Annotated in this window: 56 protein-coding genes, 1 tRNA gene and 2 pseudogenes (1 of these 59 only partly in view); 41 read left to right on the forward strand and 18 right to left on the reverse strand. The window is 47.7% G+C overall.

The window, feature by feature from the left end:
• Positions 1-456: 456 nt before the first annotated feature.
• From BGX16_RS08930 to BGX16_RS15145, 4 genes and pseudogenes are all read right to left on the reverse strand, one after another.
• Complete coding sequence (locus tag BGX16_RS08930; protein WP_100425728.1) at positions 457-753, reverse strand: type II toxin-antitoxin system YafQ family toxin; 297 nt, start codon at positions 751-753, stop codon at positions 457-459.
• A complete protein-coding gene (locus BGX16_RS08935) occupies positions 747-1,028 on the reverse strand; it encodes a type II toxin-antitoxin system RelB/DinJ family antitoxin (protein WP_100425729.1) in 282 nt (93 codons plus the stop codon). The genes BGX16_RS08930 and BGX16_RS08935 overlap by 7 nt, the downstream gene beginning before the upstream one ends.
• Positions 1,029-1,226: 198 nt before the next feature.
• Positions 1,227-1,874, reverse strand: coding sequence for a CatB-related O-acetyltransferase (locus tag BGX16_RS08940; RefSeq protein ID WP_420866609.1), 648 nt, complete (start codon positions 1,872-1,874; stop codon positions 1,227-1,229).
• 504 nt (positions 1,875-2,378) lie between these two features.
• Positions 2,379-2,945: pseudogene (locus BGX16_RS15145) on the reverse strand (excinuclease ABC subunit UvrA); the annotation flags it as partial.
• A gap of 142 nt (positions 2,946-3,087) precedes the next feature.
• On the opposite strand from BGX16_RS15145, the gene BGX16_RS14630 reads away from it, so the two are divergent.
• Together BGX16_RS14630 and BGX16_RS08955 are read left to right on the forward strand one after the other, a co-directional pair.
• Positions 3,088-3,423, forward strand: a complete 336-nt coding sequence (locus BGX16_RS14630; RefSeq protein ID WP_157797951.1) for a hypothetical protein — start codon at positions 3,088-3,090, stop codon at positions 3,421-3,423.
• Positions 3,424-3,438: 15 nt separating this feature from the next.
• Positions 3,439-4,086, forward strand: coding sequence for a hypothetical protein (locus tag BGX16_RS08955; RefSeq protein WP_157797952.1), 648 nt, complete (start codon positions 3,439-3,441; stop codon positions 4,084-4,086).
• Between the two features lie 142 nt (positions 4,087-4,228).
• Here the strand turns inward: BGX16_RS08955 and BGX16_RS08960 are convergent, their stop codons facing one another.
• Positions 4,229-5,443, reverse strand: a complete 1,215-nt coding sequence (locus tag BGX16_RS08960; protein ID WP_100424606.1) for an IS256 family transposase — start codon at positions 5,441-5,443, stop codon at positions 4,229-4,231.
• A gap of 315 nt (positions 5,444-5,758) precedes the next feature.
• Here BGX16_RS08960 and BGX16_RS08965 point away from each other — a divergent pair, with 315 nt between their 5' ends.
• Together BGX16_RS08965 and BGX16_RS08970 are read left to right on the forward strand one after the other, a co-directional pair.
• Complete coding sequence (locus tag BGX16_RS08965) at positions 5,759-6,034, forward strand: PHP domain-containing protein (protein WP_100425733.1); 276 nt, start codon at positions 5,759-5,761, stop codon at positions 6,032-6,034.
• A 104-nt stretch (positions 6,035-6,138) separates the two neighbouring features.
• Positions 6,139-6,372 carry a DUF7675 family protein gene (locus BGX16_RS08970; RefSeq protein ID WP_100425734.1) on the forward strand — a complete coding sequence of 78 codons (234 nt, stop codon included), beginning with the start codon at positions 6,139-6,141 and terminating at the stop codon, positions 6,370-6,372.
• On the opposite strand, the gene BGX16_RS14635 is transcribed toward BGX16_RS08970, so the two are convergent.
• Positions 6,373-6,618 (reverse strand): hypothetical protein, encoded by a 246-nt coding sequence (locus tag BGX16_RS14635; protein ID WP_157797953.1) that lies wholly within the window; start codon positions 6,616-6,618, stop codon positions 6,373-6,375. It lies immediately after the preceding gene.
• Between the two features lie 165 nt (positions 6,619-6,783).
• On the opposite strand from BGX16_RS14635, the gene BGX16_RS15005 reads away from it, so the two are divergent.
• The 5 genes from BGX16_RS15005 (at position 6,784) to BGX16_RS08990 (ending at position 8,916) form a co-directional block, all read left to right on the forward strand.
• Positions 6,784-7,170 carry a helix-turn-helix transcriptional regulator gene (locus tag BGX16_RS15005; RefSeq protein ID WP_241899510.1) on the forward strand — a complete coding sequence of 129 codons (387 nt, stop codon included), beginning with the start codon at positions 6,784-6,786 and terminating at the stop codon, positions 7,168-7,170.
• Between the two features lie 27 nt (positions 7,171-7,197).
• Complete coding sequence (locus tag BGX16_RS08980; RefSeq protein ID WP_157797954.1) at positions 7,198-7,467, forward strand: hypothetical protein; 270 nt, start codon at positions 7,198-7,200, stop codon at positions 7,465-7,467.
• 60 nt (positions 7,468-7,527) lie between these two features.
• A complete protein-coding gene (locus BGX16_RS08985; RefSeq protein WP_100425736.1) occupies positions 7,528-7,719 on the forward strand; it encodes a hypothetical protein in 192 nt (63 codons plus the stop codon).
• Positions 7,720-8,337: 618 nt separating this feature from the next.
• Positions 8,338-8,511 (forward strand): hypothetical protein, encoded by a 174-nt coding sequence (locus BGX16_RS14640; protein WP_157797955.1) that lies wholly within the window; start codon positions 8,338-8,340, stop codon positions 8,509-8,511.
• A gap of 171 nt (positions 8,512-8,682) precedes the next feature.
• Positions 8,683-8,916: a hypothetical protein gene (locus BGX16_RS08990; protein WP_100425737.1), complete on the forward strand. Its 234-nt coding sequence runs from the start codon at positions 8,683-8,685 to the stop codon at positions 8,914-8,916.
• 293 nt (positions 8,917-9,209) lie between these two features.
• Here the strand turns inward: BGX16_RS08990 and BGX16_RS08995 are convergent, their stop codons facing one another.
• Positions 9,210-9,455, reverse strand: a complete 246-nt coding sequence (locus BGX16_RS08995) for a TIGR03905 family TSCPD domain-containing protein (protein WP_095879780.1) — start codon at positions 9,453-9,455, stop codon at positions 9,210-9,212.
• A 314-nt stretch (positions 9,456-9,769) separates the two neighbouring features.
• Here BGX16_RS08995 and BGX16_RS09005 point away from each other — a divergent pair, with 314 nt between their 5' ends.
• The 17 genes and pseudogenes from BGX16_RS09005 to BGX16_RS09085 all read left to right on the forward strand — a co-directional run bounded on the left by BGX16_RS09005 (position 9,770) and on the right by BGX16_RS09085 (position 30,316).
• Entirely contained in the window at positions 9,770-12,895 is a 3,126-nt protein-coding gene (locus tag BGX16_RS09005) for a type I restriction endonuclease subunit R (protein ID WP_100425738.1), read from the forward strand.
• Positions 12,896-12,932: 37 nt separating this feature from the next.
• Positions 12,933-13,475, forward strand: a complete 543-nt coding sequence (locus BGX16_RS09010; RefSeq protein WP_100425739.1) for an ATP-binding protein — start codon at positions 12,933-12,935, stop codon at positions 13,473-13,475.
• On the forward strand, positions 13,468-15,342 hold the full coding sequence (locus BGX16_RS09015) for a class I SAM-dependent DNA methyltransferase (protein WP_100425740.1): 1,875 nt from the start codon (positions 13,468-13,470) through the stop codon (positions 15,340-15,342). Before BGX16_RS09010 ends, BGX16_RS09015 begins: the two co-directional genes overlap by 8 nt.
• A complete protein-coding gene (locus BGX16_RS09020; RefSeq protein ID WP_198514899.1) occupies positions 15,339-16,562 on the forward strand; it encodes a restriction endonuclease subunit S in 1,224 nt (407 codons plus the stop codon). Before BGX16_RS09015 ends, BGX16_RS09020 begins: the two co-directional genes overlap by 4 nt.
• A 21-nt stretch (positions 16,563-16,583) precedes the next feature.
• Positions 16,584-16,721 (forward strand): annotated as a pseudogene (locus BGX16_RS09025) (GmrSD restriction endonuclease domain-containing protein); the annotation flags it as partial.
• A 111-nt stretch (positions 16,722-16,832) separates the two neighbouring features.
• Positions 16,833-19,853: an AAA domain-containing protein gene (locus tag BGX16_RS09030; protein WP_100425742.1), complete on the forward strand. Its 3,021-nt coding sequence runs from the start codon at positions 16,833-16,835 to the stop codon at positions 19,851-19,853.
• Positions 19,854-19,992: 139 nt separating this feature from the next.
• The gene (locus BGX16_RS09035) at positions 19,993-20,481 is read left to right on the forward strand and encodes a terminase gpP N-terminus-related DNA-binding protein (protein WP_095879140.1); all 489 of its coding nucleotides are present in this window, start codon (positions 19,993-19,995) and stop codon (positions 20,479-20,481) included.
• 20 nt (positions 20,482-20,501) lie between these two features.
• Positions 20,502-21,506: an IS3 family transposase gene (locus tag BGX16_RS09040; RefSeq protein WP_277352383.1), complete on the forward strand. Its 1,005-nt coding sequence runs from the start codon at positions 20,502-20,504 to the stop codon at positions 21,504-21,506.
• A 48-nt stretch (positions 21,507-21,554) separates the two neighbouring features.
• Complete coding sequence (locus BGX16_RS09045; RefSeq protein WP_100425744.1) at positions 21,555-22,265, forward strand: PIN domain-containing protein; 711 nt, start codon at positions 21,555-21,557, stop codon at positions 22,263-22,265.
• 187 nt (positions 22,266-22,452) lie between these two features.
• Positions 22,453-23,619 carry a hypothetical protein gene (locus BGX16_RS09050; RefSeq protein WP_100425745.1) on the forward strand — a complete coding sequence of 389 codons (1,167 nt, stop codon included), beginning with the start codon at positions 22,453-22,455 and terminating at the stop codon, positions 23,617-23,619.
• A gap of 186 nt (positions 23,620-23,805) precedes the next feature.
• Positions 23,806-24,714 (forward strand): DNA damage-inducible protein D, encoded by a 909-nt coding sequence (gene dinD, locus BGX16_RS09055; RefSeq protein WP_100425746.1) that lies wholly within the window; start codon positions 23,806-23,808, stop codon positions 24,712-24,714.
• A gap of 89 nt (positions 24,715-24,803) precedes the next feature.
• Positions 24,804-26,171 (forward strand): ATP-binding protein, encoded by a 1,368-nt coding sequence (locus BGX16_RS09060; protein WP_100425747.1) that lies wholly within the window; start codon positions 24,804-24,806, stop codon positions 26,169-26,171.
• Between the two features lie 163 nt (positions 26,172-26,334).
• Entirely contained in the window at positions 26,335-27,627 is a 1,293-nt protein-coding gene (gene purD / locus BGX16_RS09065; protein ID WP_100425748.1) for a phosphoribosylamine--glycine ligase, read from the forward strand.
• Between the two features lie 14 nt (positions 27,628-27,641).
• The gene (gene purE / locus BGX16_RS09070) at positions 27,642-28,115 is read left to right on the forward strand and encodes a 5-(carboxyamino)imidazole ribonucleotide mutase (protein ID WP_100425749.1); all 474 of its coding nucleotides are present in this window, start codon (positions 27,642-27,644) and stop codon (positions 28,113-28,115) included.
• A gap of 3 nt (positions 28,116-28,118) precedes the next feature.
• Positions 28,119-28,880 (forward strand): DUF3108 domain-containing protein, encoded by a 762-nt coding sequence (locus tag BGX16_RS09075; RefSeq protein WP_100425750.1) that lies wholly within the window; start codon positions 28,119-28,121, stop codon positions 28,878-28,880.
• Between the two features lie 123 nt (positions 28,881-29,003).
• Complete coding sequence (locus tag BGX16_RS09080; protein ID WP_100425751.1) at positions 29,004-29,969, forward strand: hypothetical protein; 966 nt, start codon at positions 29,004-29,006, stop codon at positions 29,967-29,969.
• A gap of 273 nt (positions 29,970-30,242) precedes the next feature.
• Positions 30,243-30,316: transfer RNA gene (locus BGX16_RS09085), tRNA-Arg, on the forward strand.
• 63 nt (positions 30,317-30,379) lie between these two features.
• On the opposite strand, the gene rimO is transcribed toward BGX16_RS09085, so the two are convergent.
• The gene (gene rimO / locus BGX16_RS09090; RefSeq protein ID WP_100425752.1) at positions 30,380-31,693 is read right to left on the reverse strand and encodes a 30S ribosomal protein S12 methylthiotransferase RimO; all 1,314 of its coding nucleotides are present in this window, start codon (positions 31,691-31,693) and stop codon (positions 30,380-30,382) included.
• Between the two features lie 6 nt (positions 31,694-31,699).
• Positions 31,700-32,509, reverse strand: a complete 810-nt coding sequence (locus BGX16_RS09095) for an SPOR domain-containing protein (RefSeq protein WP_100425753.1) — start codon at positions 32,507-32,509, stop codon at positions 31,700-31,702.
• 205 nt (positions 32,510-32,714) lie between these two features.
• Here BGX16_RS09095 and rpsU point away from each other — a divergent pair, with 205 nt between their 5' ends.
• Both rpsU and BGX16_RS09105 read left to right on the forward strand, forming a co-directional pair.
• Positions 32,715-32,924 carry a 30S ribosomal protein S21 gene (rpsU, locus tag BGX16_RS09100; protein ID WP_100425754.1) on the forward strand — a complete coding sequence of 70 codons (210 nt, stop codon included), beginning with the start codon at positions 32,715-32,717 and terminating at the stop codon, positions 32,922-32,924.
• A gap of 107 nt (positions 32,925-33,031) precedes the next feature.
• On the forward strand, positions 33,032-33,502 hold the full coding sequence (locus tag BGX16_RS09105) for a GatB/YqeY domain-containing protein (RefSeq protein ID WP_100425755.1): 471 nt from the start codon (positions 33,032-33,034) through the stop codon (positions 33,500-33,502).
• Here the strand turns inward: BGX16_RS09105 and rpiA are convergent, their stop codons facing one another.
• Positions 33,503-34,189 carry a ribose-5-phosphate isomerase RpiA gene (gene rpiA, locus BGX16_RS09110; protein WP_100425756.1) on the reverse strand — a complete coding sequence of 229 codons (687 nt, stop codon included), beginning with the start codon at positions 34,187-34,189 and terminating at the stop codon, positions 33,503-33,505.
• Entirely contained in the window at positions 34,189-34,797 is a 609-nt protein-coding gene (locus BGX16_RS09115) for an FKBP-type peptidyl-prolyl cis-trans isomerase (RefSeq protein WP_157797956.1), read from the reverse strand. The genes rpiA and BGX16_RS09115 overlap by 1 nt, the downstream gene beginning before the upstream one ends.
• A gap of 34 nt (positions 34,798-34,831) precedes the next feature.
• On the opposite strand from BGX16_RS09115, the gene BGX16_RS09120 reads away from it, so the two are divergent.
• Genes BGX16_RS09120 through BGX16_RS09135 form a run of 4 tightly spaced genes read left to right on the forward strand, consistent with a single transcriptional unit; the run spans position 34,832 to position 38,492 of the window.
• The gene (locus tag BGX16_RS09120) at positions 34,832-35,560 is read left to right on the forward strand and encodes a metallophosphoesterase family protein (protein ID WP_100425758.1); all 729 of its coding nucleotides are present in this window, start codon (positions 34,832-34,834) and stop codon (positions 35,558-35,560) included.
• Entirely contained in the window at positions 35,557-36,018 is a 462-nt protein-coding gene (locus BGX16_RS09125; RefSeq protein ID WP_100425759.1) for a 23S rRNA (pseudouridine(1915)-N(3))-methyltransferase RlmH, read from the forward strand. Before BGX16_RS09120 ends, BGX16_RS09125 begins: the two co-directional genes overlap by 4 nt.
• A 39-nt stretch (positions 36,019-36,057) precedes the next feature.
• Positions 36,058-37,578, forward strand: a complete 1,521-nt coding sequence (locus BGX16_RS09130) for a carboxypeptidase M32 (RefSeq protein ID WP_100425760.1) — start codon at positions 36,058-36,060, stop codon at positions 37,576-37,578.
• Between the two features lie 59 nt (positions 37,579-37,637).
• Complete coding sequence (locus tag BGX16_RS09135; protein WP_241899511.1) at positions 37,638-38,492, forward strand: tRNA lysidine(34) synthetase; 855 nt, start codon at positions 37,638-37,640, stop codon at positions 38,490-38,492.
• An 88-nt stretch (positions 38,493-38,580) separates the two neighbouring features.
• Here BGX16_RS09135 and BGX16_RS09140 read toward each other — a convergent pair whose 3' ends face one another.
• Together BGX16_RS09140 and BGX16_RS09145 are read right to left on the reverse strand one after the other, a co-directional pair.
• The gene (locus BGX16_RS09140) at positions 38,581-39,276 is read right to left on the reverse strand and encodes an LrgB family protein (protein ID WP_100425761.1); all 696 of its coding nucleotides are present in this window, start codon (positions 39,274-39,276) and stop codon (positions 38,581-38,583) included.
• Positions 39,269-39,634, reverse strand: a complete 366-nt coding sequence (locus BGX16_RS09145) for a CidA/LrgA family protein (protein ID WP_100425762.1) — start codon at positions 39,632-39,634, stop codon at positions 39,269-39,271. Before BGX16_RS09145 ends, BGX16_RS09140 begins: the two co-directional genes overlap by 8 nt.
• A 65-nt stretch (positions 39,635-39,699) precedes the next feature.
• On the opposite strand from BGX16_RS09145, the gene BGX16_RS09150 reads away from it, so the two are divergent.
• Positions 39,700-42,261 (forward strand): TIGR03960 family B12-binding radical SAM protein, encoded by a 2,562-nt coding sequence (locus BGX16_RS09150; RefSeq protein ID WP_241899512.1) that lies wholly within the window; start codon positions 39,700-39,702, stop codon positions 42,259-42,261.
• A 3-nt stretch (positions 42,262-42,264) separates the two neighbouring features.
• On the opposite strand, the gene BGX16_RS09155 is transcribed toward BGX16_RS09150, so the two are convergent.
• On the reverse strand, positions 42,265-45,660 hold the full coding sequence (locus BGX16_RS09155) for a PD40 domain-containing protein (protein ID WP_157797957.1): 3,396 nt from the start codon (positions 45,658-45,660) through the stop codon (positions 42,265-42,267).
• Positions 45,661-45,712: 52 nt separating this feature from the next.
• Positions 45,713-47,650 (reverse strand): DNA mismatch repair endonuclease MutL, encoded by a 1,938-nt coding sequence (mutL, locus tag BGX16_RS09160; protein ID WP_100425764.1) that lies wholly within the window; start codon positions 47,648-47,650, stop codon positions 45,713-45,715.
• A 135-nt stretch (positions 47,651-47,785) separates the two neighbouring features.
• Here mutL and BGX16_RS09165 point away from each other — a divergent pair, with 135 nt between their 5' ends.
• The 4 genes from BGX16_RS09165 to BGX16_RS09180 all read left to right on the forward strand — a co-directional run bounded on the left by BGX16_RS09165 (position 47,786) and on the right by BGX16_RS09180 (position 52,263).
• The gene (locus BGX16_RS09165) at positions 47,786-49,066 is read left to right on the forward strand and encodes a hypothetical protein (RefSeq protein WP_157797958.1); all 1,281 of its coding nucleotides are present in this window, start codon (positions 47,786-47,788) and stop codon (positions 49,064-49,066) included.
• A 196-nt stretch (positions 49,067-49,262) separates the two neighbouring features.
• Positions 49,263-49,547 carry a hypothetical protein gene (locus BGX16_RS09170; protein WP_100425766.1) on the forward strand — a complete coding sequence of 95 codons (285 nt, stop codon included), beginning with the start codon at positions 49,263-49,265 and terminating at the stop codon, positions 49,545-49,547.
• 121 nt (positions 49,548-49,668) lie between these two features.
• Positions 49,669-50,496, forward strand: coding sequence for a TIGR02147 family protein (locus BGX16_RS09175; RefSeq protein ID WP_100425767.1), 828 nt, complete (start codon positions 49,669-49,671; stop codon positions 50,494-50,496).
• A gap of 306 nt (positions 50,497-50,802) precedes the next feature.
• On the forward strand, positions 50,803-52,263 hold the full coding sequence (locus BGX16_RS09180) for a hypothetical protein (RefSeq protein ID WP_157797959.1): 1,461 nt from the start codon (positions 50,803-50,805) through the stop codon (positions 52,261-52,263).
• 17 nt (positions 52,264-52,280) lie between these two features.
• On the opposite strand, the gene BGX16_RS09185 is transcribed toward BGX16_RS09180, so the two are convergent.
• A complete protein-coding gene (locus tag BGX16_RS09185; RefSeq protein WP_100425769.1) occupies positions 52,281-52,574 on the reverse strand; it encodes an FtsB family cell division protein in 294 nt (97 codons plus the stop codon).
• Positions 52,575-52,577: 3 nt separating this feature from the next.
• A complete protein-coding gene (locus tag BGX16_RS09190) occupies positions 52,578-53,477 on the reverse strand; it encodes a DNA-processing protein DprA (RefSeq protein ID WP_100425770.1) in 900 nt (299 codons plus the stop codon).
• Here BGX16_RS09190 and mazG point away from each other — a divergent pair.
• Entirely contained in the window at positions 53,476-54,297 is an 822-nt protein-coding gene (gene mazG, locus BGX16_RS09195) for a nucleoside triphosphate pyrophosphohydrolase (protein ID WP_100425771.1), read from the forward strand. The genes BGX16_RS09190 and mazG overlap by 2 nt on opposite strands.
• Here the strand turns inward: mazG and BGX16_RS09200 are convergent.
• Positions 54,275-54,490 (reverse strand): hypothetical protein, encoded by a 216-nt coding sequence (locus tag BGX16_RS09200; protein WP_100425772.1) that lies wholly within the window; start codon positions 54,488-54,490, stop codon positions 54,275-54,277. The two genes, mazG and BGX16_RS09200, sit on opposite strands and share 23 nt — an antisense overlap.
• A 165-nt stretch (positions 54,491-54,655) precedes the next feature.
• On the opposite strand from BGX16_RS09200, the gene BGX16_RS09205 reads away from it, so the two are divergent.
• The 3 genes in view from BGX16_RS09205 to infB are tightly spaced (at most 31 nt apart) and all read left to right on the forward strand, a layout consistent with a single transcriptional unit that may run on beyond the window.
• A complete protein-coding gene (locus BGX16_RS09205; protein WP_100426815.1) occupies positions 54,656-55,105 on the forward strand; it encodes a ribosome maturation factor RimP in 450 nt (149 codons plus the stop codon).
• A gap of 13 nt (positions 55,106-55,118) precedes the next feature.
• A complete protein-coding gene (nusA, locus tag BGX16_RS09210) occupies positions 55,119-56,402 on the forward strand; it encodes a transcription termination factor NusA (RefSeq protein ID WP_100425773.1) in 1,284 nt (427 codons plus the stop codon).
• Positions 56,403-56,433: 31 nt separating this feature from the next.
• Positions 56,434-57,671: the 5' portion of a translation initiation factor IF-2 gene (gene infB / locus BGX16_RS09215; RefSeq protein ID WP_100425774.1), read on the forward strand. It continues 1,837 nt past the right edge of the window; 1,238 of the gene's 3,075 nt are visible here — the first part of the coding sequence; its start codon is at positions 56,434-56,436; the stop codon falls past the right edge of the window.

Raw genomic sequence — 57,671 nt, forward strand, 5'->3', positions numbered from 1 at the left:
GGGAAGGCCGCGAATCACTAGTAAAGCCATATCTGTACCTACCTCGTTTTCAATATATATTGTTTTATTTTGGAAGTGCGATGTTTACGCTGCGTTGGAGTAACCGTGAAAATTCTTCTAGTGTGGGAACCTTAAGAACGCCTTTGCCGTAGGGATTCAATATTCTGATTTTAGCGACGCTCGTTCCTAATTTTTTTTGCAGTGATATACTGTTTGACCATTTCTTTGACCTCGAACGCGTTAAACGGATAGCCGAAACGTTCAGTTTTACCTCCGCTTATAAAGAGCCACTATAAGTCTAAAGCTGTGTCGAGTTCTGAAAAGTTCTGTGACCATGTTTTGCTGGCTCGCCCGCTCGATGCGATGTTACCGGAAGTGCCTGCACCAAAAGCGAAGAAGAAGTAAGTCCTGACGAACGCACCTATCAACGGGGTGAGCGCCGGTTGCACCGAGTTTTTATTTTTCAAACAAGTCCGAGTGCGTTCCTGTGCGGACAAGTTCTAATATCAACACGTTGTCTTGCTTTCGGTAAATCAAGAGCCAATCCGGCTTTATGTGAAGTTCCCGATGCTCGGACCAATTGCCTCCAAGAGCATGATCCCGATACTTGTCTTCAAGAGGTTCGTCATTTGCGAGCTTTGAAACAACGGCGTACAATTCCTTCATATCGTAATTCCGTTTCTTTGCTCGTTTGACATCTTTCTTGTATTGTGATGTCCATAGGATTTTGTATCTAGGTCCTTTCTCTACCAAGATTTCATCTCCCGAATGGCTTCGTTGACCGTATACGTCTTCATCTTCGAGGGGTTCTTCTGGTATTTCGCGTAAATTTCATCTGACTCTTCCATCGCCTTGATGGTTTTCCGATTCGGACGATTGATGGAAATTTCAAAAGGGATTCTCCCTTCGCGTAGAACTTGCTTGGTAAATACGTTGTACAGCCCCGAGATGGTTATTCCCACCTTTTCGCAAAAATCGGCGATGCCTTTTTTGTCGTCGTCGTCCAGTGTTATCGTCAAATTTGCCATTGTGCCCTCTTTGAAATGAGTGAAATCTATATGAAATATATATAAAAATCACATAAAATTCAGTGTTTTATAGTTGTGTTTTACAGGAGAACATGCTGCAGAAGGAGTCTCTGCCGAAACTGTCGTGCAGAAGATTCTCGATAGCGTCGAAGTGCCGTAAAATTTAAACGCGGATCGCGAGCGTCGCGGGATCACCTTTTACACAAGCCGGGCCTTAAGCTCGGCTTTCACTTTTTTGAGGTCGCTGCAAGTGAGGACGGGAATGAGATTGTTGATTTCTTCGATACTCTTGTCCCACCACTTGAACTTGAGCATGATGTCGATGAGTTCGTCGTCGAATCGCTTGCGGATGAGTTTGGCGGGGTTACCTGCCACGATGGTATAGGGCGTGACGTCGCTTGCTACGACAGAATTTGCCCCGATGATGGCGCCGTCTCCGATGTGGACGCCTGGGAGAATCGTCACATTCTGCCCGATCCATACGTCGTTACCGATGACGGCATCGCCTTTGAGCGGAAGGTCGCTCTGGGTCGGGGCGGGCTGCTCCCATGTGCCGAAGATGTAGAACGGGTAAGTGGTGGCTGCGTTCATCTGGTGGTTAGCCCCGTTCATCACGAATTCCACGCCGGCGGCAATCTGGCAGAACTTGCCGATGATGAGCTTGTCGCCGATAAAGTCGTAATGGTGGGTGACGTGCCGCTCAAAGTCCTTGTCGGCAAAGTAGGTGAAATCGCCCACAATGATGTTTTTGTTTTTGACATCGGGCTTGACGAAGGTCAAAGCCTCCACGTTGGCGATAGGCTGGATGACGTTTGGGTCGGGAGTCTTTGCTGGTATGGAAGGAATATAGATTAATTTTCGAATTTTATGTTAGCAGCGCCTTGATGTAGGCCTGCACCTGCTTGACGGAGAGAGGGGGTGCTGTCTTCCCTCGGCTTATAAAGAATCTCTATAAGATTCATCTTGGAAACACATATGTCGAAGTGCCTGGAGACGATGCTTAGTAACCATTTCAACCGTCTACTGATGCAACCAAATGGAATGATAAATACAGTTCTTCGTTGAACAAAAAAAGAAAATTTTCATACAAGTTAAAAATTTTTACTATATTTAAGGTAACGATTTAGGGTGATGGAAACATCCCTAGACACTACTTAAGAACTCTGACTAAAATAACTCTTCAGTTTCCACAAATTATTTTTAAATAATTGGAGAGTTCTTTATGCTAAAAGTCATAATTAACATCATTCAAATTATCTGCGACATACTCGTGATAATTCTTTAACCTAATTGGGGTACGGATTCAACCGTACCTCTTTTAGTTTTACCTCCGCTTATAAAGAGCCCCTATAAGATTCTAAAGTAATCGTAGATTTCCGTAAGCGTCGCCACGGTACTTCTCGGGCTCTTCGAAGCGCTTCCCTGATCGATTGCAATCGCAGGCGAAAGTCCGCGGATAAAGTCCACCGATCCGCGATCCGGACGTCCGAGGAAACGGCGCGCATACGTGCTGAGCGTTTCCACAAATCGGCGCTGTCCTTCCGCAAAAAGCGTGTGGAAAGCAAGGCTCGATTTTCCAGAACCGGAAACACCCGAAATCACCGTCAACTGATGACGCGGAATCGTCACGCTAAAGTTTTTCAAATTGTGCTTCCGCGCGCCGACGATCTGAATATCCAAGCAGTCCGCCACTTCTTTTTTACGAGCGATGGACTTCGCTTCTTCTGTTTTCGGTGAAAGGACTTTCGCAAGGAATTTCCCCGTCAAAGACTTCGGATTTTTCGCTACTTCTTCGGGGGAACCTGTTGCGATAATTTCACCGCCGTTCACGCCCGCATCCGGGCCAAGGTCAATAATCCAGTCCGCGCATTTGATCACGTCCATATTGTGTTCGATGATCACCATGCTGTTGCGTTTTACCTCCGCTTATAAAGAGCCCCTATAAGATAAAGGAGTTTTGAAAGTTTTTTTAAAAATTTTGAAAAGTACTTGACAATGTTTTTTTTGTTTACATTCCTTTATGCGAGGCATTCTCGTTCAAATAACAAAAGGAGTAACTATGGATTTTACTTGTAAGAAATGTGGAATCGGAAATTATACATCTCTTTCCAGTTTGGTGAATTGCTCTTGCCCTAAAGGCGGCAATCATGAACCTTATGAAGGTCGCGATTGCGGTAACAACTGGACTTGTAAGAAATGTGGAATCGGAAATTATACATCTCTTTCCAGTTTGGTGAATTGCTCTTGCCCTAAAGGTGGCTATCATGAACCTTATGAAGGTCGCGATTGCGGTAACAACTGGACTTGTAAGAAATGCGGAATCGGAAATTATACATCTCTTTCCAGTTTGGTGAATTGCTCTTGTCCTAAAGGTGGCGATCACGAACCGTTTTAACAGGGACTTGACATTATGTTTTCCATCGCTAATGTTTCCGAGTTGTTCAAGGATGCACAATATGTGAATTTTTATCCGTTCGTGGGTGAAAATTATTTTTCTGCGCCACATAAAATCCTTGTCTTGGGCGAGTCTCATTATGGCCCGAAAACGATAAATTCGAATCATGATTTTACGAATTGGATTGTCGGTGAAGATTACCTTTTGCCTAAAATAGATGGCAAGGGCTTTCCAGGTTATACACGGTGTTTTGATAACACTGCGCGTGTTCTTGCGGAATGTTGTAACAGTGACTCTTACAAGGTGTATCGCGAGATTGCTTTCTATAACTATTTCCAGGAAACAGTCGGCGAAGGCCACCATCGTTCTAAGGCTTTTCTGACTTCAGAATTGGTTGAAAAATCAAGAAAGGCTTTAGGCGAAGTTTTGGAAACTCTAAAGCCAGATTTGGTTGTTGGCTGGGGATATAGTAGACTGGAATGGGAATGGCTCCCTCACGACCGTAAACAAATTTGGCAGGTTCCAGGGAAATTGCACTTGTTTACGATTGATGAATATTTGCCAGTACCATTTTGGTGCATGAAACATCCGTCAAACTTTTTCCCCGTTGGCTTGCATCGGGAACTTTATGGGCTTATAAAAGAACATCTTTGGGGTAAATAGAAAGCCGAGATTCTTCTCGGCTTTTCTTATGAAAAAAATGAAGTTTTGGCTAAATATTTCAACAGATGAACGCTGTTTAGCTCATATACAAATTGGTAGTGTCAAGGGTTTTTCGCAAAAATAGTTTGTCCCAACATCAGATCTAGGCTACATTTCCGTCCTTTTCCTGTTCCCGTTTCAGCTCGTTCTCCTTTTCCATCTCGTAAAGATGCTTCATGTTCAGGTATCTCTTGGTACCCCATTCCTTCGTGGCGATATGCCTTAGCCTAGCGCACACAAGCATCAGGGCAGATTCCCCGTCCGGGAAGCAACCCACAACCCGAGTCCTTCTGCGTATCTCCCGGTTCAGGCGTTCCAGGATGTTGTTCGTCCTTATGCTGCGCCAGTGTTCGTGCGGGAAGTCGAGATAGGTCAGCGTCTCCATCACGCCCTTGCGGTAAAGGTCTGCGGCGGATTTTAGCCCCATATCGCGCAGTTTCTGTTCTACGTCGGCAACCTTTTTCAGTGTCGCCTCCTTGTCTTCCTGGGCGTACGTAGCCTTCAGCAGGGGCATGGCCGAAGCGAGCTTGTTGCGAGGGATCTTTGTCATCAGGTTCCTGAAAAAATGCACCATGCAGCGTTGCCATTTCGCATCCGGGAACACTTCCGAGGCCGATTCCAGGAAGCCCAGGTGTTTGTCCGATGTGAACAGCCGGACGCCATTCAGGCCACGTTCCCTGAGGCTTACGAGGAAGCTACGCCAGCATTCCTTGCTTTCGCTTGCGCCCTCGCATGCTCCGAGTATCTCCCGGTAGCCGTCTTCGGACACCCCTATCGCGACAAGTACCGAGACGCTGGTCATTTCGCCGCCCCAGCTGCGCTTCAGGTAGATGCCGTCAACGAACACGTAGGGGTATTCCCCGCCTATGGCCCTGTTTCGCCATTCCTCGATCTTGCCGTATACCTTCTGGTTCAGGTTGCTGACGGTCGAGGCGCTGACCCGAGAGCCCCACAGGAGCTCCGTGACGTCTTCCACGCGGCGCACGGATACTCCCGCCAGGTACATCTCGATGAGAGACTCCTCCACGGACGATTCCCTGCGTCTGTAGCGCTCGATGATGGCGGTCTCGAACGGGGCCAGGCGCAGCTTGGGTACGGACAGGTCGACCTCTCCGGCGGAAGTCAGAAGCTTGCGGTGGTAATGACCGCTGCGGTAGTTCCTGCGCTCGTCAGTCCGCTCATGCCTTTCCGCGTTGCACAGCTCCGCGGCTTCCTCGTCCAGCATCGTGTTGAGGGTTTCCTCGATGGTCTTTCTAATGACTCCTTTCAGGTCGTTCTTGAGGCCTTCTTCGTCGATTTTGATTATATTGTTGTCCATAGGATGGTCCTTTTTAGGTTGATTTGTGATTATTTCAAATCTAAAAATTGGAACATCCTATTTTTTTTACTCCCTTAGAGGAATTTGCGAAAGAAAATATACGTTACCTACAAATTCAAGGCGTGTTCCCAGATGAGATTGTTGTTGATTTGTTTTTCTACTAAACCAATAAATGTTATGATGGCGTTCAGATAATCTATTGTAGCTGGAACGCACTCATTTTGTGATTGGGTAAGTTCGGAAAGAAGTTTTTCATACTCATCTTCAACGTTTGAGTTTTACCTCCGCTTATAAAGAGCCCCTATAAGATTCAATGTGACCGCAGGCCGTGATGCACAGGCAAAAACTTACATCGAAACCCTCGATAAAATTTTTGACCACGATCATCTGTATCTTTCGATTTGCGATAACGGAATTTCCGCTCAAAAAACGCTCAACCTGTTTACCGTTGCACTCGCGAAGGAATTGAACCGCGAACTCGTCGCGGTCGGCGACGTGCACTACATTAAGCGGGAAGACGCCGACGCTCACAAGGCTCTCCGTTGCATTTCGCTCGTTGGTTTTACCTCCGCTTATAAAGAGCCCCTATAAGATTCAATCGCCTAAAACACGCTAAAAGACGCTTAAAAAGGACTAAAGAGGAATCCGACTTTTCTCAGTGGAAAAATGTATATTGGTGATATGTAGGTTTGATTATGGAACTTGTAGAAAACATAAAGGAAAAATTTTCATTTTACAAGGAAAATGACACGGACAAGATGTATCGCGTCGATTTTCCGGATATGGACGGTTGGCTAGCTGTTTCATTTGACAAAAAAAAAGTTCTATTTCTCTATAAGGATTATCCCCAGAATTTTTCGAAGGAAGAAAAGGCTATCTTTGAAAAAGAAGAACCTTTCTGGGCCTCATTTTTTAATAACGGTCGATAATCATTTTACATCACCATCGATACCTTTCATCTGATTTTCGGGACGAGTGTTAATAAATCCCATCATTTTTTGAAATTCATAGTTATTCGCTATAGTTTCTATATTCGCCAGATACGCTTGCTGTTCTAATTTAATACCATAAGTGCTCATTGTTTTTTGACAACCAAAACGTTCCTTTAAGAAACGATCTGAAATTGTAAATGTCTTAAAGCCATTATTCTCCGGTATACGTCTTTGCAACTCCAAATACTCTACGATACCGCTCCTTTTGTTTTACCTCCGCTTATAAAGAGCCCCTATAAGATACATTACGGAATACTCACGTGGACACATACGCACCACTGCCACCTGTCTAGGGACTGGGTCGCGTGTTGTACGAAACAGTCAAAGGAATCGAAGTGGAGGTCACCCATGCTGGTAGCCGTGGAAAAGCCCCGTACGCGAAACACTGAGGCCGTCTCGTTCAAGGTCGAAGGCGAACGAATCCCGGAATGGCTTCTGGGGATAGTCCGCGAAGTTTACCCGACAGCGAAGGTTGAGGACGGCGACGATAGAATCGAGATATCGAGCACAGACTGGTACAAGGACATGGAATCCAGGGACACTCCGGCAAGGACGCTAAAGATCATGCGGACCGCCGCTGGACTCACGCAGAAGGATTTGGCAAAGAAATTGGGGATTGCGTTCCAGAACTACAACCCGCTTGAACGCGGAACGCGCCCAATCACCATGCAGATGGCGATGAGGCTTGCGGATGCCCTTGGCACGTCCTACGAGATGTTCTACAAGGAAAAATAACCTATATTCGGATATGGAGGTTTGATTGTGGCTGAACAGAAAAAAGAATTCTTCTGGAAATACGAAAGTGTCCTTGACCACGACATAACTCCGGAACAGTTCAAGGCTATTACAGGATGTAGCTGGGAAAGGCGCTTCGAATACCTCCAAATCGTCGTCAATAGCCCCTATGCTGGAGCATCTGACATTTGCCTTTTGTATGGTGGCCGATATGGAAGGCCTAGAAACGAGAATGTATGCAATAAGTATTCGGCACTAGCAGCTAAAGCACCTATGGTGATGGATTACTGCTACTAAGTTTTACCTCGTATCGTAAAGAGCCCCTATAAGACATATATTCAGAAAAGGAGGACGATTATGCCTGCTGAATTTACACCAAGTCCGGAATTCCTGAAGTTACTCGCACTCGTTGACGAGTGGTCTACGCACGATAAGGAATACATCTGGGAAAGCTCCCTGAAGGATGGAGCACCTCAATATGTGCACGAAGCTTTAAAAGATCTTGTCAATATTCAAAAGGAACTAGACAAGGAAGGAAGCTGCATCTAGATTCCTAGTGGCTTGGCTCGCTCCGTCACAATCTTGTAGACCTGCTTCGACATGTTCTGCGCACGGCTCCTGTTCACGAAAGTTTTACCTCCGCTTATAAAGAGCCCCTATAAGATCTACTTTCTGAATAAACCTTATTTTATGCGGGTTCGCAAGCGATTTGACGTTGAAAAAATCAGAAAAATTGGATGAAATTCTGGGATTTGGGCCATTTTTTCGGAGCCCTGGTGCTGCCGAAATGGCTGTAGATTTCCAGGAACTCCCTGTCCGTGACGCTCAGCAGGCAGACTGTGGAGCGGGTCTCGATTAAATTGGCGATTCGGTGCCGTTGCAGCCCGCAGGAGCGTGTAGCCGTAATTCAAAAAGTCGTTGGGGTGTTTGTATTTCCCTGCTCGTGTCCGACATTCTGCTTGGGGCAAAGCACCGCTTGTGAACGAATCTTTTGTATGTATCCTTGAAATTGAATGCCCGCATAAAATGTACTATATTACGTAGAAAAATAATTACGTAAAAAAATAATTATGTATAAAATTACTTTATCTATAATATTCCTTTATCTATAATATTCCTTTATCTATAATATTCCTATTGGCGATAACGCAAACAGCCTTTGCCCAAATGACAGATACGCTTGTCAACGGAAAGGCTATACAGGCTGTCAAAACGGGCGAAACTCTAGGACTGAAAATGGATTGCGGCACCTTGCCAAGCGTAAATGCGGAGTGCACCATATTCGGACGCATTCCGGCCAACACCTCTGGCGACGAATACGAGGTTTCGTTTATCGCATAAGGAAACCACGTCGCAGAAATCAGAGAAATTACAATCGGTATAAATGTCACACTGTAAGCTTCCCCAAGCCATGATTTTGAATATCGAGTAGCCGCCTACACTTCAGAAAAAGATTCTATCGTCTTTAACGGCACGATTTCTGTCGAACAACAAAATTTTATAACAACATTAGTGACTATCGAAAATGAATCCCAGGATGTCGTCGCAGGTTACGCAATCAAGCCGATTGTGTTCCGTTATGCCCACATGCAAACAGCGGTTGTGGATGGAATTCTAGAGGGTCTCGAAGTCAGCCAGGATAAAGAAAAGGCTCTTGTCATTATTTCGGGAAGCATTCCTCAAAATGTTGGAGATAGGGTATTGGCCATTCGCGTAACCGCCAAGGGGAATAGCAATGATGCGTAAGCTTCTGCGACGATCAACATCTCGGCAAATCCGGATTATTCCTCCAACTCTGTTTCTAGTAGCAGTGCTGCGAAGTCCAGTAGTAGTTATCGTGCAGAATCTAGTAGCAGTCAGGAGTTCTCTAGTTCTTCGAACGAACGTTCTGCGATTTACGTTGAACAAAAAGAGTTTCGCGTGAATTTTTCGAACAACGAATTGAATGTGACTTTTGCAAATAAGCCAGGTGCAAACGTGCAAATTTTTGACGTGAAGGGTCACCTGATCGAAACGATTCGGATTGACGCTTGAATTAATTACGCTTCTTTCCCGAGCACGGCGCGGGCGAGCTGATCAGCGCATGATGTCGGCTTCCCGCCACAGGTGTTCCCGAGCAACTTGGCTGCAATGTCTTCGGCCTTCATGCCTTCGCAAAGTTTTGCAATGGCCTTGAGGTTTCCGTTGCAACCACCCGTAAAGCGGATATTACGGATAAAGTCTCCGTCACGCGTGAACTGGATTGTTGTGGCGCATGTACCTTTTGTCTTGAACGTCTCTTCCATAATAAACTCGCTGTTTTTTTGCATCAAAAATAGAAAGTCTTGGCTCGGAGCGTCATCGACCTTTTCGCCAAGCCGTAAATCTGTGTATAGGCGACATCGGCCACAAGCCGCTGCCCATTCAAAATCAGAAAGTGCTTGAAGGTACTCGGGTCTTCATCGTCAACTCCTCTGGCATACAAGCGGAAAATACCAAAGACTATACACTTGTGCGCTAGATATAGATTCAAAAATCTAGTTTGTTAATTGGCCCGAGGTTTCTTGCACTTTATGACAACCTATTTTGTTTATATTTACATTGGAATAGTTTGACTTTTATGTCCTACGAATACAGCGAAAATATCCTCGTTCAAGAGAGCGCCGGCAACCTGCTCCAGCATGAGTTGGGCTGGCGTGTTGTATTTGCGTATAATGAAGAAAAATTAGGCGAAAACGGAACATTCGGGCGCACCTCTTACAGAGAAGTTTTGTTGCATCGGTATTTTCGCGAAGCACTTCAGAAGCTGAATCCGTGGATAACGCCTACGCAAATTGACGAAGCCGTACAAAAGTTCACGGCGACGCTCAGCACGTCATCACTGCTCCAAATCAACGAAGAAAAGTACGGCTTTATTCGCGATGGCATTCCTGTCTCTTACAAGAAACCTGATGGAACTTCGGATGTCAAGCGGGCTCTTGTCATTGATTTTTTGAATCCGGAGAATAACGATTTTCTCGCCGTCAAGGAGATGAAAATTCACGGCGAAATTTATCGCCGCCGTACCGATATTGTCGGCTTTGTTAATGGCATCCCGCTTTTGTTTGTGGAACTCAAGCGTAACGATGTCGCTGTGCAAAACGCCTACGACGACAACTACACGGATTATCTTTCGACGATTCCACAACTTTTCTATTACAACGCATTTTTGATGCTTTCTAATGGCGTAGAAGCGAAAGTCGGCACGCTTGGCAGTAAGTATGACTTTTTCCACGAATGGAAACGCCTCAAGGAATCCGATGCGGGTTCCGTTGCGCTCCAGACGATGCTTCGCGGGATTTGCAAAAAAGAAACATTCCTTGACCTGTTGGCGAATTTCATTCTTTACGATCATTCCGATGGAAATACGGTCAAGATTCTCGCCCGCAACCACCAGTATCTTGGCGTAAACGAAGCTTTCAAGGCATACGAAGACCGCAAACTTCGCAATGGCAAGTTGGGCGTTTTCTGGCATACGCAGGGGAGTGGCAAAAGCTACTCGATGTTGTTCTTGTCGCAGAAGATTCGCCGTTGTGCAAAAGGTTCGCCCACAATCGTCATCCTTACGGACCGTGACGAACTGAATAAACAAATTAGCGATACGTTTGAAAATTGCGGAATGCTCGGCAAGGTAAAAGCATCCAAGTTCATTGCCACGAGCGGGAACGACCTTGTCGCAAAACTCAAGGGCAATCCGAGTTTCATCTTCACGCTGATTCAAAAGTTCAACAAGAAAGATTTGACCCCGATTTATCCGGATCACGATATTTTAGTGATGTCCGACGAAGCGCACCGCAGCCAGAATGGAATTTTTGCAGACAACATGTGTGCCTTGCTTCCGACGGCTTCGCGTATCGGCTTTACGGGCACTCCGCTTTTGAAAGATGACAACATCACCGAAAGAACTTTCGGCGGCTACATTTCTATTTACGATTTCAAGCGAGCCGTAGAAGATGGTGCGACAGTTCCGCTCTATTACGAAAATCGTGCCGACAAAATCAAGGAACTCAAGAATCCAGAAATTACCGACAAGATTCTCAATGCGATTGAAGCCGCAGACCTTGACCCGGAACAGCAAGAAAAATTGGAAAAGGATTTTGCCAAGGAATACCACCTGCTTACAGCAGAACCGCGATTGCGCTTGGTTGCAAAAGATTTTGCACATCATTATTCAGACCTTTGGACTAGCGGCAAGGCGATGTTTGTTTGCCTGAACAAGGTGACTTGCGTTCGCATGTACAATTACGTTCAGGAATATTGGGCCGAAGAAATCGTAGCTCTCGAAAAGCAGTTGAAAACTGCAACCCAGCAAGAAGCCCAGGAACTGGAGCGCAAAATCCAGTGGATGCGCGAAACGGAAATGGCTGTCGTCGTAAGCCAAGAACAGAACGAGCAACAGACATTTGCCAAGTGGGGCTTGGACATTACTCCGCACCGCACCAAGATGGAAAAGCGGGAACTGGATAAGGAATTCAAGGACCCCAAAAATAAATTCCGCGTTGTGTTCGTTTGTGCCATGTGGCTCACCGGTTTCGATGTCAAGTGCCTCAGTTGCCTTTACTTGGATAAACTGTTGAAAGCGCATACGCTGATGCAGACGATTGCCCGTGCGAACCGTGTGAATGAAGGCAAGAGTAACGGCCTGATTGTGGATTATGCTGGCATCGTAAAGGCGTTGCGCAAGGCTCTCGCCGATTATACGAATAATGTAAGCGGCGGACGTGCCGACCCGACAATCGACAAGTCGGAATTGCTGAATCGCATTATCGAAGTCATTGCGAAAACGGAAGCATTCCTAGATGAAGTCGATGCTTCCCTTGCAAAAGTTGTTGAATCCAAGGGCTTTGATAAGATTGCCGCGATTCAAGACACGGCAAATGCCGTCTGTTCTTCGGCTGAAAACAAGAAGACCTTCTCCACATACGCCGCCGAACTTTCTCGCCTGGTACGCTACACGAACCGCGAAGACGTCACAGCCGAAAATCGCGACAAGATAAACGCGATTGACGCGGTCGCCCGCAACCTGAAGGCAAAACGCCGTCATGTGACCAATGTGGATTTGATGGTGGAACTGAACAAGATTGTGAACGAATACGTTCAGATGGACGTAGGCGGTAAAAAGAACCCCAAGCAGTTCGACATCAGCAAGATTGACTTTGAATTGCTCGGCCGTGAATTCGCCAAGGCAAAGCGCAAGAACCTTTTGCTCCGCGATTTGGAAGAACTGTTAAAGGAGCGACTTTCTTTGCTGTTGGCGACCAACTCCAGCAGAATCAATTTTTACGAGCGTTACCAAGAAATCATCAATGCTTACAATAGCGAACAGGACCGTGCTACCATCGAAAAGACCTTTATGGACTTGATGGATTTGGCATCATCCATGGATACTGAACAACAACGCTTTGTCCGTGAAGGTTTCAAGAACGACGAAGAACTCTCCATGTATGACTTGCTTTTCAAGGATAACTTGAGCAAGCAGGACATCAAAAAATTGAAAACCGTCGCCGTAGAATTGCTCGAAAAGATAAAGGCAAAAATCGAAAGCCTTGATCATTGGACCGACAAACAAGAAACCAAGGCCGCGGTGGATACCCTCATTCGTGACACGCTCTGGAAAGAGTTGCCCGAAAGTTACGACGATGTGGCCATCAACATGTATCGCGCCCGAGTTTACGAATACGTTTACACCCATTATAGAGTAGCATAAATCTGGAGGCCCAGTGCGTATAGAAGATATTCTCGCCATGGAAGAATCCCAGACTTTTGCACGCAATTCCCATATTGCGGAATACTTGAAAGATTACAAGTACGTGAAGGATTTCGGCGAAGGTGTGGACCGTATGTGCCGGGAAATGGAAGCGCAGGGGTTGCCCAAGCCGGAATACAAACAGGACTCCTTTATTTTGAAGGCCATTATTCGAAATTCGGGTTATGTTTTAAAAAAAGCTGACTTTGTTCCGGAAAAGGTTGACTTTAATCCTAAAAAGGTTGACGTTCCTCCGAAAAAAGTTGACTTTGACCTGCAAAAACTTAACTTTGAAAAAATGGTAGACGCTTCAACGTACAATATAACGATGAAAAGGCACATGAAGGCAATGATTGCCGAAGTTGGGTTGCAACAGGTTTTTGGAGCCAAGTATGTTGCCAATTCCCTTAAGGTTAGCAAAACTGCCGCAATCGGAATTATAAAGAAAATGTTTAGTTTGGGTGTTATAAAGCCCGTGCAAGGAAATGGCAAAGGGAAATACATGCTCAATCAAGAAACTAGCAAGGACCAAAATGGATAACAAGAGCTTAAAGAAACTTGAAGCCGATTTGTGGGAATCTGCGGACTTGCTCCGTGCCGATTCCAAGTTGACGTCGAATCAGTATTGCATGCCTGTTTTGGGACTTTTGTTCCTGCGTTATGCCTATGGCCGCTTCAAGAGAGTCGAAGCCGAAATTCTCAAGAACCGCCCGAGTCGCGGTGGCCGCGTGCTTCCTGTTGAACCTAGCGATTTTGCGTCCAAGAGTGCGTTGTTTCTCCCGAAAGAAGCGCAATTTGATTACCTGGTGAACTTGCCCGCAAATATTGCATCGGCAAAACTCAAGAACGCGCACGGTCAGCCGCTCAACAGCCTTGGCGAAGTCGTGAACAACGCCATGGAACTTGTCGAAGCCCAGAGTGAAAAGCTGAAGGGCGTATTGCCCAAGACCTACACCGATTTCAAGGACGAACTGCTTGCCGAACTTTTGCGCACCTTCAACAACAATGCCCTCGACGATGTGGGCGGCGACGTGATGGGCCGAATTTACGAGTACTTCCTCAGTAAATTTGCCAAGAATATCGCTAGCGACGATGGCGTGTTTTTTACGCCCAAGTCCTTGGTGAAAATGATCGTAAATGTGCTGGAGCCCGCTTATGGCGTGCTTTTGGACCCTGCCTGCGGAAGCGGTGGCATGTTCGTGCAGACCGGCGACTTTGTAAATGCGGCGGGCATGGCAAGCAACGAAACCATGACCTTTTACGGCCAAGAAAAGGTGGAATACAACGCACAGCTTTGCCAGATGAACATGGCTGTTCACGGGCTTACCGGAGTTGTAAAATCGGGCGACGAGGCGAACTCCTTCTATCACGATGCGCACAACCTTGCTGGCGAATGCGATTACGTGATGGCGAACCCGCCCTTCAATGTGGATAAGGTAAAAGCGGAAAGCTGCCTGAATGCCGGGCGACTCCCTTTCGGGCTCCCTGCGGTAAACAAGGACAAGGAAATCGGCAACGGAAACTACCTGTGGATTTCTTACTTTTACAGTTACCTGAACGAAACCGGCCGCGCGGGCTTTGTGATGGCCGCCTCCGCGACAGATAGCCAGAGCAAGGACAAGGACATCCGCGAAAAGCTGGTGGCTACGGGACACGTGGATTGCATGATAAGTGTGGGCAACAACTTCTTTTATACCAAGAGCCTGCCGTGCACCCTGTGGTTCTTTGACAAGGGCAAACGCAAAAAGATTCAAGACAAGGTCCTGTTCATCGATGCCCGCAACTATTACACCGTCGTGGACCGCACCCTGAACGAATGGAACGAATGGCAACTCAAGAACCTGAACGCCATTGTTTGGCTCTACCGCGGCGAAACGGACAAGTATGAATACTTGCTTGTGGAATACCGCAACGCCTTGCTTGCCTACGCCGACACCACCGAAGACAAGCAACTCGAAAAGATTCTCCGCAAGTCCGCAAAGATTGCAAAAATATTCGCGGAACTCAAGGAACACCGCGAAACGCTCCGTGCGCAGGCGAAATCCGCCGTAGAAGCCGCTGACAAAAAGAGCAAGAAGAAAACCCAGGAAGAATGGGACACCCGCCTCGCGGAACTCGACGAAATCATCGGAGTCGCCAAGGAAGCCGACTGGCTCTACGAAAAATTCGGTGACGGCAAGTACAAGGACATCCTTGGGCTGTGCAAGATTGCCACCCGTGCCGAAATCGCCGAAAAGAACTACAGCCTGACCCCCGGCGCCTATGTAGGTGTCGCTCCCGTAGAAGATGACGGCGTGGATTTTGCCGAACGCATGACCGAAATCCACCAAGAACTCCTGAAACTCCAGGACGAAAGCAACGCCCTCATGAAAACCATCTCGAAGAACATGAAGGAGATGGGACTGTGAAGCTAGACGAAAGACGAGAGACGAAAGACGAGAGAGTGTGTCATGAGCGAAGCGAAGGATCCAAAACAATTTTATCGGAAGTATGCGAATTTATTGTTGATTGTCCTCATTCTACAGCAAATGATGAAGGTATTGGTTTCCCATTAGTGCGAACACCAAATGTTGGCAAAGGACGATTGGTGTATAATGACATGCACCGAGTGTCGGAAGATGTCTATAATCAAAGGAATTTTAGAGCTGTTCCACAAGAAGATGATTTAATTTTTGCTCGTGAAGCTCCTGCAGGAAATGTTGCCTTGATTCGAAAGGGAGAAAAGGTTTGCTTGGGACAAAGAACTGTTTTATTGCGACCGAACAAGCAAAAGGTAGATCCAAGTTTTTTGACATATTATCTATTAGCTCCTAAACAGCAGTATGGCTTAACAGGAACTGCTAATGGAGCGACTGTTGCTCATGTAAATATGCCAACTATTCGCAACTTGGCAATTGAACTTCCTGATATCAAAGTTCAGCGAAAGCTAGGCGGAATCCTTTCTGCCTACGACAACCTGATAGAAAACAACCAGAAACAAATCAAACTCCTCGAAGAAGCCGCCCAGCGCCTCTACAAACAATGGTTCATCGACCTCCGCTACCCCGGCCACGAAACCACCAAAATCGTAAACGGCCTCCCCGAAGGATGGAGAAAAGAGAAACTGGTTGATTTAGCATCAGTCCAATTCGGCTATGCTTTTGATGGCTCTTTATTTAATTCTAATGGCAACGGAACTCCTATAGTTCGCATTAGGAATATTCCCGATGGGTTTACAAACGACTATACAACAGAAAATGCACCTGAAGAGTATATCATAAACAATGGCGATATTGTTGTCGGCATGGATGGCGAATTTCACATCAATTCTTGGTGTGGCGACAAATCTTATTTGGTTCAACGCTCATGTTGTTTCAGACCGCACAATCCCAAAATCAAGGGTTGGCTTTTGTGGGCGATTCATGACCCTATAAAGTTCTTTGAAAAAACAGTCGTTGGTGCAACAGTGGCTCATTTAGGGAAAAAACATATTGATACAATAGAACTTTTGACAGGACCAGAAAAGTTGTATAAACCATTTCAAAGTTTGTTCTGCAAACGTCAAACTTTACTTAATCAAAACCGTAAACTATCGGAATCCCGCGACCGTTTATTGCCTAAACTTATGAATGGCGAACTGGAGGTGTAAAAATGGATAAGGAATTAGGTTATGCCTGAAAAATATGAACCGTCCACAAAAAGTATAGAATCTATTCTTGGCTTTATCAATTCTGGTGAAGTCGCTATTCCCGAAATTCAACGGCCCTTTGTTTGGAAACCCAAGCAAGTTCGCGATCTGATAGATTCCTATGAGGGCTTGTAGAAGAGAAAAAAACTGGACTTAACTCATTAAAATCGTTTTTTAACAAATTTAAGCTTTTTAAATAAAAACGATGAGTTGGAGTATTATATTACCTATATGAGCGTCGCTAGGAACATATTTAGAGCAATACATGAGGGCCGTTGGCTCTCTATTGAATATGTCAATGCGGATGCTAAAACCACTTATTACTGGATAAGCATATCAAATATTGAAATCAAAAATTATAACGGGAAATACCGCGTTCAATTAAATGTTTTTGGCTTACATTTGGGATTGCGGACATGCAAACAACTTTTTATGTATTGCGATGGCATACGAAATGCCGAAATAATAGAAGGCTCCTTTGCACCTCGAAATGAAAAATTGATTTATGATATTAATGCCAACCCCTCCAAATATTCGTCAATTTTCACAAATACCCACAATATAGGGATATTGAACTATCTTCAGGAATGTGAAAAGCTTTCCAGCGATAGCTACTTAAAATCTTTTCGGTTGCTTGAACACTTGGACGAATCTAAATTCCATAATGGTACATATCGTCTTACAGAAAAGGAAAACAACTCATTAATCGATTATTTCGTAAATAGACAAAATAAAAGATCAAAGGGAGAAATTGTTCCAATTGAAAAGTTGGGATTAAATAAGTTAAGCATAAAAAACGAAAAAGGCCTTTATGTCTTGGCATATAATGAACTCTTGTTTGATATTCAAAATCAGTCGTTGCGGTTGCAGCGAGAACCGACCATCTTAAAGAAATTTGTGCTCAAGAACGGTAACATTTCGCAGACAGTCAAAATATCAAAATATTTGCACGAAGACGAACTTTTCTTGCTAGAAAATTTTGACGCGAACGAAAAGAAAATCAAGGACGCCATTATTGAAAATAAGCAGTTGAATTACAAGGAGTTGGTTGACGATATGCCGCATATTGTGGCATTGGAATCCAGCACCTGTGATTTGACAAGTGAATACAATGCCATTGCTGAGTCTCTAGACAAGAAGAATCTTTCTACACCGCTGCGAGCTTTCTTTGGGGAGTTTCTAAGTCGATCACGAAAGAGAAAGAATTACCCTATTGCTGTGTTAGATAACAAAGTCAATCTTGACCAATTGCTTGCCATTCATAAGACTCTCAAATACCCAATGGCATACATTCAGGGCCCTCCGGGAACGGGTAAAACCAGAACCATAGTAAATACAATTATCAGTGCTTTTTTCAATAATCAAACTGTTTTACTTTCGTCGCAGAACAATCATCCTGTCGATGGCGCTGTTGAACAATTAAAGAATATTGAGATTCATCAAAAAAGAATCCCTTTCCCAATTTTACGTTTAGGGAACAATGAAGAAGTCAAGAATTCCTTAGATTACATAAAAGAAATTTATGAATTCACCCAGAATTGGAAAATAAGGGATGAAGCATTAGATGATTTTAATGCCGAGAAAAAAGAAAATACTGCAAAATTGGCGGCATATCTTGAAAAATACGAAGACAAATTGGATTTGTTAGAACGCAAAGAGGCAATTGAAGACTTTTTACGCCAGAATAAGGCTTTTGACATTAGCATCAATATTCAAAGCAAACAACTGGATCAGATTTTAAAAAATATTGAAAGTCTTGGCGAAATATCGGCAGATCAGGCATTGTCATATCTGCCGAATGATTATGAAAAATTCTTATACTACATTCGTTTTCTTTCTGCAAAATGCATTCAGCGGCTAAAAGAACCCAAGTATAAGGAACTTTGGGAAATTGTTAATTGTGAAGATAGAGATACAGCTGTTAAGCGGTTTAATAAATATTTAAAAGATGATGGAAATTTAAACAATCTTCAAAAAGTGTTTCCAGTTATTGCAACTACGAGCCAGTCTGCAAAGAAATTGGGTTCGCCCAAAATTCATTTTGATTTGACCATTCTTGATGAAGCAAGCCAGTGTAACATAGCCATGTCTCTTTTGCCTATTTTGCGTGGTGAAAGTTTAATGCTAGTAGGCGATCCGCAACAACTGAATCCCGTTATAACGTTGGATGACCTGGACAATAAGCGCTTGATAGAGAAGTATAAAATCGCTCCCGAGTATGATTACAAGAAAAATTCCATTTATAAATCCTATTTAGCTGCAGATTCTATAAGCGACGAAGTTTTGCTGAGCCACCACTACCGCTCTGTAAAAGAAATTATTGGATTCAATAACAAAAAGTATTACAATAATAAGTTGCAAATCAATACCCCAAAAAGAAGCTCGCCTCCGCTTGTGTTCCAAGAAACTGCAAATGAAGATCCTGTCAATCGTAATACGTCCTTAAATGAAGCGCAGGCCATTGCGGATTTTGTGGCGAATCGTCCAGAAAAGTCAATAGGGATTATTACACCATTTGTGGCGCAAAAGCAACTTATAGACCAAGAACTTTCGTCAAGGGGTGTTGCAGCAACCTGCGGGACCGTCCACACTTTTCAAGGGGATGAAAAAGATATCATTCTTTTTTCTTTTGCCCTGACAAAAAGAACGTCGCAGAATACATATAATTGGTTTGCAGGAAACAAGGAATTGATAAATGTTGCTGTTTCGCGAGCCAAAGAAGAGTTGGTGATTTTTTCTAATAGCGAAACATTGAATAGATTGCGTAAAGATAATGACGATCTTTATGAATTAGTTCAATATGTACAAACGAAAGGTGAATATAAGGTAACCCCCAAACATTCCCATTCTAGAGCTTTGGGAGTGAAAACATATAGTACCAAAACAGAATCGGATTTCTTTGAGAATATAAGCCATGTCTTGAGTGTTGTTGATCCGCGTAAAAGATATTCTGTTAAAAAGGATGTTCCAATAGCACAAGTGTTTCAAGAAAATAAAAGTTCTGACAATCTCTTTTATTCCGGCCGCTTTGATTTTGTTCTTTATGAAAAAGATGGTCAGTATGAAGTTCCAATTTTAGCCATTGAATTGGACGGTGAGGAGCATCGAACCAACGAAAACCGCATAAGGTGTGACAAGGCAAAAGAGCGGATTTGTAAAGATCACTTTTTTGAACTTATTCGCATTCCTAATTCATATGCTAGACGCTATAATCACATCAAAGAAATTTTGATTGAGTACTTTAAGAGATAACTTTTAACATTTTATGCTGGAGCTGGCTATGGCTGAAAATCTCCCCATATCCCATGTCCTTGTGGACTGCGAAAACCCCCTTCCTCAGGTCAAAATGTCCGCTTTCATCTCCTAAATCCGGGGCGGAAAGGGGACTTTTATGTCCAGAAAAACTACCGATACAACACTCAGGGATTCATTTCTTGAGCGAATAAAGAAGCCGGGATGCCCGTCTGTCAAGACCATCGCCGAAGAAATGAACCTGCCAAAAGCTACATTGTACTCATGGATTGCTGCGGAACGGCAACGCAAACGTCAGGGAGTCTCCATGAGCAAGAAATCGGCAAAAAGATCCGCACTCACCAAGTTCAGCCTCGTCGCAAAATCTGAGGGCATGACACCAGAGGAACTCGAAAAGTTCTGTGCCGAAAACGGGGTTTCTTTTGCGGAACTCCAGTCCTGGAGAGACCTTTCTCTTTCCGCAATGGAGAACTCTGGTGACGGAAACGTGATGTCCGTAAAACAGCATGAGGATGAAGTTGCCAAGCTCAAGGCGGAACTTGCACGCAAGGAAAAAGCACTTGCCGAAGCAGCCGCACTCCTGATTCTTCAAAAAAAAACTTCGGCAATATTGGGACCGGAAAAGTAGAAGAGGAAAAGAAACGGAAAATCCTTGCGGCCATCGAGGAGGCTATCCAAAATGGCGCAAGGCTTTCCAAGGCGTGCGATGTAATCGGTCTTTGCGAACGTCGTTACAGGCGCTGGCGAAGGAATGTTGCGGACAACCGAGGTGGCTATCGTGAAAACAATTCACAACGGCTTTCCCTGGAAGAAACAGCCTCGATTATCGAAAACTTTACGAGGGAAGAATACCGTAACCTCCCGTTGAATATCGCCCATGCAAAGCTTATGGATCAAGGAATCTACATTGCTTCGCCGTCGACTTGCGAACGCGTTATGAAAGCTTATTATCAAGGCATAGGCAGAGTCGCCGACCGCAATATTGTGCGGCGTAAACGGCCTGAATATTCAGCGAAAGGACCGAACCAGGTCTGGTGTTGGGACATTACCTGGCTCCATTCCGAAGTGACCGGGAAGTACTATTACCTCTACTTGATTATCGACATGTATTCGAGGTACATCGTCGGATGGAGTCTGCATACAAAAGAAGATGGAAAACTGGCGGAGATGCTCTTTGCGGAGACTCTACAAAAATATTACCCCGGCGAAAACGTATCTCTGTTGGTCCATGCGGACAACGGGAAACCCATGCGCAGCAAGGATCTTAAATCTTTGTTTGAAAAGCTGCACGTGATGTCAAGCCATAGCCGGCCGCATACGAGTAACGACAACGCCTTTGCCGAGAGCATTTTTGCTACGATGAAAAGTCGTGTGGTATATCCGGAATACTTCATGACTATCGAGGACGCAGAACGATTTGTCGTGGAATTTGTGGACTGGTACAACAACGAACATCTGCACTCCGGACTGGATTTGCTGCCGCCGTGCGCCGTTCATTTTGGCTACCACCAGGAGATTCTCGACCGCAGAAATGCGTTGCTGGAAAGGTCCAGGGAACTGCATCCTGAACGCTTTGGGGGAAGGAGAAAGTTCTACAAAATTGATGAAACCGTCAGCCTAAAACATCGAATCCACTTGCAAAAAGCAGTATGACATACTAACTTTAAACTAAACTAACCGAGCGGACATATTGCCTGAAAATTGCCGGAAAATGTCGGGCTGAACGGCCTGACCGACCTTGTCGTGAATACGGACGGCTCTCCGCTAAAGTTCGTGCTGTTCCACAATTCCACGAACAAGATAAATCTTTCGCTTACGCAGCTGAAGGATTTCGGCTACGCCCTGAGCGAGGGCCGCGTCGAACTTGTGGAACTTGCGATTCCCGAGAAGATGACCAAGAAACAGGCCGAAAACGCGCTCGACTTCTACATCGCCTTTTACATGGGCCAAGTGATGCCCCGCGAACCGTTCAACAGCCATTGCGTGATTCTTTCGAAGGATCATGACTATGACCCGCTCGTTCTGCACGTGCAAAAGCAGTTCGGCGAAGATCGCTGCGAACGCGTGGAATCGTACGAGGAACTGGCGAAACGCCTGGGGCTAATCGCAAAGCCTCAAGAAGCGAAAAAGGTCGTTGCGCCCAAGAAGCCCGCTCCGCAACCGGCGAAGGCCACGAAGAAGGCTACGCCACAAAAGGCCTTTGACTTGCAAAAGGCTCTCGAAAAGGCGAAGGCGAATCTGAAGGGCATTTCAAAGAATCCGCCCACCACCAAGGCCAAGTTGCAGAAGACGCTAAAGAACTGGTTCGCCACAGAAAAGCTGACCGACGCAAATATTCAAAGCCTGATAGACTCCCTCCAAAACGCAGGTTTCCTGGAACTCTCGAAAACCAATCAGGTTAAGTATAAATGATTGCGGTAAAAACATGAATAACTCATTTTGTCACTTTGTGTCAAGTCGATGGAGTTATATTTAGGTAGAATAGAAATCCTGAACGGCGATAAATTTAAAAATTGGCGATAAATCGGTGATAAACGCTAAAAACGGCGATAAAAGTGGCGATAAATACTGAGAACGGCGATAAAAGTGGCGATAAAAAATGATGTCTGATGTTTTTGTCATAGGTGCCGGTTGCAGTGTCCCGTATGGATTCCCTACGGGTGCAATGCTGATGCAAAAGTTGAAAAATTTTGACTATGGAACGAAATTTCCTAGAAAAAATTATAGCGATGGTGATATTTTCCTAGTTGACTTGTATCAAGAACATTTCGGTTATTCAAGTACAGATAATAAGATAGAGTATCAAAGCGAATATGCAATGGTCTTGCCATATCCTGAGCATGAAAAATTGTATAATCAATTGATGGGTGCGATTGTTCTTCCGTTTTCTCAAAGCGTTCGAAATTCAATGATGGTTTCGACAGATGAATTTTTGAAGAATCGCTTAGGTCAAAAGCAAAACGAACAAGCTGATTTCGGAAAACGTCTGATTGCTTACGAAATCTTGAAGGCGGAACAAGCGTCACGGCTTGGCAACATTGATTGGATACAGCATTTGCTTTCTCGGATAGACCAACAATCCAATTGGGAAGAAATCCTGAAACAAACGTTGTTCCTTACCTTTAATTATGACCGCGTTCTGGAATATTGTATCTTCTTGTATCTGACATCGGACAAGCAATATTCAGATGCTGATGCTCATGCTTTTATAAAAGATATGAAAATATTTCATGTCAATGGCTTTATCGGTCCTCTTGAGAAAATTCCCTTTGGTGCTGTAGAAAATGGAAAGTATCAAGAAATTGCCAAGGGTATGGAAACTGTCTGGGAAAAGCGCCAGAATCGCAATGAATCCGAAAAAGAAAAGTACCAAGATTTCCTGAAAAATGCGGAGCGAGTCTATTTTATGGGATTCTCTTATATTCCGGATAATCTGGAATCTATAGGGATTCCTCGTGGTGCTGAGATTATTCGAAACGCAAAAGTCTATGCCACGGCCATGGGCTTGTCTCCTCAGAATCGTCTAAGAATTTCGACGTATCTGGATCTCAAGGACTTTGAAAAAAGAAACGAAGCTGAGGAAATGCCCGAGATAGAAGTTCGACGCACGCCTTTTATGACGGATATCATGTATCGGCAGGAATATGAAAAGCAAGAAAGAGTTGCGAAGAAGCAAATAAGAAGCAGACGGATTCGCTACGAAAACCGAATCCTCAAGGACGCAAGTGCGGTTGACCTGATTCTTGATTATTATACGCTTCCGTGATAAAGTGCAAATCAAAAGTAAAACCAGATGTAAAATTTCCTTAAGCCCCTTGCCAATTTTCTGAATATTAGGTACATAACATCCCAGCGCGTCATTCCCTAGAAAGGAATGATGCGCTTTTGCTTTATCTGGCTTTGCCGTATTGCAAGGGCGTTCCTAGTTGAAACAATAAATGCAGGAGGCCCTATGGCTAAAAAAGAAATTGTCACTTATTCTCAGCAGACGTTCGAGAATATCAAGCACACCGACGAAAATGGAACTGAATTCTGGTATGCAAGGGAATTGCAAAAAGCCTTAGAATATACCGAATATGGCAAGTTCTTACCCGTGATAAAAAAGGCTATCGAAGCATGTCGGAAAACCGGCTTTGATGAAGGAAACCATTTCGCCCACGTGAGCGAGATGGTCAATATCGGAAGTGGTGCAGAAAGAAAAATGGATAGCTACAAGCTTTCCCGTTACGCTTGCTACCTGATTGTGATGAACGGAGACCCTCGCAAAGAAGTGATTGCCCTGGGTCAAACATATTTTGCTGTTAAAACCCGGCAGAAGGAAATTTCGGACTCTGCGGCACAGCTTTCGGAAGACGAAAAGCGCTTGGCCATTCGCGACGAAGTGACTATTCGCAACAAATTCCTCGACAGTTCTGCAAAGGCGGCCGGTGTTGAAACGCCTGTGGATTACGCCGTGTTCCAGAATCGTGGTTACCAGGGACTCTATAACGGCTTGGGGATGAAGGATATCCACAAACGCAAAGGACTCAAGAAAAACGAGCAAATACTGGACCACATGGGAGCTACAGAGCTTGCAGCAAATCTTTTCCGCATTACACAAACAGATGACAAACTCCGTCGCGAAAACATCAAGGGCAAGGAGAAGGCAAACGATACACATTATGCCGTAGGTAAAAAAGTCCGCCAGACGATTGCTGAACTTGGCGGAGCAATGCCCGAAAATCTCCCCACGCCCAAAATCAGTGCCAAAAAGTTGAAACAGGAACGTAAAAAGCCATTGCGAAGAAATGACAAACTACGGCTCCCATTTTGTTGGCGCCAACAAAATGTTTATGTCATTAAAAACAAGGATTTTTGCTAAAAATTGGAAAAACAGGCCAAAATGTCGTAAAAATAGTTGGAAAAGCGGACAAAATTAGTTATTTTAAGGTTGGATAAACGGAAAAACTGATGATTCAACGTAAAATCGACAACTATTTGGCTGATTTCTATGCAAAGCACAAGAACGCGTTGCTTGTGACCGGGGCCAGGCAAATCGGCAAGACCAGTTCCATTCGGGAGTTCGGAAGGACGCATTTCAAGCATTTTGTAGAAATCAACTTTCTTGAATCTCCGGCAGCCAAGTCCGTATTCGAGAGCGCCGATCGCTCGAACATCCTTTTGCGCCTGTCGGCCTACGCCGAAACAAAATTGGTCAAGGGCGAAACCCTGATTTTCTTGGACGAGATTCAGGAATGCCCCGAAGCGGTTACTGCAATCAAGTTTCTGGTCGAGGACGGGTCTTACCGTTATATTCTGAGCGGCTCGCTTCTGGGTGTTGAACTCAAGGACGTCCGTTCCCTTCCTGTCGGTTTTTTGACCATCAAGGAAATGTTCCCTCTGGATTTCGAGGAATTTGCGAGGGCCGTGGGTGTCCAGGTCGGAGTCCTGGATTCGGTACGAGCCGCTTTCGAGAACAAGGTAGAAGTTGATTCTGTCATCCACGAAAAGATGATGGAGATTTTCCGCCTGTACATGGTTGTGGGCGGCATGCCCGCTGCAGTTGCCGAGTATCTGGAATCAAACAACATCCAGAACATATTGGAAATCCAGCAAGACATCATCGAGTTGTACAAGAAGGACATTGCCAAGTACGACCCGGAAAACAAGCTTTACCTGAACGAAATTTTTGACCTGATTCCGCCGGAACTGAATAACCAGAACAAGAGATTCATTCTAAAAAAATTGAACGAGAACATCAAGTTTTCCCGTCACGAAAATTCCTTTATCTGGTTAAAAGAAGCGGGGGTGGCTCTCCCCGTTTACAATGTGGATGAACCCAAAATTCCGTTGCTCCTTTCGCGCTCGCGCAACTTGTTTAAACTGTTCTTGAACGACGTCGGACTCCTTACTTGCCAATACGCGAACGGGATTCAGCTGAAAATCTTGAACGGTGAAAACGCCATCAATTTCGGTTCCGTTTATGAGAATGTGGCCGCGATGGAACTGAAAGCGCACGGATTCGATCTTTATTATTTCAATAGTAAAAAACAAGGCGAACTGGATTTTGTCATTGAACGGAATGGACGCATACTCCCCATAGAAATCAAGTCGGGCAAGGATTACAAACGGCACAATGCCTTAAAGAACGTCTTGGAAACAACAAATTACGCCATTCAAGAGGCCGTCGTTTTCTGCAACGACAATGTCTGCGTCAAAGGGAAAGTCTTGTATTGTCCCATCTACATGCTGATGTTCCTGAAAAACGAAGAAATTGATTTGGGAACATACAAAGTAGATTTACGCGGGCTGGCCAAACGTGCTAATCGCAGCAAATAAAATCGACAAACCTGGAAATCAAATGGTCGAATGGATAATAGAAGCGTCGGCCAAGGATGGGGAGGGTGCAGGGATGGGCCTGTGCGGCCTTCGCAACTCCGAGCTGGGGCCCTTCCCGCATGTTTTTTGCTAAATTTTCTTTGAACAGAAAAAAGGAAATTTTATGAATATTCTCGTCGTTGGTAGCGGTGGTCGCGAACATGCCATCGCTCTTGCAGTCAAGAAGTCGCCGCTGTGCGACACTCTCGTGTGCGCTCCGGGCAACCCGGGCATGGCAAACCTCGGCAAGTGCGTGCCGGTGGATGTGGCCGACCCGAAGGCAATCGCTGACCTCGCGGTTGCCGAAAAGATTGACCTCGCGGTCATCGGCCCCGAAATTCCGCTGGTCGCTGGCGTAGTGGATGAATTCCGCCGTCGCGGGCTCCGCGCTTTCGGCCCGACTGCGGCTGCTGCCGCGCTCGAAGGCTCCAAGGCTTTCAGCAAGGATATCATGAAGAAGTATAACGTGCCGACGGCAGCCTTCGAGACCTTCACCGATCTCGCCTCCGCCAAGAAGTTCCTCGCAGAACACCCGGCTCCGATTGTGGTGAAGGCGTCGGGCCTCGCTGCGGGCAAGGGCGCCATCGTCTGCATGACCGACAAGGAAGCGAACGATGCTGTGGAAGAAATGCTCGGCGACAAGGCGGTCTTCGGCGAATCCGGCAAGACGGTCGTGATTGAAGAATTCATGGACGGCGAAGAAGCCTCCATCTTCGTGGTTTGCGACGGCAAGGACTATGTGATTCTCTCTTCTGCCCAGGACCACAAGCGCGTCTTTGACGACGACAAGGGCCCAAACACTGGCGGAATGGGCGCCTACAGCCCGGCTCCGGTGGTGACGGACGCTCTCCTCGACGAAGTGAAGAAGACGATTATTGAACCGACTCTCAAGGGCATGGCCGCCGAAGGCAAGCCCTACACGGGCGTGCTCTACGTGGGCATCATGGTGACTGCGAAGGGCCCGAAGGTCGTGGAATACAACTGCCGTCTCGGCGACCCTGAATGCCAGATTGTGCTTCCGCTTTACGACGGCGATGTGCTCGCGTTGTTCGACGCTGCCGAAAAGGGTGAACTCGCGAAACTCGGTGTCCCGAAGGCCCCGAAGGGCAGTTCCGCCATCGTCGTGCTCGCAAGCAAGGGTTATCCGGGCTCTTACGAAAAGGGCAAGGTCGTGACGGGTATCGAAGAAGCCGAAAAGAACGGCGCCCAGGTGCTCCATGCCGGTACCAAGATGGTAGACGGCAAGCTGGTCACGAACGGTGGCCGCGTGTTCGGCGTGGTGGGTCATGGCGAAACGCTCCAGGCCGCTCTCGACATCGCTTACGAAGCCGCCGAGAAGGTTCAGTTCGAAGGCAAGTTCTACCGCAAGGACATCGGCAAGAAGGGACTCGCCCGTCTCGCCAAGATGGGTAAATAAAAAAGGAATTGAAAATGCAGATTAATGAAGTTCCGAATGCAAAGGTCGGTATCGTTGCGGGTAGCAAGTCCGACCAGGAAACTGTAGACAAGATCACCGCGGTGCTCGACAGCTTCGGCATCGTGTGGGAATACAACATCCTCTCGGCACACCGCACCCCGAACGCCACCGCGAAGTATGCTCGCGAAGCCGCCGGGCGAGGCCTCCAGGTTCTCATCGGTGTCGCTGGCCTCGCTGCAGCCCTTCCGGGCGTGCTCGCAGGGCACACGATCCTTCCGGTCATTGGCTTGCCCTGCGCCGGCGGCCCGCTCAACGGCGTCGATGCCCTGCACAGCATTGTGCAGATGCCCCCGGGAATCCCGGTGGCAACAGTCGGCATCGGCAACGGCAAGAATGCCGGTTACCTCGCCGCCCACATCGTCGCCACCTCCGACCCGGCAGTCCGCGAGAAGCTCATCGCCTACCGCAAGAGTCTTGGTGATATTTAATCCGTGAAACGTTTTTTTCTCATCGCTTGGGTGCTTGCCGCGTTTTCGTTTGCCGAAGACGTGGTGAATGCACCATGGACAAAGGGAGAAAAGCTTTCTTACCGTTTAAGCTGGGGCTTTATCACGGCCGGTTTTGCTGATATGATGACTCTTCCGCAAAAGGATGGAAGTCTGGAATTTGTGAGCATCGCTCGCAACAACGGCGCTTTCCGCTCCATCTATCCGGTGGCAGACACGATTCGAACACTTTCGAAAGGGGATAAGTTTCTCCCTGAAACGTTCAAAAAGATTTTGAACGAAGGCTCCTACCACAGCACTTCAAAAATTCTCTTTGACCGCAAAGGCAAAATGGCGGTCCTTTCGGACACGGTCTTTGAAAATTCCAAGCGCGACGAAATCAGGAGGCGTGTCGATACGACGGTCTCGATCAACGGTTACGAACACTGTATCATTTCGGCGTTCTATCGGGTGCGCACCATGGACCTTTCCGGCAAAAAAGACACTTACTTTTCTGCGGTCAGTGGCAAAAAGCGCTATTCGCTGCGGGTGATTATTCACGGCAAGGAAACGGTCGAAACAGACCTTGGCAAGTTTGACTGCATCAAGGTGGAACCGGTGCTGGGGGATGACGGCGCGTTCAAGGCTGCCGGAAGGCTCTTTATTTGGCTGACCGATGACGAAAGGCGCCTGCCAGTTTTGATGACCGTAAAAATTCCTATCGGCTCCATTCGAGGGGAATTGGTCCAATTTCGCCAAGGATTGTGACTTTAAGCGGATTTAAGGGGTTTTCAATTTTCTTTTTACACAAATATTTTAGTTTACAATCTAGAGAATAAACTATATTGAACACGGAACTATTCTATCTCAAAAAATAGAGGCTCTTTAGCAATGTTAAAAAAGATTTGCATTCTGTTTTTTACTCTGGCGGTAGCCGGCTTTGCCCAAGACGATTTCGACTCCTATGAGTCCGATGAATCCTCTAGCGAAGAAATCTCCGAATCCACGACCTATTCGGCTTCGGCTGAAGAAAACTCCGGGGAAACGACCTTGGAACGTCGTCGCCGTGCAGCGGGCGGTTCAGCCGTTCGTTCCGCAGCCGATGAAGAATCTCAGGTTGAAGAAGCGGATAACGCTACGAGCCGCGGTCGTGCCGCTGACCGTGCAAAGCGTCGCGAATTTGAAAAGGACCAGCGCCTGGATGAATTTGCAAACAACCTCCGTCGTCGTGACTGGCTCAAGGACCGCTTGGTTTTTGAAATCGGTATGGGTTCCCGTCAGCCGGTGATGGGTGAAACGGGGCTCGGCATGGGCTTCGGCTTCGGTGCTGAATATATCACTCGGTGGCATCTCGCTTTGTACGGTGCATTCGGCTTCATCCCGAGCGGGGATGACCCGGACTTCTCGAACTTTAAAATCGAAGGTGGTACCGGTTGGAAGGTCGGTTTGAACTACTACCTCTTCCCGAAGAACCCGCTTCATCTCGGTCTTTCTGTTTCTTACGGTACCGTCTATTACGATCATGACATCGTGGCTGATTCGACGAACGATTACACCCGTAAACTTCTCATGACCAACGGTTTCCAGTTCGACGTTCTCATTACCTACCTCACAAACGAATGGTACTACCTCCAGTTTGCAATCGGTATGTATTACGCTCCGAACGCCTACGACGATTCCCACTCGAAGAACGTGAAGGGTGAAGATGTTTCCCGCGTGATTGATAGCGATGGCATTTCCAAGTTCGGACTTGTCTTCGGTATCACGATCGGTTTCGCTCTGCCGGAATTCTTCCCAGATGCAACGGAAATCCGTCGCCGCGAACGCGAAAAGAAGTACAGCGAACAGGAAGACTAATCCATCGCAAAAGAGTGCCCAAAGACCGGCTTCGCCGGTCTTTTTTTGTATGTGTGACCCTACTCACTTTGCAGGAAGGCTTATTCCGTTTTTTAGGCCAAGGCTCTTTAAGCCCCAAAAAAATAGTTCTATATTGGGAATAGATTTGGAGGAGAGGACTGGTAAAGAGTTGGAACGGTGTCGATCGAATCGTCGCCGTTTTTTGTTGCCCAGGGCTCAGAACGAAAGACAAATTTTTGAAAAAAAATTATATTCGGTGTGCCTGATGGCCATGTCCGCGTAGCTCAATTGGATAGAGTGTCAGTTTCCGAAACTGAAGGTCACGAGTTCGACTCTCGTCGTGGGCACTGAAAAAGCACCGGGATTCCCGGTGCTTTTCTGCTTTTCTGCTTTTCAATCGCGGAATGCTTTTAGGCGTGAGAAACGATGCGTCCGATTAGTTCATGCGGTTCTGCATCGATGATCTTCACCATGTAGAATTCTCCCGGATTGGCGTCGCCTTCCACGATTTTCACGATGTCGTCGGAATCAAGCGAGTTGCCTTCGGTTCTGCCGATAAAGTGGTAATCGCTTTCTTCGGCGACTTCGTCGATCAAAACTTTGACTTCCTTGCCAATCAAGGCTTCGTTTGCTTCGGAAGAAATCTCTTCCTGCAGGTCTTGAATGGCGTCCAGACGTGCACGGGCCAGTTCTTCTGGAACCGGTTCTTCTTTAAGCTTCATCGCCGGAGTGCCTTCTTCTGGGCTAAAGACGAATCCGCCCAGGTGTTCAAAGCGCACGTCCTGAATCAGCTGCATCAGTTCTTCAAAGTCTTCCTGCGTTTCGCCGGGGAAACCGACGAGAACGGTCGTGCGGAGCGTTACGCCTGGAATCTTGGTGCGAATGTCGGTCAGCATTTTGCGGAGCGACTGCTGATTATAGCTGCGTCGCATCAGTTTAAGGACGTGCGAACTGGCGTGTTGAATCGGCATGTCGACGTATTTGCAAATGCGCGGTTCGTTTGCCATCAAGTCTAAAAGCTCATCGTCGATGAATTCCGGATACCAGTAGAGCGTGCGGATCCAAGGAATGTTTGTTTCCTTAAGAACCGCCTTCAAAAGTTTGGCGAGGGACGGCCCCGTTTTGCATCCCTGATCGTGCCCGTAGAACGTGGTGTCTTGCGCAATGAGCGTGAGTTCCTGCACGCCTTGAGCTTCGAGTTCCTTCGCTTCCTGGATGATGCTCTCGATCGAGAACGAAATCTGCTTTCCGCGGATGTTCGGGATCGCGCAGAACGCGCAACGGCGGTCACAGCCTTCGGCAACCTTCAGATAGGCGTGATGCTTGTAATCGCCCAGGTTCAGGCGGGCGAGGTTTTCTGTGCCGCTCGCCTTTTCGCCGAGTCCAAGGACCTTCAGAATTTTCCCGGGCTCGTACGTGCCGAGCCAGTAGTCCACTTCGGGCATTTCCTTGGGAAGTTCTTCCATGTAACGGCCCGATAGGCAGCCTGTAACGATAAGCTTTTGGGAAGGCTTCTTCGCTTCGATAAAGGATAGGACCGTGTTGATGGATTCGGTCTTGGCGTCTTCAATAAAACCACAGGTGTTGATGAGCAAAAAATCCGCTTTTTCGGCGTTTTCTGTCGATACAAAACCTGCCGAGTAGAGCTCGGCAAGCATGTGTTCGCCATCAACCTGGTTTTTTGCACAACCGAGTTGTGCGGCAAAAATGCGGGGATGTTTCAAAAGTGTTTATTCCCAGTCGTCGTAGACTTCTTCTGCCGGTTGAACCGGGGCGGCTTCTGCAGCAGGGGCTGGCGCAGGTGCGGTCGGTTCCGCTACAGGTTCTGCAGCAGGGGCCGTCGCTTCTGCAACAGGAGCCGGTGCTTCGACAGGAGCGGCTTCGGAGGAAGAAGATTCGACAACTTCAGATGAAGAAGATTCGACTTCGGTGGAGTACTTGGTTGTTTCCATCGGTTCCGGGTTCAAATACGAACCGGAGGTGGTGTTGGAATTGGTAACGTCGCTGGATTCCGGAGAACCTACGGTATCATTAGCCTTGTTGTCGATCCACCAGGCGAATTCCAGAGGTTCGAGAGCGGACTTGCCGTATGCCTTGGCGTCTTCGATCTTCTTGAAGTAGCCAACGCGGACACGGTAATAGGTGCCTTCGAGTTCTCCCGGATTTTCGACCTGGGCGAGGTATCCTTTGATGCCCTTTTCTTCTAATTTCTTCAGAACGGCGTTTGCGGCGCTCTTGGACGGCTGAATACTCACCTGGATGACAACGGCGCCTTCAGAACTTGGCTGGACAACAGGGCCGGTGGTTTTGAATGTGCCTTCGGCGGCAGAAGCGTCAGCGGAAAGAGATTCAATCGACTGGAGCTCCGGCATGGAATTCGCATCGCTTGCGGGTACCGTTGCTTCTGGAACGGGTGCAGGGGCTTCGGCTTTTTTAGCCGGTTTGATTTCGGGGACGACATCGTCTTCGCTGCTGCAACCAGCAAGCGTCATACCGAAAATTGCGGAACCTGCAATCACGGAGAACTTGAAAATATTCACCTTTCGCTCCTTTACCTTTTAGCCAGTGTGGCTTTGCCAAAATATAACTAAGTCTTTGGGAGGCCGCAAGTTAAGGTGAAAAAAAGAGCTAAAAACATATGATTTTTCTCAGTTCGCAATGGAAAACGGGCTTGCCCTTGACGAGATGGATTCTTTTAGGTATATTTGCGGCGCATAACAAAAATTTTCAACCCGAGGAATCCGAATGATCGGTGTCGTAGTTAAGCCTAATGAACCTTTCGAACGCGCTCTCAAGCGTTTCACTAAGTCTTGCGAAAAGAACGGAATCATTTCTGACGTGAAGAAGCGTCAGCGCTATGAAAAGCCGTCCGAAGAAAAGAAGCGTGTTGAAACCGCTGCTCGTCGCAAGCGTTTGAAAGAACTCGCTGACGCAAACCGCAAGCGTCTCTACTAATTCGTCGCTTTTTTACGAATGCCAAGGGAATGTATCATATACATTCCCTTTTAGTGTTTCTATTTTTCGCTCGAACTTAAACTCCCGGTCTGGGAAAAGGACACAATATGGCAGATTCTCTCGTTAAGGCAGAAAGCCCTCTTCTTCAAGAAATTTTGGCAGACATCAAGGCGGCGATGAAGGCACATGATTCGGTCACGCTCGAAGTCCTTCGTACCCTCCATTCCGACATCAAGAATGTGGCGATCAATGCAAAGAAAGATGTGACAGATGACATCGTCCTCGATGTTCTCGCCAAGAGCATCAAGCAGCGTAACGAATCAATCGAAATGCTCCGCAAGGGCGGCCGTGAAGAAAACGCTCAGGAAGAAGAAAAGACTCTCGCCGTTTACCAGAAGTATCTCCCGAAGCAGCTCTCGGAAGATGAAGTAAAGGCCCTGATCGAAGAGATCAAGGCCCAGGTTGGAGCTCAGGGCCCCAAGGACATGGGGAAGATCATGAAGGAACTTACCCCGAAGACGAAAGGCCGATTCGACGGTCGTCGCGTGAGCGATCTCGTGAAAGCAGCTCTTGCTTAATTAGAATTCTTCCAGTCCGTTTGGCGCGGCAAGGATTACTTTGTTCGCCATTCCGATGAATAACCCGTGGCCCAAAAGCCCGGGTATTTTATTTAATTCAAAGTCGAGCTTTGCCGGGTCTGCAATCGGGCCGAACTTTGCGTCGGCAATCAGGTTTCCGGAGTCGCTGATGACCGGACCATCTTTGCCCGGAGCTCCCATGCGGACGGCGAGCGTTGCACCGAGTTTTGTTACTTTGTAAGTAACCGATCCGATGGCGTTCGGAAGAATTTCGAGAGGAACGGCGAATTTTTCGCCGAGGGTCTGCACTTTTTTGCCCGAGTCCGCGATGATGATGTAATTTTCTGCCATGGAGGCGACGATCTTTTCGAGGAGGTGGGCGGCGCCGCGGCCCTTGATCAGGTTCTTTGCCGGATCGATTTCGTCTGCTCCATCGATTGCGATGTCCAAGTGGGTCGCTTCGCCGAGGTCGATCAGGGGAATGCCGAGCTTGCGGCACTGAAGCGTGGTGCTCCAGCTGGTGCTGACGGCGGTCACCTTCAGACCTTCGGTCTGGATGCGTTCGCCGAGACGTTCTACCATGTAAGCGGCCGTGCTGCCTGTGCCGAGTCCAACGGTCATGCCGGATTCGATCATGTTAGCGGCGCGGACGCCTGCTGCTTTCTTGAGTTCGTTTAAGTCAGCCATTATCGCCAGTGTCTCCCAAAGTTGTTTTGTTCGTCTTCTGGAAAATCTTCGTCGAAGTCGTCATCGTCTTCTTCCGTGTATTCGTCGGGAAGGCCCGTTTCGAGTTCGGTGACCGAGGGCTCGGTGATGTCCACGATGGTGATTTCGAATGTTAAATCTCTGCCTGCAAAGGGATGGTTTCCGTCGAGCGTGACGGTTTCTTTTTGAATTTCCTTGATCGTGTAGATTGTCGGATCTTCGTCATCGCTCTTGTTGCAAATGTCGCGCGGGTCTTCTGGAATGGAGAATTCCGTCATGTTTGAATCGCGGACCATTTCGAGTTCCATGCCGAGCCAAAGTTCGCCGATGTTGCGGAGCTCTTCCTTGGAAACCTTGATAATCAAGTCTTTGCGGTACGGTCCGTATCCCTTGTCATAGGGAATATGGGCTGTGATATGGTCTCCGACGTGATGGCCTTCCAAGGCGTTTTCAAGACCTTCGATCACGCTGTCGCAACCGTGCATATAGACGAATGGGAAAGATTCGGGAACTTCCTCGATAATTACGCCGTTTTCGTCCTTTAGAGAGTAGCCAATGCTAACTTTTTTGTTTTTCTGAACCGTTTCCATCAAGCACAAATATAGAAAAGCTATATTAATTTCCATGTTATACGGGATCTATTCTGACATTCATGCGAACTTGCCCGCGCTCGAAGTCGTTTTGGAATCGATGAAAGCGCATGGCGTGGAACGTCGTGTTTGTTTGGGTGATATAGTCGGGTATGGAGCGCATCCGAACGAATGCGTTGCGCTGGTAAAAGAAAATGCGGATATCTGCATTTTGGGTAATCACGACAGCGTAGCCATCCAGTGGGACTCGGATACGGGATTCAACCCGTATGCGAAGAGGGCAATCGAATGGACGCAGAATGCGCTCACTCCGGAATCCAAGGAATACCTTTGCTCGCTCCCTTACGTTTTTGAAGAAAACGATATTTGCTTTGTTCATGCTTCCCCCATGTCCCCGGCGGACTGGATCTACATAACGGATTTGGAAGACGCTCTGGATGCGTTCGATCATTTTGGCGAGCGCCATTGCTTTGTCGGTCATACGCATAGCCCGGTGATCGTGGCGATGCGCGATGGAGAAATCCCGAAGGTCATTGAAACGGGTTCCTATGTTTTGGAAGATGGGGAACGCCTGTTGATGAATGTGGGAAGTGTCGGACAGCCGCGTGACCGCGACCCGCGGGCGAGTTACTGCCTGTATGATTCTGAAAAGCACAGTGTGAATCTTGTGCGTTTGAATTACGATATCAGCTTGACGCAAAAAGCGATGCGTGACGTGGGAATGCCGGACTTTCTCGTGGAACGCCTGGAACTGGGTCGATGAAGCTCATTCTTGCTGTTTTTGGAAGACCTGGCTCTGCCTTTATCCAGGATGAAGTTGAAAAGTACACGAAGCGCTTGCGCTCTTCGAGCGTGCAGATCGAAGTCGTGGAAATGAAGCAGAGCAAGCGTGACGATCAGGTGAAGAGCCTTGCCGAAGAAGCGGCGGAATTTTCCAAACGTTTCCCCAAAGAAAATTACCAGTGGATTGTGATGGCGGAAGAAGGTAAGCTGATGAATACGGTGCAGCTTGCGAACTGGATCAAGCCTCGGTTGACTTCGAACTGCGTCTTTCTCATCGGTTCCGCTTACGGCATTTCTCCCGAAATCAAAAAACAGGCGAACCTTCTGCTTTCGCTTTCACCGCTGACGTTTACGCATGACCATGCCCGTGTGATTTTAACGGAACAGCTTTACCGCTGTCTTATGGTGATAGCCGGTCATCCATATCACCACGTTTAACAGGCGCTCGTCGTTCAACCGTAGTGCGAAGGAAAACGTATGACTGCAAAGATGAATGCTTCTCTCGAAAAAAGCTTAAAGACGGTTTACGCCACTTTAGAAGAAGTGGAACGTTACCAGCATGCAAGCCGTGTTTTGGGCTTTGACCAACAGACGATTTGCCCGCCGCTCGGGATGGAAGAGCAGGGCGAAACTTCGGCGTTCCTGTCGAATAAGGCGTTCCAACTTTCGAAATCAAAAAAGTTTATTTCTGCGGCGGAAGATCTTTACGCCAATCGTAAATTTTTGAACGAATGGGACCGCACCTTGGCGGAATCTTTGCACCGGGATTACCTGCGCAATAAGAACATTACGCCAGCGATGGACAAGCAGTTCTCTTTGGTTTTCAATAAGGCTTTTGTGAACTGGCTCAAAGCGAAGAAGGCTGCGGACTTTTCGATTTTTGCCGACTCGCTATCGGATGTCCGCAAGGTGAATTTGAAGCAGATAGCTCTTGCGGAAAAGGCGATGCGTGTACCGTATGACAATCTTTTGGATGTTTACGAACGCGGCATGACGACAAAGGATTTGACCAAGTGCTTTGACGCTTGCAAGGAGCGTCTGGTGCCGATGCTTCAAAAAATTCAGAAGAGCAAAAAGAAGATTCGCACGGATTTTCTTTCTCGCAAGGTAAGCGACGAATCCCAGCGCCAGATGGCGGAATTCTTGCTGCAGACGATTGGTTTCGATTTTAAGCGAGGCGCCTTTACGACAAGCGAACATCCGTTTACGGATGGACTTGCCAAAGACGACTGCCGCGTGACGACGCATTATCATGAGGATATGTTTGCATCGAATATGTTCTCCATCATTCATGAAGGCGGTCATGCTCTTTTTGAAATGAACCAACCGAGTGAAAATTACGCGCATCACATCAACGGTTGCAAGACTTTGGGTCAGCATGAATCGGTTTCCCGTTTTTATGAAAATCGCATTGGGCGTTCCCGCGCCTTTGTGCATTTGATCTTTAAAAAGTGCAAGGAGTTTTTCCCGACCGTTTTTGAAGACGTTTCCGAAAAGCAGTTCTACGAAGCACTGAACGTGGTGAAACCGAGTTTTATCCGCACGGAAGCGGACGAGTTTACGTACACGTTCCACATCATGATCCGTTTTGAAATTGAGCAGATGATTGTGAACGGCAAGGTCGATATTCAAAGCCTTCCGCAGATTTGGAACGACAAGTACGAAGAATATCTGGGCATTCGTCCGTCGAATGACCGTGAAGGTATTTTGCAAGATGTGCATTGGGCTTCGGGCTTTGGCTACTTCCCGACGTATTCGCTAGGCAACATGTACAATGCGATGTATTACAATCGCATGAAGCAGGAAATCGATGTGGAAGACTGCATTCTCCACGGAGACTTCGGGACGATCAACGGCTGGATGAAGGAATATGTTTGGAAATACGCAGACCGCTTGAATTCCAAGGCTTGGATTCAAAAGATTACTGGCCGCGAATTTACGGCGGACGACTTCCTCGATTACATTGAACAGAAGTACGGCGAACTCTACGGCATTTAATTCACGGTTTATTTTAGAAGGCGAAACCCTTGGAAGGCGAAGCGAAAAAGAAAAGAGAATTGCATTTGACTTTCGCAGAAATGGCGGAACGGAGCATCTCCAAACGTTTCCGCAGCAAGCTGTGGAGCCCTTTTGTTTCGGCAATCAAGACGTACCGGATGATCGATGCGGGCGATAAAATCGCAGTCTGCATTTCGGGCGGTAAGGATTCGATGCTGCTTGCGAAAATGATGCAGATGCTGCACCGTTATACGGAAAAGCCTTTTGAATTAAAGTTTTTGGTGATGGATCCGGGGTATAATCCGCAGAACCGGGAAAAGATCGAAGCGAATGCGGAACGGCTTGAAATTCCGATTACGATTTTTGAAACGGATATTTTTGAACAGACGGACAAGGTGGAACATTCGCCGTGCTACGTTTGTGCGCGCATGCGCCGTGGACATTTGTACAGCCAGGCGAGAAAACTCGGTTGTAATAAGATTGCATTAGGACATCATTTTTCTGACGTGATCGAAACGACAGTGATGAGTATGTTCTACGCTTCGCAGCTCCAGGGAATGCTTCCCATGCTCCGCAGTCAAAATTACCCGGGAATGACGCTTATCCGTCCGCTGTACAAGATTCACGAAGACGATATCATCGCCTGGAGCCGTGCCAATAATTTGAACTTTATCCAGTGTGCTTGCCGTTTTACAGAAAAGAATTTTGAAAATGAAGATGGCTCCGGTTCGAGCAAGCGTCAAGAAGTCAAAGAGATTATTCGCAAATTGAAGCGTGACAATCCGAATATTGAAAAGAGCATTTTCAACAGTCTTCATGCGGTTTGCATTGAAACGTTCCCAGGTTTTAAGGCGAATGGAAAGCCGCATTCCTTTTTGGAACGCTTCGACGAAGAAAATTCCGAACTTTCATGATTGCGTGCCAAAAAAATGCGGTTGCAAACGTCGCCAAGACGCGAGCCAATATCGGCTGTGGAGTAAAGCCGTAAAGGATCCGCATGCGTTAGTCTGCGAAAAGATGTAAAAGAATGGGTGTGATGACCGAGGTGATGACACCTGTAACGCCAATGGCGAGGGAGCTCATCGCACCTTGAGTTTCACCCATTTCCAAAGCTTTAGCAGTGCCGACTGCATGCGAAGCCGTTCCCACGGCAATGCCTTGCGCCACGGGATGCTTGATTTTGCAGACTCGGCAGATGATCGGGGCAACGACGCCGCCCGTAATTCCTGTAATCACAATGGATGCGATTGTAATCGCCGGGATGCCACCGATGCTTTTCGAAAGTTCAACGCCCATCGGAATCGTGATGGACTTGGGTAAAAGTGAAAATTTTAACACGTCTTCAATTTGGAAAATTCCTGCGCAGAGCGTTACAATGGCGAAAGAGGTTAAGGTTCCCACGAGGATTCCGATCAAAATTGGAACGAGATGCGCTTTCAGCTTATCGAGCTGCTTGTAGAGCGGCACGGCGAGTACTGCTGTTGCAGGGCCAAGGAAAATCGAAATATAATCACCGCCGAGATTATAAGTTTCCAGTTTGATTCCGCTGATGAGTAAGAAGCCGATGATCAAAACGGCAGCGATCATCATCGGGTTGCAAATCGAAAGCTTGAATTTTCGACTGCAGGCGACGCCGACTTCATAAGCGACGATCGTCAAGACAATTCCAAAAAAAGGAGTGTTCAAAACTTCACGCATCTTTTTTCCTCTTTTTCTGGACGTTTACCATAATGTCGGTGACTTTGCCAGTGACGGCGAACGTAACGATTGTCGCAAGGACGCTGAGCAAAAAGAAAAGGATCAAATTGCCCTTCAGTACACCGTAAACGGCCAAAATGCCAATGGTCGGCGGAAGAAAAAAGAAGGGGAGCCGCTTCAGGAAAAAATCCGACATCTCTGCAATTTGATCCACTTTGACGAGTTTTGTACAAAGTAACAAAAAGAGGATCAGCATGGCTAAAATATTACCGGGCAGGGGGATTCCGCAAACTCGGTGAAGAAAATCTCCGATGAAGCAAACGGAAAGAATCAGAGCTAATTGGAGTAGTAAACGCATTGTGCGCCAAAGATAAAATTTTTATTTTTATGGCTATGAATATTTTTGACAAATTGGGGCAAGTTTTGCCCTCCGTAGAAAGTCCCGCCCGTTATATGGGCGGAGAAGCGAATAGCATTGTGAAAGACCCTTCTAAAATGGTGGGAACTTGTGCTTTTGTTTTTCCCGATTTGTACGAAATAGGCCTTTCGAATAATGGCTTGCGCATTTTGTATCACGTGGTGAACCGTGAACCGGATTTGTACATGGAAGTGGCGTTCGCTCCGTGGGACGATATGGCGGAACAGATGCGCAAACATGATATTCCGCTGTACACGCATGCGACTTGGAAACCTGTCCGCGAATTTGATGTGGTCGGCATGTCACTCCAGTCGGAACTCAATTTTACCAATGTGCCGTATGTGCTTGAACTCGCCGGCATCAGCGCCTTCTCCAAAGATCGTAAAGAAGACGATCCGATTATTTTGGCGGGTGGTCCTGCAATGGCGAACCCTGAACCTGTCGCCGATTTTTTTGATGCGTTCAATATTGGCGATGGCGAAGAGATGTTCCCGAAGATCGTGCGGACAGTGGGGGAATGTAGAAGAAAAGGGATGCGCCGATTTGAAATTTTGGAAGCGATTTCAAAAATCGACGGTGTGTACGTTCCAGTATTTCGCCAAGTCGTCGAGGGGGAATATAAACAGCTCGTTCCGGCAGAACCCGCTGTAGGCTCTTACGAACATACAAACGGTGTGCGTCGCATTTTTATTCCAGAACTCAAAAAAGAAGATTACCCGGTCAAGAATTTAATCCCGAACATGCGCTTGGTTCACAACCGCTTTAGTGTGGAAGTGATGCGAGGCTGTGCGCAGGGTTGCCGATTCTGCCAGGCGGGTGTTTGGTACAGACCGTGCCGCGAACTCAATCCGGATGATGTGATAGATCTTGCGAAGGAAGGTTTAAAGGCGACAGGTGAACAGGAACTCGGCCTTTTGAGCCTTTCCACGGCAGACTATAAGCCGATTGAATCGTTGACGGATTCGATTATCGATGACGCTTTCTTTGACAATGTGGACGTGTCGCTTCCGAGTATTCGCGTCAGCAGCTTCGGTCAGCACCTCGCAGAAAAAGTCGCCGCCTTGAAGGGTGGACGCAGTGCGACCTTTGCACCGGAAACCGGTTCGGAACGTATCCGCAAGATGATCAACAAGACGATCACCGATGAAGACATGTACAGTGCGGCGGACTATGCTTTTTCTTCGGGCTTGAACAAGATCAAGCTTTATACGATGATAGGCTTTCCGACAGAAGACGATGCCGATATGGAAGCTTTTTGCAATCTCATCGAGAACCTGGTGAAGATCGGTCGTAAGCACATGCGTGGATTCCAGATTTCCGTGAGCATGGGTATTCTCATACCGAAGTCTTTCACGGGCTTACAGTGGGCTGGCTTTATGGATGAGGAAACGTCTTGGAATCATATCCAGTATGTGCGCAAGCGGTTCTTTAAGCATCCGAATGTGAAGGTGCAGTGGGCGGACTGGAATACATCTCGCCTGGAAGCGTTCTATAGCCGTGGCGACCGTTCTCTTGCCCCGATGATTTATGAAGCCTATAAGCGCGGTATGATCTTCGAAAGTGATGGACATCGCATTCGGGCCAAGGACTGGGAAAAAATTTGGGAAGACTTCCATTATGACGTCAGCTGGATTTACGAAACCCGTCAAAAGGATTCCGTTTTTCCGTGGGACTTTATGCACATCGGTGTTACCAAGTCCTTCCTCTGGAGAGAGTATCAGAAAGGCTTTAACCCGGAAATTTTGAAAACGGCAAAGCCCGTTCCGAACTGCAAATGGGGCGATTGCCTACATTGCGGAATTCCGGGGAGCGGTAAGGAAGTTCGACTGGCGAATAATCCGGTTCGTTACGCAGCACCGAGCCGTACACCGGAAGAAATCAAGAAGCTTGTGGCGGAACGTCGCCCGGTTTACGATCAGCGGTACGCGTACAAGATTACGTTCCAAAAGACAGGTCTTAGCCGTTTCCTTCCGCACCAAAACATGCTCAGCGCGTTCGTGCGTTCCTTTGGAAAGGCAGAAGTTCCGCTCCGCTACAGTGAAGGCTTTAGCCCGAAACCGCGCATCATCAACATGGGCGCTCTACCGCTGGGTCTCGAAACGGTCTGCGAAATCCTCGGCGTGGAAACCTTAAAACCGTTGGATCTTTCGCCAGAAAATCTGCCGAAACTGATGGAAACTTTGAGCGAACCGTTTCCAATGGGCATGAAGGTTTTGAATATTGAACCGCTTACGTACAAGCTCTCTTCTCGCTGTCCGAAGTCGATGACGTATTCCTTTAAGCCAGAGGTTTTGCCGGAAGGCTTGGTTGAAAAGTTCCAGTCGAAGACGCTTCCTATCGTGCTGAATCACCGCGGTCATGAAGTGAACTTGAACGCACATATTCTGGATTTGCAGATATGCGACGGAAGAATCTTTATGCGTGTGAAGTGCAATGAGCAGGGCGGTACAGCAAGCCCATATCCGCTCTTTGGCGGACTGATGGGCGTTAAAACGGCGACGGCGACGGTCGATGATGTCACACGTCAGTATTTAATCCGGAAGGAATCCATGGAATTCGAAGACTAAGCTTTACTGCATCCAAGTATTGTTGAAGTCGAATCCGATGGTGAACGAAATCTTCGTCGGGGAAATCGCCTTCGGCAAAACCGGAATGTCGATCGGGTTTAGACGACTTCCAGCTTCTCCGTTTTCGTCTTCGCCTGCGCGGTCTAAGCCGCGGGCAAGGTTCAGCGAAATGTTGAAGGGCAACGTGTAGAACAGCTTGTTTGCCAAGCGGAATTCTAGACCCACGCTTCGATCCCAGAAATCTCGTGATTTGAACTTGGAAATCGGAATGCCGTGGTCGTTCCACGCTGCACCGACTTGAGCGTAAAGGTTCAAGAAGAAGTCACGCGTCGAGAAAATCCAGAATTCATTACGCCAGTCTTCAAAGATCGGGAAGAGGTAGTGAATTTCTGCCTTCGCCATTTTAAGACCGCTGCGGTTGAACTTTTCGCTTGTTATCAAATACGGATAGCCTTCAAGCAAAAGAGGCGTGTAATAGTAACTGTCGAGCGTATCCCTGGAATCCTTGGCACTCCAAGCTCCGATGCCTGCATAGGTTGCGCCAACGGCTATGCGGGAACCCTTTCGAATCGGCGCGGCAATGCTTCCGTGCGTGTTGAAGTAGAAACTGTGCAAGTTGAAGTTCCGGTACTTCGGTTCGATTTTTCCGCTCGGGCTAATGGTAAAGCTTTCGGCAAAAGTACCCGGACGGAACAAGTCGGAATTCGCAAATTGATAACTCGCCGAAATTCCATTTCCAACGCCTGCGGTATTTGTCGCTGTCGCTTCTGCGGTCCCGCCGTCGAGCGTAAATCCAACGTTTACGGCAAGGCGCTTCTGGTAAGTCCATTCCAAGTTTTTATCGTACAGGTTGAAGTTTGCCCAATCGTAGCCACCGCTTACATAAACGCTGTCACCTGATTTGAAAACGCTGTAAGCAGCGGAAGCTTGAATGGCATTGAGTGGAACGGAATAATGGGTTGTTCCCACGGAATCTTCGTAGCTTCTCGGATCCTCATAGCGCACCGTATCTATGGAACGGTAGTTCGCATGCGTATAAGAAATTCCAAGCGTTACCGGAGTCGAATGGTTTTCCAGGGAGGCGACGAATTCGCGTTCGATTTTCGGATTCAGACCGTCACCTGTGATGTATTTCCAACCGTTGCCGACTTCAAATAAAATCCCGGCGGAAATGATGTTCTTCTTTAGCGGATCGGAAAGTGACATGGCAAAGCCGAGCTTCGGAGTCGCCTGTCCATCGCCTTTCACGCCAAAGTCCGGAGAGCGTTCCTGCACCATAAAGATCGGGGCTATCAGGAACTGTGTCGGGATCGGCTTGTAATTGCGTTCGCTGCCTGCAAATGCAATGTCGGCGTACTCGAGTTCCTTCTGGATTTTTTGCGGAAGCGAACCCGTCAGGACGAGCGGCGGTGTCACCGGCTTTTTCAAAACGGAGTCTCGTTTGGAAACGAGCGTGTCGATTTTGCAAGCGGTCAGCACCACTGCGGAATCTGCAACTGTAGAATCCTTGGCGCTCGAATCTTGGAGCGCGAACTGCGGTTTCGGACAAGTCGTAAAAGTTGTATCGTAAAGAACGATCACGGAATCTTGCATCGCATCGTAATCTGTGAGTTCTATCGAGTATAGCGAAAATCCGTCTTTATCGTAGTTCGTGTAATAAACGGTTCCCGAATCAACGACTGGAGTAAAGGCGCCACCGACAACGTTTGTCAGCGGATGTTCTGCATCCCCGTTCAGCTTTTTCGAATACAGATTAAAGATTCCGTTTTTATTGCTCGAGTAGATAAGCGTTTCGTTATCGATCCAGTTCGGGTCGCGGAGGTCAAAACCTTTTTGCGTCAAATCTTGCAGGCCCGAACCGTCGCTGTTGATCACGAGGATGCCGCGGACGGAATCGTCAAAGTAGCTGAAAGCGATCTTCTTTCCGTCGGGGCTGAACTTCGGAGAAAAGATGTTGTAATAAAGAAAATTGGAATCCGGAACGAAAATGTCTTGGGTCTCTGCTGGACCTTTTGCCCCGGAATCGGGAACGGTCGTTTTGCTGAGAACGAAACGGGTTGAATTGATTTCTCGGCGGGCAAAGACGATCTCTTTCCCATCAGGGGAAATGTCCGGGTAAACGGCGTCGGCAAGAGCGGTCGCAAGTTGCATGTTGCCGTTCGTATCAGCGATAGCGATGTCAAAATGAGCGTGTCCATTGCGGTCGCGCTTTTTGTAGGTGGTGTAGGCAAGGATCAGTCCACGGCCCGGAATTTCGCGAACGGAAATGCCCTTGTCGAACCAAGGCTTTTCCGGTTTGAAACCGCTCTTGGCAAAGTTTGCAAGGTCAATGATCGAATCTTGAACGGTGATGGTAATGCCCGAAGCGGAATCCGTTACCGTTGAAGAATCTTCGGCATGGGTCGGAATCTTAAAGATACCGCCATCGAACCAAGGCCCTCCAAAGTTCGAAACTCCGTAGATATTTCCACCTGCGACAATCGGAAAGTCATTGTAGAAGGCATCCTCGGTCCATTTTTTACCCGTTACGAGAACGCCTAGGCTTTTTTCCTGTTCCTTGTAATGCGCGGTGATTTCTTCTTTCCAGTTCTTGTACAGCGTTTCTTCGTCGATACCGATGACTTTTTCGATCGCTGCGGAAAGCGTCACCCGGTAGGGCTTTGAAAGTTCCGACCAAATGTTCGGTATTGCTTCAGGACCGTATTTAGCGTCGATGTAACGGACTAGGGAAAAACCCTGCGTATACGGACCGAGTTCCGCATCGAGGGAATTATCCGCAAAGTCGTGCATGTATTCTAGATCCAAAAGGTCGTCGTTCAATGAAGCGACGCGCAAAAGCATATCGCGGTGCGAGTCCCAAGCATCGAACCCCATGCGTGACGATTCAAACTGGGCGGTACCTTCGGCAAACCAAAGCGGCTGCAAGGTAAACGGCAAAAGAACGCTTGCGTTTTGGACATTGCGTTCGTTGTAATAATCGATGTAAGAAACCTGAAGCCCATAAACCCAATAGGGAAGCTTGCTTCCGCTTTCAATGCTAACGAGATGCGAAAACTCATGCGTCACTACGTCAGCGATCCAAGGGTGCGTGCTGCGGATTTTAAAATCCCAGTTCGAAAGGAAGATGTTCACCGTATTTTCATTCGGTATAGCAGAACCGTTGGCGTACAGGGCGTTCTGCAGCGAAACGTCGGTCTTGAGAGGCATTTCAATTTTGTACCGCGAAACGATGGAATCGTAAACCGCTTCTGCAGTCGATGCGACAATCCCTGCATGGGTCGTGTATTCCGCAGGGTATGCGTAATTGAAATGAGCAGAGGATGCGACTTTCCAACGGATGTCGCTGTTGTTGCCCGAAAAACTGAGTTCCGTCGCAAAAACAGAACTACAAATTGCCAAGGCGGCATAAGAAACAGAACGCAAATATCTCACAATAGGATTAATATACAAACTAGCGCTTGAAGCGCTTATGGATTTCGCTTAAAGGAAGCCGCATTAAGGTAGGACGTCCACTTGGCGAACTCATCGGATCCTGGGTTGTCAGGAGCGAGGCCATGAGTTGCGTCATTTCTTCTGTACTAAGCTTATCTCCAGCTTGGATCGCGTTGCTCTTTGCCCAAGCTTTGGCAAGCGTTTCTTGTGACGGATTGCCCGGATTTTCGCCTTCAAAGACAGCGGAAACCAGCTCACGGAGTGATTCCACGGAACGGGAGAACTGCAAATCGCGAGGCGTACCGCGAAGTTGGTAAGTATTCTTGCCAAAAAGCTCCAAATGGAAGCCCAGCTGGTCAAAGGTTTCGAGCAGGCTCGGAATCATGCTCGCTTCCGCTGCCGAAAATTCCACAATTTCTGGAAAGAGCAGTTCCTGGCTTTCGAGAGATGCTTGCGCACCTAAGGAATTCAAAGCCTGCTCGTAAAGGATTCTCTGGTGCGCCGCATTCTGATCGATCAGCAAAAGCCCTTCACTATCTTCGCATACAAGGTAAGTATTCGCCAGCTGAAAGAATTGGGGCGGGGTCGACTTATCCATGCGGGTAGGCGGGCGCAGATTCTGCGGCGAGAGCGGAATAATGTTGCCGTTTTCCGGCAAAGAGAAAAGATCTTGGATGATGTCGTCGGGGTCGTCGGACCGGTACTTCGAGGGCTTTTCCCGAACCGTTTTTTTCGCAGGTTGTGGGCAGGGGAAAGGCTTGGGCATCGGAGCGCTTTTTGCAAATGCCGACGGATCTTTGGCAATTGTCGCCGGAGAAAGATCTTGAGTATTTTCTTCTTCTGCGGCAGACGCTTTGCGTGTAAAGAGAGGCTCGGGGTGGTGCGCTAGCATGCTCGGGGCGGCGGCCCTTGGCATCGGGCTCGGAGCTGTAATCTCTTCAAGACTGATTGTTGGATGATCTTCTTCCGGCTTTTGGAACGCATTGCGGATCGCGTGATGCACGGCAAGGAAAACATCGTTTTCGTTTGCAAATCGCACTTCGCGCTTGTTCGGGTGCACGTTCACGTCGACGGCGACGTCATCCATTTCTAAAAAAAGAACGGCAATCGGCGCATGGGTGGAACCATAAGGCTCATACGCCCGCGTCACGGCTTTTGTCATCACTGGATTCCAGATCGGTCGCTTTTGTACATAAAAATAAAACTTGCTTCGTTTGTTCTTTAAAGCGTCCGGCGGAACGGCGAATCCCGAAACGCGAATGCCCGCTTCTGCGTAATCGACCGGGATCATGACGCGGGCTGTTCCCGCACCCAAGGCTTCGGCGATACGGCTGCGCAAATCGTTTCCTTCAATACCCGTGAAAACGTCTCGTCCGTTGACTTTGTAATCGATGCGAACGTTCGGGTTTGCTATGGCAAGGCGCGTGACCGTGTCGAGAATGCGCGACGCTTCTAAGGTATCGCTTCCGAGGAATGTTTTGCGCACGGGAGCGTTAAAGAACAGGTCTTCAACGAGAAAACTCGTGCCTCGGGGAGAAGCGTTTGTCGATTTACAGTCCGGCGTGCCGCCGGTTAAATGTACTTGGTGCGCTTCTTCTGCGTTTTCTTCACGGCTTGTGATAGTCAGTTTGGAAACTGCGGCAATCGATGCGACCGCTTCGCCGCGGAACCCATTTGTCGCCAAGTGGAAAAGATCTTCTGCGGTTTTTAACTTGGAAGTCGTGTGCGGTAGATAGCACATATCCAGATCGGCTTCCGACATGCCGCAGCCGTTGTCACGGATCATGATGGAGGATTTTCCTCCTTCCGAAATCTGCACTTCAATGCGTGAGGCTCCTGCGTCTAAAGCGTTTTCCATCAATTCTTTGACAACGGATGCAGGACGTTCCACCACTTCGCCAGCGGCGATTTGGTTGATAACTTCTTCGGGAAGTGCATGAATGCGGGAATTTTCCATGATTCATAATATAGAAAACTGCAAAAAACGCAAAAAAAACGTAAAAAAGCATGATATGCAAATTAGGAAATAACCAAAAGATGCAAAAAAAAGTAAATTTTAAGTATGCAGGACACTAAAATACCGAATGTTTTTTTGAAATTGGCGTATAGCGAGTTGCTCCTTTCGTATTGCACGGAAGATCTTGTCCCGCTCGTTCAAAATGCAAGCGTTTCCAGTCGAAAGTTGATTGAAAATGCTTGGCTGGAAGATGAAATGGTGAGAGTGGAAGACAATGCCCTCATCATTGAAGGTTTTTCGAACTGGCTTCTGTCCAAGGGTGAAAATCTCGACACCTTTGCAGATCGCATGTTTGAAAAAATGAGACATTTGCATTCTGTATCTAAACGAGCCATTTTGCGCTCGTATTTGCCGTATATTCATGATTTTTATGAAATGCCGGACCAACGTCAGGGCGTTTTGCGCTACAATGAAAAGCGCAATCTGTTCCACGAAAACTTGCGTTTTGTGGAAGGACCGGTAGAAGGCGATAACCGTCATGATTTCTTGATCGGTCGCGACAATGGTGCAAGTCATCCTGCTGCGGTCTACTCCGAATGGCTTTTGCGTTCTATGCGGCAAGCTCCTTGCCTGCTGGATCTCCCTGCTTATGAATCCGTTAACCAGCATTCTTGCCTCTGCTCTGCTGAAGAAGCTTTGCTCGGCCGTTTGGCGGGCAGCCAGGAAGGCGATAGCTTCTATGTGAGCGGAATTGCAGTCGGTAAGGTGGTGAAATTCTCGGAATGCATCGAAAAGCTTCCGATCGATCTTGGCATCTCGGATCTTGGAGACAAACTCTGCGTCCGTGCCGATACCGATGTAATCGATACGTTTACTGGAACGCATCTTCTGTACAAGGGTCGCTATTACGGCGCTCCGGTTTCCATTGCAGAATTCGTTTATACGAAGGATGTGCGTACCAAGGATCCGTTCTTGGGACTCATCTCTTCGCTTGTTCTAGAAGAATACAGCGTGTGGCCGCCGGTCCAGAAGGCTCACGATGAACTTCTGCACAAGATCAACCACGTGGCTGAAATCGTTTACTACGAAGCCGATGACTCGATTTCGGTGAACGGCAAGCATTTGATGCGTAACGTGCCGGCTCGTATTCTGCGTAACGTGCTCCGTGAATATTCGAAGACGGGCCGTGAAGAATTCGAAAACCGCGAATTTAAGCGAGATCCGGAAATTTGTATCGATCCGGTGAACCCGAACTTTGAAAGCCGATTGAACCGTGTCGTGGATCATTTGGAAAAGGTTTCCGACGTGATGAGCTTGAACCGCCATCGTCGCGGGGGCTTCCGTTTTGAACCGCACTGCCATATCGATTTTCGCGAGGAACCGGCTGGAGTTCGCAAGTTGAAAAATAAGCAATAAATAAGAGCAAGTTTAGAGGCTACGATTCTATATTATATACGTAGAATTTGGCGGAAAGGTAAATCCTCTAACAACTCTATCATTGCTCCCCTCCTGGTAAGTTCGGGGTTCGATCCGCCAGCTTTTTGAAATCCTGTGATATAATCGCAGGATTTCTTTTTGTTTCTATTTACATTTGTAAAGGTTGTCAAACGAAATGGCTGTGGAAACTATGGTAAAAAAAATAGATGCAGTTGGATTGGATCGTGAAGGATATACCTTTATCGTTGCGAAAGATGGAACGGTTTACTATACAGGCGAATTGACACGTCATCTGTCGCTCATGTCAAGAACCTCCTGTCAAATGGAAGATATTGCATGGGGCGGTATTTTAAATGACCGCGGCGACTGGGTGCGTCGAAGCTATGACTTTGGAGATGCGCCTACGGTTGAGATTCGCAATGCTGTGATTTCTGCGATTCAAGAGCAAATTTATGCGTAATCGGTATTGCAACTAAAAAGTTGCAACGTTGGGAGGGGCATAAAATCCGTATTCAGGTAGAATACGGATTTTGTTATGGAATCTTATAGAAAGAAGTGTTCAAGGCTAGATTTGTCCTTGCATGAAAAGCGTTTTTGAATATGATGATTATCGGGGGTATTTGAAGGATGTGCATGATTATGGGAATCGTGCGAGCTTTTCTTGGCGTGCGATTTCGTTACGGGCTAATATTACCAATCCGAATTTCTTACGTCAGGTGATGCTTGGGGAACGAAACCTGAGTGAAAAGACGATGGATGTCGTCGGCAAGGCAATCGGCCTTCAGGATGCGGAACTTGAATATTGGCTTTTGCTTGTAAAGCTTGGTCAGTCCGATAAAGATGAATCAAAAAGGCATTACCGTCAAGAACTCGCTCAATTCCGAGGGGCGGTTAGTCCGGTAAAAATTGGAGAAGGATTTTCTGAATATTATCGGCATTGGTATATCCCTGCGATTCGGGAACTGGTGACGCTTTTTGACTTTAAGGATGATTTTGCCTTGCTCGGAAGATCTGTTTATCCGCCGATCACGGAAAGCGAGGCGAGATCAGCGGTTCAGATCCTTGCGCGTTTTCACTTCATTTATAAGGATGCTGATGGACGGTGGGTGGAATCGGACCGGGCTCTGCGTAGCGGAACTCCGAAGCAACGATCTGCTTTGATTCATTACCATCGGGAAATGCTCGGAAAGGCGTCGGAAGCACTTTTTGCTTTAGATAAGGATAAACGCTTTGTGGGGGGCATGACTTTAGGTGTTTCCAAGGAATGTTACCGGAGAATTCTTGCGGAAACGGAAAAGTTCAAGAACCGTGTTGCGTCACTTGCGCTAAATGATTCTAAAGGCGATAAGGTGATCCAGGTGGCGGTACAAATTTTTCCGATGGGGTATTCTCCGGATAGAAATCGATAAGGAGAGAAAATCACGGGAAAATGATTCGATGGATATTTCGTTTTGCTGTTTTAGGGAATCTGTTGTCATTTGCTTCTTGCGGTGTGGACGTTGCAGGGGGGACTAGCGAGCATGAAAACGTGCTGAATTCAAAACAGGATTTAGAATTGTTGGATTCAATCAGTTGTTATCAAGTGGAAGCCGGCCGCTGTCGGGACATTGGTTTGGTTGTGCATTCTCATCATGCCGGCTCCACTTCGAAATACAAATCTTGTCGAATGAAAAAGCGCTGCATTTATAAAAGATTATCTTTTTATTATGCGTCAAATGATTTTACTTTCTTTGCTTTTGGTTACAAGCCTTTTTTCTGCTAACGATTCCACAATCACTGCAGCAACGTTGCCGGCGGATTCGACAGGAAGTGTTGCAGAAGCCGAATTGCCAGTGCAGGATTCGGTTGTAAAAACGACGGTGCAGAATCCAGAAGTAACGTCTGCAGATACGGTTGTGGCTGCGCCTCAAAATATTGAACAGGCGATTCTTGCGGAACCGATGCCTGCTGGTGAAATGGTTCGCCGTGCACGTTTCTATTTGTTAAAGGCTCTGATTTCGCATAACAAGGAACAGGCCGTTCAGACGATTGAATATTTAAGGTCCCAGTATTCGTCCGTGCTCTGCCCGTTCAGCGGAATGGAAGAAGGCTTGGCCTATATGCATGCTGCCGTATACGATTCGGCGCTCACGGCCTTGGTAAAGGAACGTCGTTTGTTCGCACCGAAAGCGAGAAAGGCGGTGACGTATGAAGATCAATGCGTGGTCGATGCCCGCAGCAACAATCTGCGTTCGTCTCGCTTGATTCAAGACGAACTGTTCGTGTATCTCGCGGACAATTTCCCCAAAACAGCTTCTCAAATCGACAGTCTCGTTCTCGAAATCCAAAACTCGTCTGTCGAAAATTTCTACAAGGATGCGGCGCCTGCGTTTGTCCCGGTCGTCTTTAATGCATCCTGGGGCCGTACAGAGGCTTCGACCATTCAAAAGGTTTCTACGGCAGGTTCCGCCTTTTTCGCCAAATATCCGGCAAATGAAAACGGCGCATGGCTCGAAGCGAACTTTGTAGAACCGTTGCAAAAACGTGTCTCCAATGAAGCAAAGGATTCAAACGATCCGATTCAGAATCATCTGTATACGAGCGGAGTCGGCTTTGAATTCTTGAGCGGTATCGGGATGTTCGCCGGAGACTTGAAAGATGAATTCCATCACAAGTACTGGAGCTATTACGCGGCGGTGCCCATTCAAATTTCCCGCTTTGTCTTTACCCCGTTCCTTTCTTTTGGTACTCTTGAAACGCGCAACAACCGTCAGTTCTCGGACGTGCTCTGGGAAGAAGACAGCGATCTTAACGTTTACTCGAGCGGTATCAGCCTTGGCTTTGTCGTGTTTGACAGCCGCTATGTGAAGTTGGAACCGTTTGTAGGAATCGCTTCGGCGGAATCCATTCTTCCGGATGACAATAATGATTATTACTATTACGCCGACAAGCCGAACAACAATTACTACCGCTTAAGAAAATATGTGAAGCATGAAAATTCCGTCGAATATCTTTTAGGGGCAACGGGTGAAGTTCGGCTTCTTACGATTGCTTCTCGGAATGTGCATGCTCCGCTGAATTCGATTTCTTTACGTGTCAAGTATATAGCGCAGTTTCTCGATCATGACTTTGGGTACAAAAAGATTGAAGGAGTCTCGCATAAGGTTCTTGCGGGCGTCGGAGTCTTTATTTGGTAATGGGAAAAAAGGGCGAATCAGTCGTCGATAAACTGATAAACGTCTTCGCCTTTTTTTGACATGCCGAACTGGGTGCGGGCAATGGATTCGATGTAGAAGGAATCCTTCTGAAGGCGCTCGCCTTCGAGCTTGCGAATTTCGAGAATCTTTTTCAGAGAATCGGCTTCGAATTCTAGGTGGGCAATCTGCTTTTTGAGCTTATACTGATTCCAAAACCCTGTTTCTCCAAACGAAAACGACCACGCCATCGCCGCTAAAATCGTGGCGACCGCCGTGATGGTAAGTTGGATAAGACGCTTCCGAATATTCAAAGATTACTCCGCTGATGAAAAGTGAAATGCGTTTCCGTCTTTGGAATGGACGAGTCCCGCAATTTCCAGCTCTGTCAATATAGCAAAAAGCTCCGAAATCGGAAGAGAGGAACTTGTGCATAACTCATCTAAAGAGTGGGTAAATCCTGCATGTTGGGTAAAAAGAGTTTGTGCGGTATCGCTGATTTGTATGCCCATATGGGGAAGGTCCTGTGGTGTGATGTCGGAGAGACGTTTGCTTCCGCAGAGGTCCGCAAAATCTTTGGTATTCCAAATGGGAGTGGCGATGCCTAATGCGAGGCAGTCGAGCGGACCCTGGGCATTTGAAGAAAGCAGATTTCCTGGCACGGCGAGAACCTTTCGTCCGAACTTTTGGGCGTATTCCACGGTGATCATGCCTCCGCCGTGTTTTTTACTTTCGACAAGCGTGACGCTTTTAGAAAGCCCTGCAATGATGCGGTTCCGCATGGGGAACATGAATTTGAGTGAAGCCTTATCGCCCGGGTATTCCGAAACGATAGCGCCACCCGCTTCGAGGATGCGGTGGGCAAGAATCTTACGTGTCCCAGTGATTTCCGCTTCGATGCCCTGAGCGATAATCGCAACGGTCGGAATGGAAAAATGAATGGCTGCGGTATGACAGAAACTGTCAATTCCTTGGGCGAGGCCGGAAACGACAACCGCATCGGTTCCGCAAAGGCTTTGCAAAAGTTTTTGGCAAATTTCTTCGGCGCTATCGCTTGCGCGACGGGTGCCGACCATGGCGATCCAGGATTTTTCAAAGCTCGGCAGGGATCCGCGGTAATAGAGCGCTTCGGGGGAGCCTGGAATTTCACGGAGGACGGCGGGGAAGTCTTCTCGTTTCAGTTCTTGGACGGGGAAATTATTAGTTTTGATTTCCATGAAATACTCCTTTGCAGATTTGGTAAAGATTATGCAGCGGCTCCGTTCCAAAGATGGGTGCCCGTGGGATAGAAAGCAGACGACGCAGAGCCTTCTCCCGTATTTGATTGAAGAATCTTCGGAATTTATCGATGCCGCACAGGCCAACGATAAGGCGCACATGTGCGAAGAACTCGGCGACGTACTTTTTCAAGTAGTATTTCATTCCCAGGTCGCAAGCGAACGTGGCGACTTTGATATTGACGATGTGACAGATGCGATTTGCGCAAAGATGATGCGTCGTCATCCGCATGTATTCGGCAACTCGCATGTGAAAAATGCGGACGAGGTTTCGAAACGTTGGGAAGAAATCAAGGCGACGGAAAAGAACAACGAGGAAATGAAGGACAAGTCCGTGATGGACAAGGTTTCCCGCAGCATGCCTACACTTGCCCGCGCCCAGGACATGGGACGCCGTGCCGCTAAAAACGGTTTTGACTGGAAGGGAAACGAACCAGTCTTTGCCAAGGTTCACGAAGAGTTCAACGAATTCTTGGAAGAATATAAGAAGTCGACAGAAGAAGATCCGAACCGCGACCGCATGGAAGAAGAATTCGGCGATCTGCTGTTTACGCTTTGCCACTTGGCGCGTCACGTCGGGTTGAATGCCGAAACGGCTTTGAATCGTGCCACGCATAAGTTCGACGCTCGCTTTCGCACATTGGAAAAGCTCGCCAAGGCAAAATACGCCGAAAAGTCCCTGCAGGAACTTTCTCCCGAGGAATTGCTCGCTCTTTGGAGCGAAGCCAAAGCGGAGACTAATCAAAAATCAGGTTATTGACGGAAAGACCTACGAAAAAGACGAGCAGGTAGCCGTACCAGAGAACCGTCAGCGGGTAATTCATCACGCGCTTCGGCTTGCTTTCGATCGTCTTGTTTTTTTCTGCAATACGGATCAAGTTCCGTCTAAAATAGAAGGCGGTGATGGCTGTGCCAATGAGACTTGCCAAGATGCAAAGGATTGTCGAAAGCATGTCCCAAAAATAGATATTTTTCGGATTCTAGAAGGATATTTGCCAAATCAAGCCCAAAATGCACCAATTTGGATCCGCTCAGTTGCCCGATTCCGTCAAATTTTCTCTATTTGTTGCCGTTGACGGCTCGTTTATGTAAACGATCCTTTCTTTTATGAGGTGTTTTTGGATAACCGGGAAAAACTGAATTCCTTGATTGCCGCGGCTTGTGAAGCCGTTGGAGCTGAACTTGTCGAATTTGACATGTTCAAGGCTGGCAAACGCGAAGTCCTTCGCATCTATATTGATAAGGCAAACGGTGTAGACGTGGAAGATTGTGCGGCGGTGAGCCGTCGTCTTTCCGATGCGCTGGACCAGGATGAATCCCTCATCGAAGGTGCATTTACCCTGGAAGTCTCTTCTCCCGGGATCGACCGTCCCCTCAAGTCCACTCGCGATTTCGAACGCAACCTGAACCAGTTGTTGCGCATTACCCGCGAAACGGGTAAGCCGCTTACCGGCACTCTGACTGCGGTGGATGAACAGAATTTAGCCCTGTCTGTAAAAGGCGTGACAGACGCGGTCTTGGTTTCTCGGTCCGAGATCCTCTCTGCCAAAGTAGAAGTTCAATTCTAAAATAAAGGCTCTTATGACAACGAAGAATAAGGAACCCCAGATCAATTTACTCGATGCGCTCAAGACCGTCGTCGATACAAAGAACATCGATAACTCTATCGTCGAAGGCGCTTTGAAGGATGCCTTGATTACGGCAGCTCGCAAGTATCTGAACATTGATAAGCACTTTGATGTGAAGATTGACGGAGAAACGAATGAAATTTCGATCGCTCTCGTCGTTGATATTGTGGACGATTATCCGGACTACGACCCGTCGCTCGATGCAGAAACCGTTCAGGAAATGGACGAACACTACATGCTCGTCGAACAGGCTCGCGACTTAAACCCGGACGTCCAGCCGGGCGATCACCTCGAAATGGAACTCCCGGTCTCCGCATTCGGCCGCCAGGCAATCCAGACCGCTAAGCAGTTCCTCATCCAGCGGATTCGCGATGCAGAACGCAGCAAGATTGTGGACACCTACCGCAACCGTATCGGCTCGATTGTGAACGGTGAAGTTCTCCGTATCGAAAGTCGCAACGCTATCGTTTCGATTGGCCGTCAGACCGAGGCCGTTCTCCCGTTCAAGGAACAGCTCCCGAAGGAACGCTTTGCCCAGGGCAGCTCCGTGAAGGCTGTCATTAAGGATGTCGCTGACTCCGCCAAGAATGGCGCTCAGGTGATCCTCTCCCGTACAAGCGAAATGTTCCTCTATGAACTCTTCCGTCAGGAAGTGCCTGAAATCTTTGAAGGCGCTGTGGAAATCCGTGGCGTGGTCCGTGATCCGGGCTATCGTGCAAAGATCTCCGTTGCTGCCCGCGATGCTCGTATCGACCCGGTCGGCGCTTGTGTCGGCATGAAGGGGGCTCGCGTTCAGGCTGTCGTCCGTGAACTCGGTAACGAACGTATCGATATCGTTCACTGGAATCCGGATCTGATCACGTTCATCCGCCACGCCCTTTCTCCGGCGAATATCGTGAAGTACTTTGAAATCCCGGGCATCCGTCGCATCGTCATCGTGATTGCCGATGAAGACCTCGCCCAGGCAATTGGCCGTAACGGTCAGAACGTCAAGCTCGCTTCCCAGCTTGTGGAACGGGATCTCGACGTGTTTGGAGAAAAGGAATGGTCCGAAAAGAGCGATGAAGACAAGCAGAAGATTTTGACCGCTCGTCCGAATGAACTCGCTAAGGCTGAAGAACTCCGCGCTCATGAAGTCACCTTGTTCAAGGATGAAGTTCCTAGCGAAGCCGAACCGGCACCGGAGGATGAAGCTGTGTCGGCTGAAGAAAATTCGGATCAGGAAGGTCAGGTTTAAGAAGTAGAAGCTTATTGGAGCAAAAGCATAGATGAGTAATGAAATCAAGATCACACCGGGTGAATGGGCCAAGAAGCATGGCGTAGATGCCAGTCGAGTCGTTGCACTGTTGCACGAGAATGGAGTGCAGGTGTTAACGCCGTTTACCCCAGTTCCCCAAATGGCTTTTGCTTCGATCGAAGCTCAAGTGATGGACGAAAAGGCAAAGGCTGACGCTCGCAAGGCAAAGGCCATCGGTCTCCGCAAGAATTTGAAGAAGAATTCGTCGGAAGAAAAAGAAACCGAAACGCCGGCTAAGCCTTCAACTCCGTCGACCTCGGCTGGACGCCGTACGATTACGGGTAAATTCATGGGTGGAAAGGTGAAGGTGACGCGTTCGACGACCGCACGTCCGGCTGCCGCAAAGGCGACGAAGACAACGTTGACGCCTGCCGCTCCGAAGCCTGCTCCGACTCCTGTCGCAAAACCGGCTGCTCCTGTGGCTCCGGTGGCGCCTGCAACCCCTGCACCTGCCGTGAAGCCGACTCCGGTTGAAGCTCCGAAACCCGCAACTCCTGCCGCGGTTCCGGTGGCGCCTGTCGCAAAACCCGCAACTCCTGCAGCTCCTGTCGCAAAACCGGCTGCTCCTGCTGTAGCAAAGCCTAGCACACCGGTCGCTCCGAAGCCGGCAACTCCGGCTGCAAAACCGGCATCTGCCATTGTGAAGGCAGCTCCGGTGGGTGAACTTCGCCAGGTTGAAATGAAGGCTCAGGTCTTTAAGCCGGATGCCGCAATTCTTGCCCGTATTGAAAAATCTCGTCAGCAGGCTGCTGCCCAGCACCGTTCTCGCAATAACGGATCCGGTCAGGGCTATACCGGTCACTTTGGACCGAGCGCAAACGGTGGTAACTATCGCGGTAGCAACAACCACTATCGTGGAAATGACAATAATAACGGTGCACGTTCTTTTGGCGGCAGTCAGTCCCGCGGTCCGCGTTTCCCGGGTCAGAACATGCAGGATGTTTTTGCCAATGCGCAGAACAACGCGAATGGCGGAAACAACAATCGCTTTGGCGATAACAACAAGGCGGGGCAGAACCGCGGCGGTAACAATGACCGCTTTGGCAAAAACAAGCACGGCGGCAAGAACGGTCGTGACAGTAAGGACAACCGTTTCGATCAGAGCGAACAGCAGGATTCGATCCGTCAGAACGTTTCCCGCGTGATGGCTTCGCTTTCGAAGAACCCGGTGAAGAAGGTCTATCACAAGGATAAGGCCGCTTCGAATGA

Source organism: Hallerella succinigenes (assembly GCF_002797675.1).
Lineage (GTDB): Bacteria > Fibrobacterota > Fibrobacteria > Fibrobacterales > Fibrobacteraceae > Hallerella > Hallerella succinigenes.

Excerpts from the sequence above, each read along its gene's own strand:
- BGX16_RS08995 (WP_095879780.1), bottom strand. The coding sequence starts at position 9,455 with ATGGAAGAGACGTTCAAGACAAAAGGTACATGCGCCACAACAATCCAG.
- BGX16_RS09130 (WP_100425760.1), top strand. The coding sequence starts at position 36,058 with ATGACTGCAAAGATGAATGCTTCTCTCGAAAAAAGCTTAAAGACGGTT.
- mutL (WP_100425764.1), bottom strand. The coding sequence starts at position 47,650 with ATGGAAAATTCCCGCATTCATGCACTTCCCGAAGAAGTTATCAACCAA.
- BGX16_RS09170 (WP_100425766.1), top strand. The coding sequence starts at position 49,263 with ATGGCTGTGGAAACTATGGTAAAAAAAATAGATGCAGTTGGATTGGAT.
- BGX16_RS09115 (WP_157797956.1), bottom strand. The coding sequence starts at position 34,797 with ATGGAAACGGTTCAGAAAAACAAAAAAGTTAGCATTGGCTACTCTCTA.
- BGX16_RS08985 (WP_100425736.1), top strand. The coding sequence starts at position 7,528 with ATGCCTGCTGAATTTACACCAAGTCCGGAATTCCTGAAGTTACTCGCA.
- rpsU (WP_100425754.1), top strand. The coding sequence starts at position 32,715 with ATGATCGGTGTCGTAGTTAAGCCTAATGAACCTTTCGAACGCGCTCTC.
- BGX16_RS15005 (WP_241899510.1), top strand. The coding sequence starts at position 6,784 with ATGCTGGTAGCCGTGGAAAAGCCCCGTACGCGAAACACTGAGGCCGTC.
- BGX16_RS09175 (WP_100425767.1), top strand. The coding sequence starts at position 49,669 with ATGAAAAGCGTTTTTGAATATGATGATTATCGGGGGTATTTGAAGGAT.
- BGX16_RS09180 (WP_157797959.1), top strand. The coding sequence starts at position 50,803 with ATGATTTTACTTTCTTTGCTTTTGGTTACAAGCCTTTTTTCTGCTAAC.
- BGX16_RS08935 (WP_100425729.1), bottom strand. The coding sequence starts at position 1,028 with ATGGCAAATTTGACGATAACACTGGACGACGACGACAAAAAAGGCATC.
- purD (WP_100425748.1), top strand. The coding sequence starts at position 26,335 with ATGAATATTCTCGTCGTTGGTAGCGGTGGTCGCGAACATGCCATCGCT.
- BGX16_RS09125 (WP_100425759.1), top strand. The coding sequence starts at position 35,557 with ATGAAGCTCATTCTTGCTGTTTTTGGAAGACCTGGCTCTGCCTTTATC.
- BGX16_RS09035 (WP_095879140.1), top strand. The coding sequence starts at position 19,993 with ATGTCCAGAAAAACTACCGATACAACACTCAGGGATTCATTTCTTGAG.
- BGX16_RS09060 (WP_100425747.1), top strand. The coding sequence starts at position 24,804 with ATGATTCAACGTAAAATCGACAACTATTTGGCTGATTTCTATGCAAAG.
- BGX16_RS09080 (WP_100425751.1), top strand. The coding sequence starts at position 29,004 with ATGTTAAAAAAGATTTGCATTCTGTTTTTTACTCTGGCGGTAGCCGGC.
- BGX16_RS09050 (WP_100425745.1), top strand. The coding sequence starts at position 22,453 with ATGATGTCTGATGTTTTTGTCATAGGTGCCGGTTGCAGTGTCCCGTAT.
- BGX16_RS08955 (WP_157797952.1), top strand. The coding sequence starts at position 3,439 with ATGTTTTCCATCGCTAATGTTTCCGAGTTGTTCAAGGATGCACAATAT.
- BGX16_RS09200 (WP_100425772.1), bottom strand. The coding sequence starts at position 54,490 with ATGCTTTCGACAATCCTTTGCATCTTGGCAAGTCTCATTGGCACAGCC.
- BGX16_RS09145 (WP_100425762.1), bottom strand. The coding sequence starts at position 39,634 with ATGCGTTTACTACTCCAATTAGCTCTGATTCTTTCCGTTTGCTTCATC.
- BGX16_RS09140 (WP_100425761.1), bottom strand. The coding sequence starts at position 39,276 with ATGCGTGAAGTTTTGAACACTCCTTTTTTTGGAATTGTCTTGACGATC.
- BGX16_RS09015 (WP_100425740.1), top strand. The coding sequence starts at position 13,468 with ATGGATAACAAGAGCTTAAAGAAACTTGAAGCCGATTTGTGGGAATCT.
- BGX16_RS09010 (WP_100425739.1), top strand. The coding sequence starts at position 12,933 with ATGGAAGAATCCCAGACTTTTGCACGCAATTCCCATATTGCGGAATAC.
- rpiA (WP_100425756.1), bottom strand. The coding sequence starts at position 34,189 with ATGGCTGACTTAAACGAACTCAAGAAAGCAGCAGGCGTCCGCGCCGCT.
- dinD (WP_100425746.1), top strand. The coding sequence starts at position 23,806 with ATGGCTAAAAAAGAAATTGTCACTTATTCTCAGCAGACGTTCGAGAAT.
- BGX16_RS08970 (WP_100425734.1), top strand. The coding sequence starts at position 6,139 with ATGGAACTTGTAGAAAACATAAAGGAAAAATTTTCATTTTACAAGGAA.
- purE (WP_100425749.1), top strand. The coding sequence starts at position 27,642 with ATGCAGATTAATGAAGTTCCGAATGCAAAGGTCGGTATCGTTGCGGGT.
- BGX16_RS09030 (WP_100425742.1), top strand. The coding sequence starts at position 16,833 with ATGAGCGTCGCTAGGAACATATTTAGAGCAATACATGAGGGCCGTTGG.
- BGX16_RS09190 (WP_100425770.1), bottom strand. The coding sequence starts at position 53,477 with ATGGAAATCAAAACTAATAATTTCCCCGTCCAAGAACTGAAACGAGAA.
- BGX16_RS09120 (WP_100425758.1), top strand. The coding sequence starts at position 34,832 with ATGTTATACGGGATCTATTCTGACATTCATGCGAACTTGCCCGCGCTC.
- mazG (WP_100425771.1), top strand. The coding sequence starts at position 53,476 with ATGAAATACTCCTTTGCAGATTTGGTAAAGATTATGCAGCGGCTCCGT.
- BGX16_RS09005 (WP_100425738.1), top strand. The coding sequence starts at position 9,770 with ATGTCCTACGAATACAGCGAAAATATCCTCGTTCAAGAGAGCGCCGGC.
- nusA (WP_100425773.1), top strand. The coding sequence starts at position 55,119 with ATGACAACGAAGAATAAGGAACCCCAGATCAATTTACTCGATGCGCTC.
- BGX16_RS08960 (WP_100424606.1), bottom strand. The coding sequence starts at position 5,443 with ATGGACAACAATATAATCAAAATCGACGAAGAAGGCCTCAAGAACGAC.
- BGX16_RS14640 (WP_157797955.1), top strand. The coding sequence starts at position 8,338 with ATGACAGATACGCTTGTCAACGGAAAGGCTATACAGGCTGTCAAAACG.
- BGX16_RS09105 (WP_100425755.1), top strand. The coding sequence starts at position 33,032 with ATGGCAGATTCTCTCGTTAAGGCAGAAAGCCCTCTTCTTCAAGAAATT.
- BGX16_RS14630 (WP_157797951.1), top strand. The coding sequence starts at position 3,088 with ATGGATTTTACTTGTAAGAAATGTGGAATCGGAAATTATACATCTCTT.